We start from the raw sequence: 56931 nt of genomic DNA on the forward strand, positions 1-56931 counted from the left end.
CGGACCGACCGAGACGACCACGACCTCGTCGGCCTTGCCGGCTTCCTTCAGCCGCAGCGCTTCTTCCACCGAGATCTCGTCGAACGGGTTCATCGACATCTTCACGTTGGCAAGCTCGACACCCGAGCCGTCAGCCTTCACCCGGATCTTGACGTTGTAGTCAACCACCCGCTTAACCGTCACAAGTATTTTCATGGCCAACCCTTTCCGGCAATTTTCGTTGTCTGCTGACGGTGGTTACATCCGCCCGCGCTTAGCTTCGGGATCATAGGGCGATTCCGCGATGACGCGGGCCTTGCGCCGCTCGCCGAGGATCGGGACTTCGAGCTCCCTCCCCGGAACGCCAAGCTCGACCGGCAGTAATGCGAAGGCGACGTCGTGGCCGAGCGTGTAGGCATAACCGCCCGAGGTGATGCGCCCGACCAGCTTGCCCTGGTGGTAGACGCCCTCATAAATCAGCGAGCTTGCGCCATCGGTGTCGATCGCGATGGTGAAGGAACGACGGGCAATGCCCTCTTCCTTTGCCTTTGCCAGAGCGTCGCGGCCGATGAACTCGCCCTTGTCGAGGCGCACGAAGCGATCGAGGCTGCTTTCCCAGGCGCTGAGTTCCGGGTTCATGTCGCGATACATCGCCCGGTAGGACTTTTCGAGACGCAGCGATTCCAGCGCCTGCAGTCCGATCAGCCTCAGGCCATGGGCCTTACCGGCGGCTAGCAGCGCATCGAGCAGGTGTCGCTGGTAGCAGAGCGGATGATAGAGTTCCCAGCCGAGTTCGCCCTCGTAGTTGACGCGCAGCAGGCGGACGTCGCTGGCGAGCCCCACCGTGCCCGATTGCACCCCGAACCATGGGAACGCCTCGTTGGAGAGATCGATCTCGGTCAGCGATTGCAGCACGTCGCGCGCCTTCGGGCCAACGATGGTGAAGCAGCCGCGATCGTTGGTGACATTGCGAAGCTGGACGCTGCCATCCCTAGGCAGAAGCTTCGACAGATCGTCGAAATTCCAGCGCTCGGCTCGCGGCGTCGAAATCAGGTAGAACGAGCCGTCTTTCAGCCGGGCGACGACATATTCCGCCTGGACACCACCCTTCGGGGTCAGATGATGGCTGAGGTTGACGCGGCCGGTCTTCGGCAAACGGTTGGCAAGGATGCCGTCAAGCCAGGCTTCGGCGCCGGGGCCACTCACTTCGAACTTCGTCATCGGCGTCATTTCGACGAGGCCGACGGCATTTCTGACGGCGTGAACCTCCTCGCCGACATATTTGCCCTTCTCGGTCCAGCGCCAGCTGTACTGATCCTTGGCTTCTACGCCCTCAGGAGCGAACCAGTTCGGCATTTCCCAGCCGTTGAGTACACTCCAGACGGCGCCCTTCTCGGTCAACCGATCATAGGAAGGTGCAGTCTTCTGCGGCCGGGCGGCCGGCATGTCCTGACCGGGATAGTGCTGTTCGGCATGGGTGCCCCAGGCTTCGCGCACCTTTTCGCGCGTCCAATTCTTGTTGGCGTAGTCGCCGAAGCGGCGCGGGTCGAGCTCGGAGGTATCGAGGCTGTTGCCGCCTTCGACGATACGCTCGGAGAGATAGTAACCGATCGCGCCACCCCAGAGGATGCCGCCGGGCACGCCTTCGGCGATCCAGACATTGTCGAGCCCCCAGGCCGGCCCCACCAGCGGCAGTTCGTCGGCAGTCATTTGGAAGGGACCGCGGACATTGGCCTTGATGCCGACGCGACCGAGCGCCGGCACGAGGTCCATTGCCCGCTCCCAGTTCCAGGCGACCGAATCGAAATCCTCTTCCAGCAGGTCGGCGCCGAACCATTCCGGCACGCCGTTTTCGGCAAACAGCTTCAGATGCTCTGTCTTCTCGTAGGGACCGAACATCAGGCCGTCGCCCTCCTCGCGCAGGTAGCCCTCGAACCCCTCGTCGCGCAGGATCGGCATCTCCGGCAGGCCCTGGCGCTTGCGCTCGATCACTTCAGGGACGGCATCGGTGATCCAGTATTGGTGGACGATCGGGATCGCTGGGATTTCGAGCCCGAGCATCGCGCCGGTCTGGCGCGCATAGTTGCCCGTCGCCGAAATGATATGTTCGCAGATGATCTCGCCCTGGTTGGTCTTGATCTTCCATTCGCCGCTCGGCATGCGCTCGAAGCCGCGCACCTCGGTGTTTAGATAGATCTTGGCGCCGCGATCGCGCGCGCCCTTGGCCATCGCCTGGGTGACGTCGGCCGGCGCGATGTGACCGTCATCAGGATGATAGAGCGCGCCGAGCATCTCCTTGTTGTTCTCAAGCAGCGGCCAGAGTTCGCAGGCTTCCGCCGGTGAGACGAGTTCGGCGCGAATGCCCTGAACCTCGGCAACGCTCATGTAGCTCTTGTACTCGTCGAAACGGTCGCGGGTATTGGCGATGCGCAACTGGCCGCATTTGTGCCAACCGACATGCTGGCCGGTTTCGGCTTCGAGGCCCTCGTAGATCTCGATGGTCTTGGCGATCATGCGGCCGATATTGATGCTGCGGGCATAGGACGGAATGAGGCCGGCGGCGTGCCAGGTCGAGCCGGCTGTCAGCTGCGTGCGTTCGAGCAGCGCGACATCGGTCCAGCCGCGCTTCGTCAGACCGTAGAGAATGGCTGCGCCGACGCAACCGCCACCGATGACCACGGCTCGAGCATGAGTTTGCATAAAGAGGTTCCCTTATGTGGAATTTTCAGCAACTTACAAACGGCGGGAGCGCTTGTAATCTTGCTAAAAACTATCCGGGGGCATAACCTCAGTTTATGCATAGACTCCGCTCGCTCGTCCCCTCCGCCAACTATCTCTTCGTCTTTGAGGCCGCCGCCCGGCGGCAGAGCTTTACCGGTGCTGCGGAAGAGCTGAATGTCAGCCAGCCGGCCGTCAGCAAGACGATCCGGCTCTTGGAAGAGGCGACCGGCCTGAAACTCTTCCGCCGCGAGCACGCCCGACTGGAGCTGACGGCCGAGGGCAAACGGCTCTACAAGGAAACCCAGGAAGCGTTCGACCATCTGCACATGGTGATCTCGTCGCTGAGGCAAAAGCACTCGCGTGATATCGTGCGCGTCTCGTTCTCCGCATCCTTCGTGCAATTGTGGCTTCTTCCCAGGCTGAAGGCCTTCAAGGCGCAGCATCCTGATATCGCCTTGCGCATTGCCGAAAGCAGCCGCGACGACCAGGACCTCTTGGAGGAGGATATCGATCTTTCTGCCCGGCTTGGCGTGGGCAAATGGCCGGGTATTCACGCCTGGCATTTCGTCACCGAGGAAGTCTGGCCGGTGTGCAGCCCCGCCTATCTGAGAGAGCATGGGCCGATCGAAACCCCAGCCGACCTGCTCAACCACACGCTGCTGCATTTCGAGGAGCGACATCGCTCACGCGTCGGTTGGCGGGAATATCTCGAGCGCAATGAAGTCTCGGCCGCCAAGCTGACGCAGGATTTCGTCTTCACCGATGCACTCAATTCGATCGAGGCAGCCGTGCACGGGCAAGGCGTCGCGCTCGGCTGGAAGCATCTGGTGCACGACCACCTGAAGGCGGGCAAGCTCGTCTGCCCGATCCGGGCGAGCTATCACTCTGGCCAGAGCATCCATATCGTCATGCCTTCCCAGCGCCCGCCGAAGCGGGGCACCGAGATCTTTCGCGACTGGCTGATGGAGCAGAATGCCGACGCCGACATTTTCGCCGACGAGGTTGGTTAGAACCGCTCGCCGACGAAGTGGGCGACCTGGGCTCCTGCCTCGTAATAGACTTCCTTCAGACGCCGCATCGGCGGATCGCTCGGGTCGCTGAGCGGCAGCGGCAGCTCCGCCTCGGTGATCTCGCCCAGGATGTGACGCGCCAGCACCCGGCCGAACACCGTTCCCGGCGCGATGCCACGACCGTTATAGCCGGAAAAGCCGACGACATTCGGCGCAAAGCGGTGGAACCGTGGCAATGCATTGGTGGTCATGCCGATCTGGCCGTACCATTCGCACTCGAAATCGACCTTGCCCAATTGCGGGAAAAGCCGGGCAAGCGAGCGGCGGGCCCAGGCCTTGTGGACGGCCGCACCGCCGTTGCGCAAGGCACCGACGCTGCCGAACACCAGCCTGCCCGCCTTGTCCATGCGGAAGGACGAAAGGATTTCCTTGGTGTCCCAAACGCCTTCGCGGTTGGGCAGAATACTCGAGAGCAAGTCGGGTGCGAGCGGCCGCGTCGCAAGATTGAAATAGGGCAGATACACCTGCTCGGTCCGCACCCGTTCCCATGGGCCGGTGCTATAGGCATCAGTCGCGACGATGATCCAGTCCGCCGTCACGGACGCCCTGTCGGTCACCACCTTCCAGCCACTGCCGATCCGCTCCGTCGAGACGACCCGGCTCGAAGTGTGCAGGACAACGCCGGCGCGCTGGGCCGCATGCGCCAGGCCGCGCACATAGGCGAGCGGCTGCAAGGTGCCCGCCCGTCTGTCGAGCAGGGCGCCGGCATAGGCGGTCGTGCCGATCCTTGCGGCGGTCTCGGCCGCATCGAGAAGTTCGACCGGCGCGCCGCGCTTTTGCCATTGCGACGCACGGTCCTTGATCTCCCTCAGGCCGGCATCGCCGACGGCACAGTGCAGCGTGCCGTTGCGTTCGAGTTCGCAGGCGATCGCGTGCTTGTCGATCAGGTCGATCACGACGCGCGGCCCGTTGCCGAGCAGATCCAGCAGCCGCTCTCCATGCACATCGCCGAGCTCGCCTGGTAGATCGTCAGGCATCACCCACATGCCGGCATTGATCAGACCGACATTTCGGCCCGCACCGCCAAAGCCGATCTCCGCCCCCTCGAGCAGGATGACGCTGCGGCCGGCTTCCGCCAGATGCAGGGCAGCCGAAATGCCGGTGAAGCCGCCGCCGACGACGACCACATCGGCGAATGCGTCAGCGGCAAGCGGGCCGGTGACCGGCGGCGGCGGGGCGGTCTTTTCCCAAAGCCCATGGGAGCGGGGATCATTCAGCATCGTTCAGGTCCTTCGTGCGGGGGTGTCGCTCGTCTTTTCCCGCAACTTCCATCAATCATGACAATGATAACGCCGCCATCACTGTGTAAAGACCACCGTCCTGTGGCCGTTGAGCATGACGCGGTTTTCCAGGTGCATCTTCACCGCCCGGGCGAGAACCCGGCTTTCGATATCGCGGCCGGTGGCGACAAAATCCTCGGCACTCATCGAATGGCTGACCCGCTCCGTCTCCTGCTCGATGATCGGGCCCTCGTCGAGGTCGGGCGTGACATAATGCGCGGTCGCCCCGATCAGCTTGACGCCGCGCGCATGGGCCTGGTGATAGGGCTTGGCGCCCTTGAAGGACGGCAGGAACGAATGGTGGATATTGATGATCCTGCCGTAGAGCCGGTTCGACAGGTTGTCCGTAAGGACCTGCATGTAGCGGGCGAGGATAACGAGGTCGGCCTCCGTCTCACGCGCCAGATCGATCAGCCGCTGCTCCTGTTCGGCCTTGTTGTCCTTCGTCACTTTCCAGTGGTGATAGGGGATACCTCCGAGCTCGGAGGTCCTTGCGCTGTCGTCATGATTGGAGACGATGGCGACCACCTCGGCATTCAGCCAGCCGACGCGGATCTGGTAGAGCAGATGCAGCATCGCATGATCGAACCTCGAGACCATCACGATGATCTTCGGCCGCCGTGTCGCGTCGGCAACCGTGGCCCTCATGCCGAAGCGATCGATCGCCGGTTTCAGCGCCCGCTCGACACCGTCTCGCGACATGCCCAACGGACCGGTAAAGGCAATGCGCATGAAGAAGCAGTTGGTCTCGACGTCGCGGAACTGATTGCTTTCGACGATGTTGCCGCCGATCGCCGCAAGCTCGGTCGTCACCGCGGCAACGATGCCGGGCTGGTCGTCGCAGGCGAGCGTCAGGACGAATGAGGCAGCGGTGCCTGTTGATGTCAGGTTTGCGGGCATCACGGTCATGCCTCTTTCCTTTCGTGATAACGGTGGCCGGAATGGCGCGCCGTTGCGGCTCAGCTCTTGGATTTCGACTGGCCAAAGACGTAGTCGGTGACCCTGGGCAGAAAGGTCTCGCTGTAATACCCGCGCGGCTTGTCGCCGACCGCGACGCCGGCATTGAGAATGCCGGCCTGGTAATCGTCGGCAAACAGCGAATAAGGGTAGACGGGTTCAACCGCACTTGCCGCCTGCAACTGCCGGCGCAACTCGACGGGAATCGAAAAATCCAGTGCAGCCAGATTGTCGTCGAGCTGCTCGATCCGGCTTGCGCCGATGATGGCAGCACCGACGCCGGGCTGCGTCACCACCCAGTTCAGGGCGATTTGCGCCATGCTGCGGCCGACCTCGCCGGCAACCGCTTCGAGCGCAGCGACAATGCGCCTATTGCGTTCGGTAAAGAGCCCGAGCCCGCTGCCGGAGGCGTCGAGCGAAAGCCGCCCTGCGGCCTGCTGGCCGGCCCGGTATTTGCCGGAGAGCAAGCCCATGGCGAGTGGACTCCAGGCGGTGATGCCGAGGCCAAGCGTCTGGGCGAGCGGCACGAATTCGTTCTCGATGCTGCGTTCGGCCAGCGAATACGGTAGCTGCAGGCAGATCGGCGGCGTCAGCGCATGCGCCTCCGCCCAGGTCTGGGCGCGTGCCGCATACCAGCCCGGCACGTCGGAAAGCCCGGCGTAGCGGATCTTGCCCGCGCGCACGAGATCGTCGAATGTCCGCATGACCTCTTCGGCCGGTGTGATCCGATCCCAGGTGTGCAGCAGATAGAGGTCGATGTAGTCCGTTTTCAGCCGCCGCAGCGAGGCGTCGACGGCGCGCATCAGGTTCTTGCGGCCGTTGCCGCCGGCATTCGGATTGCCGGGCTCTAGGCTGTTGGAAAACTTGGTGGAAATCACCACCCGGTCGCGAATGCCGGCCTCGGCGACGAACTTGCCGATCAGTTCCTCGCTGACACCAGCCGCGTAAGAATCGGCCGTGTCGATGAAGTTGCCGCCGATCTCGAGGTAACGGTTGAAGATCGCGCGCGCGGCATCCTCGTCCGATCCCCACGAACCGCCGATACCCCGAATGCCGCCATCGCCGAAGGTCATCGTTCCGAGCGCGAGCCGGCTGACCCGCAAGCCCGAGCGCCCGAGAAGGTAATAGTGGTCCATGGACATCAGTGGTTCCTGGTTTATCGCACGTCTTTGCCGCTGGCTGCGATCACATGTGGCCGTGATGGCTCCGGCGGGCGACGCTTTGCTGGACGTGGTTAATCATGGTTATGAAGTCGAAGACCGGTCGACCGGTCGCCGTCTGCACCGCATGAGCATAGGGCGGCAGATCGCTGCATTCGAGCAGAATGGAGCGAACATCCGGGTTATCCTCGACGAGTTTGCGGGCAACCTCGGTCACTTCCCGCTCGATCTGAGCGCTGTCGAGCGTGCCTTTCTCCTCAAGAATGGCTTCGCGGAATTCCGTCTGCCCTTCCATGCCCGCAACCGCAAGAGGGATATGCCCTGGCACGTTGCTCGCCTCGAAGTGGCGCGGCGTCAGTCGGCTAGCATTGGCCGTGATGATGCCGACGCTGCCGCCGGCCGCCGCATGCATGAACGGGATCTGCATCAGGCTCGACAGAAACACCGGAATATCGACCGCGGCTGCGACCTCTTCCTGGAAATAGGCCATGAAACCGCAGGCGCCGGTGATCGCCTTGACGCCGCGGTTCTGCAATTCGACGGCCGCTTCGATGAAGACGTCGCGAAGTGCGGGATCGCGCTGGTTGAGCAGCCGGTCGATCGAGGCGCCGCGCACCTCCTGGAAGCGGACCGGAAAGTCATAGGTGGTGGCGTTGCCGACATTGCCGGGCACGCAGGGGTACGCAGCATCGAGGATGAGGATGCCGATCTGCTCCCCGTACCACGACTGCGTCTTCCGCGTGACTGTGTAGACAGTCATCGTCTTGTCTCCGATATCAAATTGTTCGCTAATCGGCATCCCTGCCGGGAGGGGGGACGGGAGCCTAGCGGCTCCCGCAACCTGTTGCGGCTGGCAACTATATTACTGGACCAGGCGCGGCGCGCCGGTCTCGGCCGCCGTACCGTCAAGGCCGTAGGATTTCAGGATGCCGACGATGGTGCCATCCGCATGCATCGCCTCGATCCCGGCATCCAGCGCGACACCCAGTTCCTTGGCGTTGAAGGAATAAGGGAACGCGGCCTGTGCGGCTTCCTTGGTCGCCCTCACCCGGTCGTCGGAGGCAGCGACCTTGACCTTGACGTCCTTGAGCGCACCGTTCTTTTCAGCGACGACGCCGGTCGAATAGCCGTCCACCGCCACGTCGATGCGGCCGGAGAACAGGTCCTGCTGCATGTTGACCGAATTCGGATAGAGCCTCAGCTTGGAACCGAGCATGGTCTTCAGGTCGGTGACCCAGAGATAGCCCTGCACTGTGCCGACCTGTTTGTCTTCAAGGTCGCCGACATCCGCGAAGCCGTTCTTGGAATAGATTGCCATCTGATCGGTGTAGAGCGGCGCCGAGAGGTTCATGACCTTGGCGCGCTCGGCCGTGCGGTACCAGTCGCCGGTGGCGATATCGGCCTGACCCGAAAGCACGTACTGGATGGCGGCGGCCGGATCGACGGCGACCGCCTTCACCTTCAGGCATTCGCGCTTGGCAAATTCCGCAGCGATATCGCCGTCGATGCCCTTCATGTTGCCGCTGTCGTCCAGGTAGGAATGCGGCACATAGGTTGTGACGGCAACCGTGAGCGTACCCTCTTCGATGGTGGCGAAGGTGTGTTTCGGGGTGCAATCCTGCGCAAGCGCCACCTGGCTCGATACGAGGAGGCCGGCGATGCCGGTCAGCAGAAGGCGGGTTTTGGTCGCAAATGTGGTCATGCCTGAATGCCCTTTCGTGGTGTTGGTTCAGCGTTGCGCGTAGGAGCCGGCGCGCTTTTCGACATGACTGACGAGGAGAGCGGCGGGGATGGAGATCGAGGCGTAGAGAACGCCGGCGGCTAGCAGCGCCGGGAAATAACGGAAGGTGTTCGAGCCGATTTCATAGGCGCGGCTGACGAGTTCCGGCAGCGCGATGGTGAAGCACAGCGACGTGCCCTGGAAGATCAGGATCGAGAAGGCGAGCAGCGCCGGAAGCGCGACGCGCAAGCCCTGCGGCAGCAGGACGTAGCGCAAGGCATCCAGTCGATTGAGACCAATTGCGACGGCCGCCTCGCGCTGGCCATGCGGGATCGACTGCAGGCTGGCGCGAATGATCTCGCTGGTATAGGCGCCGGTGTTCCAGGCAAGCGCGATGACGGCCGCGGTGAAGGACCCGAGCGTCAGGCCCGATGTCGGCAGGCCGAAATAGATGAACTGCAGCAGCACCAGCGCCGGCGCGCCGCGGCCGACCTCGACCAGGAACAGAGCCAGTATCTTTGTCAACCGGCTCTTGGCGAGCACGCCAAGTGCAAGCAGCAGCCCGAACGGAATGCCGATCAAGAGGCTGAGCACCGTGACCTGCAGGCTGATCGACAGACCCGACAGGAGATCGGGGAGCCAGGCGGAGAGTTCTTCGTAGCTCGGCAACATCAGCGGGCCACCTTTGCTTGCAGATAGCTGTCGGCGACGCGCGACAGCCAGGCGACCGGCAGGCTCAAAAGGATGTAGAACATGCCGACCAGAGCGAAGACTTCGAGACCGCGGAATGTCAGTTGCGACAGCTGGTTGCCCTGGAAGGCAAGTTCGCTGACGCCAATGGTCGAAGCCACGGCCGTCTCTTTCATCAGGCCGATCAGGTAGCTCGCCGCCGAAGGCAGAGCGACGCGGAAGGCCTGCGGGGCGACGACGTCGGTCAGCGTGGACCAGCGGCCAAGGTTCAGCGCCGACGACGCCTCCCATTGGCCGAAGTGTATCGAGGCCAGCGCGCCGCGGTAGATTTCCGCCATGTTGGCAGCCGCGATCAAGCCGAGCCCGGCCAGCGCCGCGTTGAACGGGCTGATCGGGAAGACGCTCATTCCCAGGCCGAAGAAGATGATGAACAGCCAGAGGATCGGCGGAATGCCGCGCACGATCTGGATGAGCACCATCGCCACGATCCGCAGCGGCAGGATGCGGCTCTGCCTGGCCGCCACCAGCGGCATCCCAAGCACGGCGCCGGCCAAGAACGCGCCGAGCGTCAGGGCGACCGTCCAGGGGAGCCCGCGCAATATGGCGAAGACGTCGGCCGTGCTCATCGGTCGTGCACCGCCCGAAGGAAGCGCTTGGTGCGCTCCTGCTGCGGATTGCGCATGACGTCTGCCGACGGCCCCTTCTCGATGATCTTGCCATCGGCCATGATCATCACCGTGTCGGAAACATTCTCGGCAAAGCTCATTTCGTGAGTGACGACGATCATCGTCATGCCGGTTTCTGCCAGTTCCCTCATGACAGCGAGGACTTCGAGGCCGAGTTCGGGATCGAGCGCAGAGGTCGGCTCGTCGAAGAGCATGACTTCAGGGTCGAGCGCGAGCGCTCTCGCAATGGCGATGCGCTGCTGCTGGCCGCCGGAACAGCGGCCGGGATACTGCTCAGCCTTGTCGGCCAGGCCGACACGCTTCAGCAATTGCATCGATCGTTCGTCGGCGTTTCTGCGGCTGCGTCCGAGAACGCGCTCCTGCGCCAGGCTGACATTTCGCAACACCGTCATGTGCGGAAAGAGGTTGAAGGACTGGAAGACCATGCCGACGCTGCGGCGCAAGGTCGAAAGCTCCGATCGCCCGGCGGGTGCGGCCGCGTTGAGCGAGATGTCGCCGATAGTGACATGGCCGCCATCCGGTGGCTCGAGATAGTTGATGCAGCGCAGCAGCGTGCTCTTGCCGGAGCCGCTCGGGCCGATGATCGCCAGCACCTCTCCCGGCATCACCTCAAGGTCGATGCCATCGAGCACCGTGTGATTGCCGTAGTGTTTGCTCAACTTGTCGAGCTTGATAAGCGGCTTTCGCGCCCGGCCTTTTGCGGAAGGCATCCCTTTGGCGGCCAGAGCATCGTCCTTGGTCATTGTCAGTTTGCCACTCCCCAAGTGCAAGACAGCGCCATCCATGACGATTTCGCTCCATTGCGGGCACGGATCGACCCTGCGCCGGGCAAGCCGCGTCCTGTTCGCTGAATGTATTTGATGTTTGCCGTGCGCCACGGGGCGAACGACAGTCGTTCCCGTTCTTTTCTTGTGGATCACCATAACGATTCGACGTCTGGTCGGCAGACGACAAAAATTGCAGAGCAGCATAACCTGAGGTTATGCCGTTGGTGGGATCGTTTCACTGTCGTGCTGGGAAACCGATCGAACGTGAGAGCTGCCAGGCGCTTGCATGATGCGCAAAGCCATTGGAACGCCCTGCCGGTTCAACCAAAAATGGTTAATGCTGACGACCGGCGCTGTTGGCAAGATAACACTATTTTAGCCATGACCGATGAGTAGAGCCATCAGTCGCTAGATATCGCTATGCTTATCGAGTCGCACGAAAATTGCCTGCATTATCCGCAAGTGATAGAAAGAGTTACAGAATTGCAACCGAACAGAGAAGATCCTTGTGCTTGACACTCGGTTCGGCCCACGGAGCTTCAGCGTCCGGTCGCACCATAAGCGAGCAGCATTGACCGCGACACGTTTCGCGATAGCTTTGCTGAGGATCGACTGAAATAGAGCACGACCGTGTATTTCGAGCACCGGCGTCTCGAACATATCGATGGTCGCAGGCGGTTCAGTCAAAACCGCGACGGAAAGGGAAAGGCTAGAATGTCAGGCACTGACGCGACGTTGTCTGCTGCATCTTCCGTGGACGATACCGTCCTTGGCAATACCGACGAGGTCATCTCGCTTTATAATGAGGCTCTTCATCTCGTCGGGGCCTCGGTCGCACTTCAGCGAAGCTACGAGGCGGCTGAACTGGTCGATGCAACGCTCTGGCACGTCTACCCCGAATTGTTGGAACCGGCCTCGAAGGCAATGGCCGAGTCGGTTCTTGCCAATGGCGTTCCACGCAGCATCGAAATCATCGATGGGTCCAATCGATCACGGCGGACACTGCTCGTCTTTCGCGCCGGACAAGGCATCGGCGTCATCGAGACGGACGGGGCATCGGTCCGGCGGGAAGCCGCGAGCCAGGGCGAGAACGAGCGCGCGCTGCTGCTTCACCAGGCGACGCACGATGCCCTGACTGGCTTGCCCAACCGGCGTCAGTTCAGCGATGATCTGCGAAGCGTGTTGCCGGCGGTTCATGAAAAGAAGCCGGCGTTGATGCAGATCGACCTCGACGACTTCAAGCCGATCAACGATACGCTCGGACACGGTGCCGGCGATGCGGTGCTGAGGATGGCAGCCGAACGCATCCGCGGCGTGCTGCGCGAGGGCGAGGTCGCATACCGGCTTGCCGGAGACGAATTCGCGATCATTCAGCGCGACGCCGATCAGCCCGCGGAAGCCGAGCGACTGGCTAATGCTGTGGTCAACGCCTTCAAGGAGCCTTTCACCATCGACGGGATTTCGGCTTTCGTCGGTGCAAGTATTGGCATTGCGATCGCGCCCCCCGACGGCAACGAGGGCGAGCAACTGATGAAGGCCGCGGATATCGCCCTTTATGCGGCCAAGAAAGAAGGCCGCGGCCGCGCCAAAACCTTCAGCCGTTCAATGTTGATCGTGCTGGAACAACGGGAAATGCTGCGCCGGAGCCTACGCACCGCGCTTCAGGAAAACCAGTTCTCCATCGAGTATCAGCCTCTGGTGAAGCCGCCTTTCACCATAGTCGGTTTCGAGGCGCTGGTGCGGTGGCGTCATCCTTTGGTGGGCATCATTCCGCCCAATGTCTTCGTGCCGATGGCCGAAGCCGATGGGCTGATGAGCGATATCGGCCAGTGGGTGCTTGAGCAGGCCTGCCGCGAAGCGACCAAATGGCCGTCGCATTTTACTGTAGCCGTCAACCTGTCTCCGGCGCAGTTCCTGCACGACGGCTTCACCGATCGCGTGTCGCAGACGCTGGATATGGTCGGATTGCGGGCGGACCGGCTCGAACTCGAAGTCACTGAATCGGTTCTTCTTGAGAAGACGACCAACAATCTCGACACGCTCAATACGCTGAACGTCCTCGGCATTCAGATCTCGCTCGACGATTTCGGCACCTACTATTCGTCGCTGAGCTATCTCAAGAACTTCCCGTTCGACACGATCAAGATCGACCGCTATTTCATCAAGGATCTGGAGAACGACGAGAAGAGTCAGGTGATCGTGCGCTCGATAATCGCGCTCGCGCACGGGCTGGGAATGTCAGTGACCGCGGAAGGCGTCGAAACGCGGGCGCAGGCCCTATGGCTGGACCACGAAGGCTGCGATCGATTGCAGGGCTATTTCCTTGGTGTTCCAATGCCGCCCAATACAATCGACAGTTACTTGCGCCAATCGTCGACGATGGAAATATCATAAGACAGCGGGGGGCTACGCTGTCGAGTCGGCCACCGGCGCAAGGGCCGCCTGACCGCTCTCACCGGTTTGTGTGCCTAATAATTCAGCCTGGAAAGTGCCTGTGGGCCGTAGCAAAGTTCCGCAGATGGAGGACAAAGCAAGCATGAACGTCGGTAACAGTGTTCCAGCTGAAGCAGTTTTCGAGCCCTTGCTCCAGTTCGAAATGGAGATGGGTACATTTCTTTCAGAGTGGCAGCATTGCGACCATCTCTCTACCTATCTGGCCCGCATGATCAGCCACAACAGGGCTGATCCGGTACGGCATTCGAACTTCTTTTCGTCGGCGCTCAACGAACTGCTCGAAGTTTCCTTCCGCGGCGGCTCGTCCAGCGGTCAAATCGGCCTCGCGATCTATCGAAACGGGCCGACGGAACGGGTTCAGATCACGTTTCCCTGCCCGCCCGGACAGATTCCGTTCTACCACGAGGCCGTGTCGAAGATCGATCGCAGCGATGCACATTCCCGTTATCTCGATGCCATCTCGACCGACATGGCGCCCAGCCGCGAATCCATCCTTCTTGATCTTGCCATCAATTTCGACGCAAGCATCCGCATCGAGGAAAACACGTCGCCTGCAGTGACACTGATCGTAGACCTCCCGCTGGAAGGGCTGGTGAGTTGAGCGTCGCAGGCCCTTCCCCCAACTTCAAGGTAGCGTTCGACGCCAACAGCCAGGTGTTTTCGCTCGCCGGCGTCATCCGGCCGCGATCGATCGACGAGATCGCCGATAGCATCGCAATGCTCAAGCAGGCGATCGACGACGTGCGCGGCATGCTCTACATCGACGTGAAACGCCTGATCCAGATGAACAACACCGCCTTCCACGCCTTCGTGCGGGTTGCCCTCGATGCGTGCCGCGCACGCGCCGACTTGCGCATGGTGATCGTAACGTCGAGCGTCGTCGGCTGGACCACGCGCATGTTCGGGCATCTGAGCGCGATCGAGCCGCATATCACGGTGGAAGTGTACGATTCGACATTCTATCCCGGTCAAAGTTTCGTCGAGGATACGAGCTTCATTCCCATCCTCCGCGCGCAGACGAAAATGACCTGGCGCCACGAGCGCACCATCCTGCCGCGCCACGGCATGCGGCCGGGCATCGCGATGGCCGACATCTGCTGCGGCATCGGCGATTTCGCCGTGCTCGCGCAGAAGGAGTTTCAGCCGGCGCGGATCGTCGCCCTCGACCACTCGAAGCCGAGCCTCGCCTATGCCCGCAAGGTGGCGGCGGAGTTCGGCGTGGCGGGTATCGAATATACCTACGGCGACGCGTCGGAGATGCTACTCGAGGACAACCAGTTCGACTTCGTGACCTGCCGGCATTCGCTGCAGATCTTCAATCAGCCGGAGCTGCTTCTCAAGGAGTTCTATCGGATCGTGAAGCCGGGCGGCCGCGTCTACATCACCAACGAGAAGAACTCGCACTGCCTCGGCGAGCCACGGGCGCAAAGCATCCAATGGACCTACAATGAGCTCGCGAGGCTTTTGAGCCATTTCGAGATGGATGTGGAACTAGGGCCAAAGAGCCGCCGCTATCTCGCCGACGCGGGCTTCGACGACATCCTGGTCGAATCCTTCATGGTCACCAATCTGGACGGTGACCCACAGGATTTCGCCGACGTCATCGCCGGCTGGGAGAAGATGTTTGCGGCAATGGCGGCGAGACACGGCGAAGCACCCGAATTCATCGACCGTTTTCGCCAGGGCTTCCGGGATCACATCTTCGCGGCACTGCATCCGAAGGGCTATGCAGGCTGGCCGATCTGGGCAGCGTCCGGGCGCAAACCACTATGAGCGAAAGCAATGTCCAACGTTCCCGGTTCGGTTTGAGATCCTTTCGCGCCAAGTTCGTGCTGGTCGTCGGCAGCGCCGTGCTCTTCGACCTCCTGGTAACAGGCGGCCTGGCGCTCTGGAACGTTCAAAGATTGTCGCGCGACGCGACGACGGAGGTCGGGCAGGGCCTGCAAAAGGCAAACGAAGATTACATGCTCACCTACGCGGAATCGACGGCCGCGCGGGTTGATCTTCTGCTCGGCCAGGTTCACGCCGACGTCGCCACGCTCGCGGGCGTGCTCCAGGCGCAGATCGACCGCCCCGTGCGCCGCTCCGACGTCGGAGAGGCACTGGCGCGGCACGCACCGGAATCCGTTACCGTGGCTTACGATCCCAAAGGTGGGTGGGCGCAGAACCTTCCGGGACCGCTCTCGAGCGTCAGCGTTTGGAGCTATCTCCTTGGCCCCGACCACCAGCCGCTACCCGAGGTGCAGACCGATATCGAGAACAGCGCCGTTCTCGATCTGGTTGCTCCGGCCCTGCTTGCGCACGGCCGCTCCAAACTGCAGATGTACTACGTCGGACCAAAGGAGCGGCCGATCTTGCGGATGGCGCCCTATGCCGATCAGGCGCAGACGTTCGACCGTCTCTACCCCGGTCACAATGAGGCCAACTTCTGGAACTTCTTCTTCCCGGGCCTCTACGAGTCCTGGGAGGGATGGGCGAAGGATCCGAGCCTCAGGCCCGTTGCAGCCGATACCACGCAAACGGCGCCTTATACGGATGCCGCCACGGGGAAACTGATCGTCAGTTTCTTCCAGCCGCTCTGGACGCGCGACCGAAAGGCCGTGGCAGGTGCTGCCGGCGCCGACATCACGCTCGACCAATTGGCCGAGGTCGTGCAGAACGTCAAGGTCGCCGAAAGCGGTTTTGGCTTCCTGGCGATGTCCGACGGCAACGTGCTCGCCATCAACCCTGCCGGCGAAAAGACGATCGGGCTGCAGACCTCAAGCGATACCGGCACACAAGGTGTGACCGGTGCCGACCGCTCGCTGCGCAAGAGTGCTCAGCAGGCCATTGCGCAGCTACCGCTCGGGCAGGACGGCGTGATCCAGCGCGTCATGCTCGACGAGGCCGGCGAGAAAGTGCCTTATCTCGTTCTCCTGAAGCAGCTGCTGCCGGAGAATTTCTGGATGTCCGGCCCGGTGCGCATGGAGACGATGTCGCTCGGCATCGTGGTTCCCGAGCGGGAAATCTATGCGTCGCTGTTTGCCGCCCAGACAGGTATTTCGCAGGCGACCAACCGCATTCTCGTCTATCAGATCCTGGCGCTGCTTGCGTCCTTGCTCTTCGTGACGGCGGCGGTGTTCGGCATCTCCAAGCGCGTGACCGCCGGCATCAGTGCGCTTGCCGGCGCCGCCAAACGCATCCAGGCGAAGGACTACTCGGTCCGGGTGCCGATCTCGACGCGCGACGAAGTCGGCGAGGCCGGCACGGCCTTCAACCGGATGGCCGAAGAGATCAGCTTCCACACCGAGAACCTCGAGCATCTCGTCGAAGAGCGCACGAAGCAGATCGAGGAGGCCAATCAGCAGATCTCCGCCCTGAATACGCAGTTGCGCAGTGAGAACCTGCGCCTGGGCGCCGAGTTGGCGGTCGCCCGGCAAATCCAGATGATGGTGCTGCCGAAAGCTGGCGAGCTTGACGAGATCGCAGAACTCGACATTGCCGCCTATATGCGCCCCGCCGACGAAGTGGGTGGCGACTATTACGATGTCCTGCGCGATGGCGCACGGTTGAAGATCGGCATCGGCGACGTGACCGGCCACGGCCTTGAAAGCGGCGTATTGATGCTGATGGTCCAGTCTGTCGCCCGTGCCTTGCAGGAAGCCGGCGACATGGATCCCAATCAGTTCCTGAACCGCCTGAACCGGGCGATCTACAAGAACATCGTGCGCACCAACACCGACAAGCATCTTTCCCTCGCATTCCTCGATTATGATGGTGCCCGCCTGACGCTTTCCGGGCAGCATGAGGAGCTGATCGTCGTTCGCAACAGCGAAGAGGTGGAGCGCATCGATACGCTGGATCTGGGCCTGCCGATCGGTCTGGAGTCGGATATCTCGCGTTTCGTCGCCACGCGCGAGGTCGCATTTGCCCGCGGCGACATGATCATCCTGCACACAGATGGTGTGACCGAGGCAGAAAACGCGGCAGGCGAATTGTTCGGCATCGAGCGGCTTTGCGACAGTGCGCGGCAATTCTACGGACGCAGCGCCGAAGATGCGAAATCAGGTATCATCGACGACTTGATGGCGCATATCGGCAAGCAGAAAATACACGACGACATTACCCTCGTGGTCATGAGACACAGGTGAGCAGATGACGACTTTGTACGGACCGGCGGACCTGACCAGGGGTTCCAACGAAAGCGTGACGAGACTGCGCCTCTATGACGGCCAGCTCAATCTAAGCTGGAAACATTGCGCCATCGCCTCGGATTTCGTCGCCGAGCTGATCGCCATGCGCTACCGCACCTCACGTAACGCCTACAAGGAAGTTCGCCACAATATCGGCTATCTGACAAACGAGCTGGTCGAAAACGCGATCAAGTTCCGTGCCACAGGCGGCATAATGGTCGAGGCCTCGATCGACGACAGCAACTTTCGCGCCAAGGTGTCGAACTTCGTCGATGGTGAGACTGCAGCCCGCTTCCAGGATCTGCTTTCCGAGATCACGACGGGTGATCCGGGCGAACTTCTGATCGAACGCATCGAAGCCAACGCAATCGGCACCGGCAAGAGTGGATCTGGTCTTGGTCTATTAACACTAATGAGCGATTATGGCGTCCGTTTCGCTTGGGTTTTTGGACCCAACGGCGACGGCGGCGGCATCGCGCTCGAGACCTATGCCTCGATCCCCGTCCCCGATATCTCGAACTGACAAGCAGGTGAACATGGAAATCAAGGACGAGGACTACCGCATTTGGTCCGAGGGCAATGACATACACTTCGAGGGAACCATGCGGCTTCCCGGTACGGAGGCCTATGCCCCGATCTTCTCCCTTGCCATGGGCGTGCTTGAGGCCGAGCCTGAGCGCATGACGATCGACCTGACCGAGTTGCAGTTCCTGAACTCGTCGGGGATCAATCTGCTCGCAAAACTGACGATCGAGGCTCGCAACCGTCCGAACGTGCAATTGACCGTGCGCGGAACCTCCGAGATTCCGTGGCAGTCGAAGTCCCTACCCAATCTGAAGAAGCTCCATCCCGGCATCGACCTCAGGCTGAACTGAGCCGAGATTTTCCAGCCTGTCTCTTGCACAGGCTGCCTGCGGTCAGCCGGGCACATGCCCGGCTTGACCTACTGCATGTTTCCTTAAATCCCTTTCGATTTATGGATAAAAACACGCAGCAAATGTAGGCGACAATGCCTTTTCTGCCGAAACCGGCCTCTCCCTTCACACATTTTCTTCGGCGTCGGCAAACCGGAGCCGACGGAAAGGGTGGACCGACAAGAATGTCCTGTTTGTCCGGGACGTCGAATGGAGATCGCGACGACGCTTGTCGGCGGACGGATCACACGATTTCGATTTTACTCCGATCCAGGCTGCCCCTGTCCTGGAACGCCTCGCATGCGACCCGCGGTGGCTGCACCCAGGAGGCCTTCAAGGGAACGGGCGGCGACGGCCTCTTTTACTGCTTCGCTGCAAACTGACCGCGGCAGCCCACAAGCCGTGTCGTTTGCCGGACGACATCTTCTATTGCAGATGGCGGCACGGGCTTACCGCGCCGGCGAAAGCGGTCTGCCGACGGCCAAGATATCGGGCGCCTGCCTACCTTTGCCGCGAAGCGGCACTGCCTCGCTACAGCGCCGCGCGTCTTATGAGACGCGCAACGGTCGCTGTAGCACTTTGAATGGCCGCATGTTTCTATCCTTAAATCGAATAGGATTTATGGAAACATGCAGTAGTTAGCCAGCCCTATTCAAACACCGGCTCGAGGCCGATCCCGATCGTTCACGCTCACGCGCCGATCGTCGCCGCCAAGCATCTGCATGAGCGCAAGCTCGCTGCGAACGCCTCGCTGGTAGATCTGAATGAGTGACGCCCCAAGCGTATCCGCCTCTTCACTATCCGGCGCCAGTTCATTGCTGGAACAGGCGTGTCGAAACACGCGCTGGAGCATTTTCAGTTGATCTTCATCGATTGCCAGGTCGAGGAAATACCGATCCATCTGACTCTGATCCTCCAATATCAAAGCAGGTTGAGATGACCTTTCAGATATTGGAATCGTTCGCGAAATTTTCCAGAGGCCGGAGCGTCTCGCAGGCGGCAGGAGGCCTCGAAATTGTTATTCCGGAGTGCGTCGAACATAGAACTGGCAGAGAGGTGCTTGGCGACCGCACCGCATTCCAACAGACCTGATGCGGAGCGCCCCACAGGGGCGTGCACGATCGTCATTTCTGGTTGACACAATCATTGTGTCGATCAGTCAGGCGCCATCCGACAGCTGCGCCACGACGATCTCTGCCGGGAGCGATTGCACCGCTCGTCGGAGATGTGCACAGTCGTCTCATGCTGCCCGACACCGATATCCATCTCCGCCTTCTTGAAGCCCGTATCGATACCCTCTACCGCATCGACGACAATGGCAGGCTTCGTTCGACCAACGAATGGGACGCCCGCCCACCGCCGCGATTTCACCTCATGCGAACGCGTCAGGGAGCCATCTATCGCTGCCGTGCCGATCTTCCGGATGGGCTTGTCGATGACCTCGGACAATTGTGCCGCGAGGAAAAGTCCGAAACGGCATTCGACCGCTTGCCTGCCCTGCATGACCGGTATCTCGATCTGTTGAAACGGCACGATCCGGTCGAAAAGATCTGGTCCGGCCCAGCTTACGCGGCCGTTGACGTTGGTTCCCCGATCACAGAACCGGTGCGCATTACGGAGGCCGATGCCGAACTGCTTCGTGCACATTTTCAGGATTGGCTGCCTGATGTGCCGCACAGGCAACCGTTTTTCGCGAAGGTTGTGGATGGCAAGGCCGTGTCGCTCTGCTGCAGCGTTCGCATATCAGACACCGTGCATTGCGCCGGTGTCGAAACGCATCCGGATTTTCGCGGTAATGGCTATGCGCTCGACGTCGTGGCGGGATGAGCACGGGAGGTCCGCGGGCGCGCTCCAACGCCGTTCTACAGTACCGCATGGAGCAACGCCGCATCTCAACGGATCGCTGCGCGTCTCGGGTTTCAGCTGGTTGCTGTCGACTTTCACGTGACATGAGCGGAAGTCTCGTGGCGGCCAACTTGCAAACAGTTTCGAATCCGACCGGATCTCGATTTCATGGTCGATACGTTATGAGAACGATTGCGGCTGGTGCGAGACCAGCATAGGCCTTCCCGCCGGGCGCGATGGTCGGTCCTTGCGTCGCTATGGACGCGGAGAAGTTCATGACCGAGGTAAAGTGTTTCAAAGACTGCATTGATTGCGACAAATGCATCGACATCCACTCGTCGGACGAGGCATATAGGGCGTTGGCGCCAACCGGTAGAGTGGCCCGCCCTTCTATCACCGCGATCCGCATTTAAAGCCGTGGATCGGCGAAACCGTGATCAGCTCTGAATCGCCCCTATGATGTCGTATTCCACTACAATCGAGCGCTCCCCTTCCTTCTCGTCGGTTATCCGAATCCTTGTTCGCAACACAGGCCGGCGCTGATCAGATGACGACGATCCCCTCCGGCACGGACGCTTCCGACGCATCCGCCAGCTTCAATTCCCGCATCGTCGCACTCGTCGTCGCCATCGCCTTCTTCATGCAGATGCTCGACGGGACGATCGTCATTACCTCGTTGCCGCAGATGGCGGCTTCCTTCGGCGTGCAGCCCGTCGCCATGAGCATCGGCATCACCGTCTATATGCTGACGATGGCGGCCTTCATTCCGCTCTCCGGCTGGCTCGGCGATCGCTTCGGGGCGCGCAACGTCTTCCTCGTCGCGATCGCCATTTTTACCCTCGCGTCGCTCTTTTGTGGATTGTCGGGAAGCCTCGGCCAGTTCATCGCTGCACGCGCGGTGCAGGGCATCGGCGGCGCGTTGATGACGCCGGTCGGCCGGATCATCGTGTTGAAGAACGCCCGCAAGTCGGAGCTTGTCAGCGCGATCGCGCTCATCACCTGGCCGGCACTGATTGCCCCGGTCGTGGGCCCGCTTCTCGGCAGCGTCATCACCACCTGGTTCAGCTGGCACTGGAATTTTCTGATCAACATCCCGATCGGACTGATCGGCCTGGCGCTGGTGCTTCGTTTCGTTCCGGATCAGCGCGAGGAAGCGATACGCCGCCTCGACGTCAAGGGCTTCGTGTTGTCGTCGACCAGCCTCACTCTGGTGTTGGCCGGGCTCGAAGCCTTCGTCCACGGCACGGCCAACGCGTTGGCGATCGTCCTGTTGCTGGCAACGGGTGCTGCCATCGGGGTCATGGCGACACGGCACTTCAAGGCGATCGCCAATCCGCTGCTTAATCTCTCCGCCTTGAAGGTTCAGACCTTTGCGATGTCGACGCTGTCGGCCGGCACCGCCTGCCGGGTCGCGATCAATGCGACGCCCTTTCTGATTCCGCTACTCTTCCAGGTCGGGTTCGGCCTCGCCCCGATCCAGACCGGCATCTATGTGCTCACCTACTTCGCCGGAAATCTCGCGATGAAAACGGCGACCACGCCGTTGCTGCGCCGCTTCGGCTTCCGCACCATACTCGTCGGCAATGGCCTGCTCGCCTCACTGGCGATCGGCGCCTGCGCGATGCTTTCAACGGATACGCCACAACTGCTGACGCTTCTGCTGCTGTTTGCTGCCGGGCTCTTCCGCTCAATGCAGTTTACCGCGCTCAATACCCTTGGCTTTGCCGATATCAACGCGAGCCAGCGCAGCTCGGCGTCAACCCTGTCGAGCATGCTCCAGCAGGTGGCCGTGCTTCTGGGCGTTGCGGTTGCCGCCGCCGTTCTCAATCTGTCGCAAGCCCTTCGCGGCGGCGAAACGGCAGCCGTTGCGGACTTCCGCTGGGCGTTTCTGGTGGTTGCGTCGATCGGCATTGTCTCGAGCTTGCGTTTTCTGGGCCTGCCTCGGGAGGCGGGCGCCGAAGTTTCCGGGCATGCAGCCCGGCCTCGCACGACATAGGCATTCGAACGGTTAGCGTCGAATGCCCGACGACAGCGGCGCTCTCATCTCAATCGCCGCCCGTCGGCTTCGCATTCAGTCGTCCAGTCGCAGCCGGAAGCGGGCGGAAAAATCGCCCTCCCACCACATCGGAAAGTTCGTTCCCCACTTGTTGTTGTGAATGTTGAAACGAACGCCTTCGCTGAAGTCCGGCAATGTCTTGCAGAACGTCATGAAGTCCCAAGCCTCGGGCGCGACCAGGGGCGTGTCGAGCGGCTCGATCGACAACGAACCACCCGAAGCAAGATCGCCGCGAACGCCGGTGACCGCCTGAAGTTGCGCGCCGCCACCGTCAGCGACGTTGCCGGATTTGTGCCAGAGCCCCATCTTTCGCAGGCTCCACGCGACATCCCCTGCTGGCATAAAGGAGAGAAAGCTCGCCTCCGGCATGCGGTTGGCGCTTTTTGCGTGCAAGGTCAGGTGAAGTTCGAGCGTGTCGTCTTCGCCTGAGAAGGCGAGAGCGATATGGCGCGGCGCCCCGTAACCGGCAACCGCCTGCTCAGGCATGGACAGAAGCAGGCCGGATGCGTCCGCTGCCTGAAAGGTCGGTGTAAAGACACGGGAGAGAGCCGCGCCGGACCGGGCAAGACCCGGCTTGTCGTGATCGAGGATCGCCCATTCCTGGCGATGAGTCAGATAGGTGTCCATGTGCCTGTTGACGTCGGTAGCGTCGTAGCTCTCGTAGCGATAGGCGATCAGCGAACCTGACCGGCCAGCCAGGGACCTCCCGGACGGGGCGGTCAGCGAAAGAATGTCTCCGGTCGAAGGCTCGAGCTCGATCGACCAGCTGCCACAGGCGAGACTGGTCCGTCTGTCTCCTCTGGCTATCAGGGCCGGTACGGTCAATTCGGCCAAGGCGGCATCGGCTGCCGCTGCGTCCGGGCCGTCGAGCACTGAGCGAGCGTCATCAAGATAGGCGCGCTGTTCGCGCCAGGAGGCTTCCGTATAGGCAAAGCGGTGGTCGGTCTTGCGGGCGGCCTCAAAGTCGGGCCGGGACCAGGCCGTGTCGTCGCGCAGATAGGATTTGATATCGACGCCGCAGGTATGTTCGGCCGCCATCGTCAGCTTCTGCCCGAAAGCCAGGCGGCTGGCGGTCAGGCCTTCGGCTCCGAACCGGTCGTAAAGCCGTTGAAGCGCCAGGAAACGGGCGGTCTTTACCGGATCGGAGGCGCTGCCGTGGATCCAGCTGTCGCCAAGCTCGTGCTCGACGACGGGAAAGGCTTCCCGCGCATCCCAGATCAACCCGCCATAGTCCTCGAGTGTTGCGGCGCGGACCGTTGCATCGGGATGCTCGCGACGCATGTCGCGATAGACCTCGGCGGTCTGCGGCACGCTTTGCGGACCGATATTGTCGCTTGTATGGGCAAAGCTCAGGCCGTCGGCAAAACCTTCGGGGAAATAAGTCTCCCCATAGGATCGCTGATACATGACGACGATTTCTGCGCCGCCGGGCGCACGCCAGCGAAAGATGTCAGGTGTTTCAGGCGGCGGCGACGCGGTGTTGACGCCGAGATGCAGGAAGCGAATGCCGGCTTCGGCCAGCAGCGGCACCATGCCGAGCGTATGCCCCGGCACGTCCGTCATCTTGGCCGCAGTCGTCTTCTTGCCGAACCTCCGGTCGAGTTCCTGTGAATAGGAAAGGCCGGCGCGAAAGAGCTCCGGCGACATCAACTCCGTATGTGTGGTGAACGGCAGGCCATGCCAGCGGATCAGTCCGAGATCGATTGCCCGCTCGAGCTTCTTCACCTCCGCGGCCGAGCGCGACGTCAGGTGATCCCAGATCAGCCAGGCACCGGTCGTCCAGACGAACTTCGGATCTCGCGGATCCTCGGCATAAAAATGCTCGGCCGTCTCGATCGCCTGCGGAATGAACCGGTCGTGGTACTGGCGACGCACCTTTTCCGCGTGATCGGTGAAGCCAATGTCGAGATGGGTCTTGAAGACCAGATGCACGCGTTTTTCTGTCATGTTCTTCCATTCAGCCGACGGTGCCGCGAACGACGAGGCGGGTGGTCAAGGTTTCGACCAGGGGGTCGGCATCCGGCGTCTTGAGACGTCGAAGGATCAACCGGACAAGGGCGCGAACGCGATCGTCGAGATCGATGCGGACGGTGGTCAAATTGTAACTTTTCCAATGTGCCTGCGGGATGTCGTCGAAACCGACGACCTTGACATCGCCAGGCACTGAAAGGCCGAGTTCGTGCCTGAGGGCATCGATCGCGCCGAACGCCCCGACGTCGTTGGCCGCAAAGATCGCGTCGGCGCCGGATCCGACCCGGAAGAGATCAAGCGTCGAGCGATAGGCGGTGTCGTAGGTGTAGTCACCGGGGACGATAACCGGCGGCGCCATGCCGCGCTCGGCCAGCACCTGCGCGATCATCCTTTCCCGTTCCGTATTGGCAAGAGACTGCCTCTTGCCGCCGAGATAGGCGATGCGACGGGCACCATAGCCTTGCAGCAAGGCGATTGCCTGTTCGATGCCGTCCTTCTGCCGCACGAGAAGACGGTCATAGAGTGTTTCGGACGCCCTGCCGGCAAACGCATCCGCGTCGTCATAGATCACGTAGATCGGAACGGCACGATCGAGAAAGCCGCTCAGAACATCAGGCTCGATATTCTCGGTAAAGGCGATGACGGAGTCGGGATTGAAGCCGCGCATATAGGTCAGCAGCATCGGATCCATGCTGAAGTCGGCCTTCGCCTTGAACAGAAGCGTGGCGAAGCCCTCTGCCTGCAGCGCGGTCGTCAAGGCGTCGATCTCCTGGCTTTCCCAGGGGCTGCAGACATCGGGAACGATCATGCCGACGAGATGCGAGCGCCTGGTTACCAGCGAACGCGCGGCCATGTCAGGCGTATAGTTCAGCTCACGTGCCACCTTCAGGATGCGATCTCGCTTCTCCGGCTTCAGGGACGCATTCGGATTGAAGGCGCGCGAGACAGCGACGCGCGAGACATTGGCCTCTCGTGCCACCAGATCGGCCGTGGCGCGTCCTGCTTTCCTGTCGGTTTTCTCGCTCATGGGGTAGTGCTCTGCGCAAAAATGAAAACGTGTTCAATTCAACCTGCACCAATGATCGCGCTTCCGTCAAGATATCAGTAGAAATCACCTCATAGACGGCAAAACCCGAAGAGCATGAACACGTATAAGCCTCGTCACCAGAATCCACTTCATGGCGTGTTGACAAAAATGAAAGCGTGTTCATTCTTAAGTCCAGACGGGATGGGATTGACCGGAGGAGGCCGATTCCAGCCCGGATGCACCGCAGCCGAAACGGTCCGGAGAACCGGACCACCGTGGGAGGAGTTTCAATGCGCAGAAGGATTCAGTCATATTTGCTGAGCGCGGCGGCCATCATGGCCCTGTCCGGGCCGGCGATGGCAACCGAGCTCAACATCACCTGCCGATGCGTTGTCGGCGGGGTCAACAGCGGCATGGCCGAGTGGATCGAAAACAAGGTCATTCCGGCCTTTACCGCCAAGATGAAGGCCGAAGGCAAGGACGTCACCGTCAAGCTCAATCAGTTCGGCGGCGAGGACGAGCAGCTGACACAGCAGCTCGCGCTTGACTTCTCCACCGGGGCTGGCCCGGATGTCTCCGGCTTCGATGGCTTCCTGATCCCGAGCTTCGTCCAGGGCGGGCTGTTGAAATCGCTTGAAGAAGTGGCCGGCGCCGACGTCAATGCCTGGGAAGGCTGGAGCCACATTTCCGACGGCACCAAGGCGTTGATGAGCTATCAGGGCAAGCCTTACGGCATCGCGCTCGGCACCGACGCGCGCATGATCTTCGTGCGCAAGGACCTGTTCCAGAAGGCGGGCCTCGACGCGGCGGCGTGGCAGCCGAAATCCTGGGACGAACTGCTCGACGCCGCGCGCAAGATCAAGGCGGCGGCGCCGGATTCCTTCCCGCTGCAGCTGAATGCCGGCGTCTCCATGGGCGAGGCCACGACCATGCAGGGCTACTGGATGGCGCTGCTCGGCACCGGCGAGCAGGTCACAGACGATGCCGGCAAATACATCGTCTCCAGCCAGGGCATCCTCGATACACTGAAGCTCTACAAGACCATCTATGTCGACGACAAGCTCGGCGACCAGCGCGCCCAGCTCTTGGCCGACGGGCGCAATCGCACCTTCGCCAACTTCCGCGACGGCAAGACCGCCATGCTGGTGGAGGGCGACTGGTTCTATCGTTCCGTCACCGCACCGGACGCCGAGTTCGCGGTCGCCGACCGTGACAATGTCATGACCTGGAAGAAGATGCCGGCGGCGCAACCAGGCAAGGGCCTGCGCGGCCAGGACTTCGTCACCATGTCCGGCGGCACCGGCTTCGTCATCAACCCGCATACCGACGCCCCGAAGGAATCCTGGGAGCTCTTGTCTTTCATGAACAGCCAGGAGCAGCTCACCGCCTTCCAGGAGATCCAGCCGGCGATCCGCATTCGAAACGACGTCACCATCCCCAACTCGCCGTTCCTGACCGAGACCGCCGAGGTCCTGCTGCCCATCACCACGGCACGTCCCAATGACGCCAACTACAACAAGGTCTCGACCGAGATCCAGCGCATGACCGAAAGCGTCGTCTCGGGCGAACTGTCGCCGGAAGACGCGATGGCCCAGTACAAGGCCGCCGTGATCGCCATCGTCGGTGAAGAGAACACGGTCAGCCGTCTCTGATCGGGCCTGATATCACCGGTCGGCCGATCGGCCGGCCGGTGATCTTGCCGAACCGCTTTGCCCTGCAATGGGAAACTCAACGCATGAAGAAATTCTCGCTGCTGTCCACGCGGGCGGGCGCCCTTTTTCTGGCTCCCGCAACGGCATTGGTCGGTGTTTTCGTCATCATCCCCTTCTTCTGGGTGATCTTCGTTTCCTTCACCAACAGGACATTGCTTGGACGGACCGCGCTCGACCCGGATTTCGTGGGTCTCCAGAACTATTTCACCCTCTTCAATCCTGCCACCTTTTTCACCCGCGGCCAGTTCGGCTTTTCGCTGATCCTGACGATCCAGTTCGTGCTGCTCTCCGCACTCATCGGCCAGGCGCTGCTCGGGTTGATCCTCGCCTGGCTCAGCCAGTCCGTGTCGCCCGGTATGAAGTCCTTTCTGCAGACGACCGTCATTGCCGCCTGGATCCTGCCGGAAGTGGTCATCGGCTTCGCCTGGTTCGCATTCCTCGACTATGACAGCGGAACGCTGAACATGATCATGCGCGGTCTCGGCCTGCCGCCGGGAGACTGGCTGCTGCAGCAGCCCTTCTGGGTCATCGTGTTCTTCAACACCTGGCGGGGGGCTGCCTTCTCGATGATGCTGTTCAACTCGGCATTCCAGTCGATCCCGCCGAGCTATTTCCAGGCGGCGGATGTCGCCGGCGCAACCTCCTGGCAGAAGCTGCGCGATATCGCCCTGCCGCTGATCCGCGGCCATGTGGTCACCGATCTGATCCTCATCACCATGTGGACCTTCAATGTCTTCACGCCGTTCCTTCTGACCAATGGCGGGCCGTCCTACCGGACCGAACTGTTGTCGATCTACACCTACCGCATCGCCTTCAAGGATTTCGAGTTCGGCAAGGGCGCGGCCGTCGGCGTGGTCATCATGCTCATCAACCTGGCTTTCGCACTCGTCTATCTGAGGCTTGCCCACAAGAAGCCGGCGGAGGCCGAATGATGCCTTTCTCTTCCCGTATCTACTTCCGCCGCATGGGCTTTTCGGTGGTCGCCGCCCTGCTCGGCACCATCTTCGCGCTACCGCTCGTCTGGTTCCTCTTCGCGCCGTTCAACGCCCGCGCCGAACTCGGCCTTGCCATCCCGGAACCCTTCACGTTCGCCAATTTTGCTACGGTGTTTCAGAACACCTTCGCCATGCAGGCGCTGTTCAACAGCCTGGTGCAGGCCTTCGGCGGCGTCGTCCTCGTCGGCGCGGCAGCAACGCTTGCGGCTTATGCGCTTTCCCGCTCGCCAATCCCCGGAAAAGGCGCAGTCACCTATGTGCTCTTGCTGTTCTCGTCAGTGGTCTCCGGCTCGGCCGCGATGGTGCCGATCTTCCTGATCGTTTCTGCGGCCGGACTGATCGACACGCATCTCGCCGTCATTCTCGTCTTTGCCGGTGGGCTACTGCCGACAGCCATGTTCATCCTGCGCGACTTCATCGACGCCATCCCGCGCTCCTATGAAGAAAGCGCGATGGTTGCAGGCGCCTCTCCACTGCAGGCGTTCTTCGACGTCGCCCTGCCGGTGATCCGGCCGGGTATCGTCGTGGTCGTCGTCTGGGCTTTCGTCAACATCTGGGGAAGCTTCCTGATCCCCTTCATCCTCTTGCGCAGCGACAGCCTGATGCCCGCCTCCGTCGCCATCTATTCCTTCTATTCCGAGGCCGGCACGCCGATCGTCACACTGCTTGCCGCCTACTCACTCATCTATTCGCTCCCCGTCATCGCGCTCTACCTCTTCGTGAACTGGAAATTCGGTTTCCGGTTCTTCGGTGGCATCAAGTCGTAATCGGAAAACCAGTCTCATGGCCTCTGTCGAATTCCAGAACGTTTCCAAGAGCTTCGGCGCATTCAACGCCCTGCCCGATATCAGCTTCTCGATTGCTGACGGCGAGTTCGTCTGCCTGCTCGGACCATCCGGCTGCGGCAAGACGACGAGCCTGCGCATGATCGCCGGGCTCGAAACGCCGTCCTCCGGCAAGGTGCTGATCGGCGGCAAGGACGTGACCTACCTGCACCCGAAGGATCGGCAGATCTCCATGGTCTTTCAGGACTATGCACTCTATCCGCACATGAATCTTGCCGACAACATCGCCTATCCGCTGAAGGTGCGCGGCGAGGCGGAGGACAAGCGTCATGCCCGCGCCAGGGAGGTCGCCGACGTCTTGAAGATCGGCGATCTGATGAAGCGCCTGCCGAGCCAGATCTCCGGCGGCCAGCAGCAGCGCACGTCGCTGGCGCGCGCGCTCGTCTATCCGAGCCAGGTCTATCTCTTCGACGAGCCGCTCTCCAACCTCGACGCCAAGCTGCGCCTGGAAGCACGCGGGTTTCTCAACCACCTGCAGCGCGACATGGGCATGACCGCCGTCTACGTCACCCACGACCAGGCGGAAGCGATGGCGCTCGCCACCCGCATCGCGGTCATGGACAAGGGCCGGATCGTCCAGTTCGCGCCGCCGATCGAGATCTATCGGCGCCCGGCCACCACCTTCGTTGCCAATTTCGTCGGCAACCCGCCGATGAACCTCGTGCCGGCGCAGGCTGCAATCATCGACGGAAAGCTGCAGCTTCGCGCCGAGGGGCTGTCGGTCGCGGCACTGCCGGTTTCCGACGCCATCGCAAAGGCGGTCGGCGCCAAAACGATAACGCTCGGCGTTCGCCCGGAGCATCTGCGCATTGCCCGTCCCGACGACGGCAACATCATCACCGGCGAGCTTTTCGCCAACGAGAACATGGGGCCGGAAAGCCTGGTGACGATCGAGCGGAAAGATGCCGGCCGCGTCACGGCCCGCATTTTTACCGACGACGAGATCAGGGTAGACAAGACGGTGCGACTTTCCTTCGACGCCGAACACGTCACGCTGTTCGACAGCACCGGCGCCCGCATTCCCGTCCTTGGCGAATAGTCCGGACTGCTGCAAATGATGACGACCACCGTTCACGTGACACGCGCCGACCAGGCCGCCAACCCGTACTTTTACGTGCCCTTCGACGTGCCCGAGGGCACGACGCGCATCGATGTCACCATGGCCCATGCAAAAGCGGAAGATTGCATCATCGATCTCGGCATGCTTGATCCGCGCGCGACCGATTATCCGACCCGCGCCGGCTTTCGCGGCTGGAGCGGCGGCGCCCGCGACCGCTTTTTCGTCGCAACGGACGACGCCACGCCCGGCTACATCCACGGGGAGATGCCTGCCGGTCGCTGGCAGGTCATGCTCGGCCTTTACAAGCTTCCGCCAGAAGGTGCCGATGTCACGCTGACGTTCAGCCATGACAATGCGCCTCTCGCGCTCGAACCGCAGCCCGCGCGCACCTTCCCCGTCAGGAAGGCGGCCGGCTGGTATCGCGGCGATCTGCACTGTCACACCTTCCACTCCGATGCGGCAGGCTCGCCCGAATTGCTGCACGCAGCCGCCAAGCAGGCCGGGCTCGACTTTCTCGCCGTCGCCGACCACAACACCATCAGCCAGCGCCGCTATTTCCATCCCAACTCGTCCGCCGACCTCGTCTTTGTGCGTGCGATGGAGGTGACGACCGCAGTCGGCCATGCCAACGTCTTTGGCGTCGACGACTGGATCGATTTCCGCATGACCCGGCCCGAACATGGGCACACGCTTGCCGACATGGTGCATGAGCGCGGCGGCATGCTGTCGATCAACCACGACAAGCCGACGATCCCCTGGGATTACGACGTGCCGGAGATCGACTGCATGGAAGTCTGGCAATCGCACTGGATGGCCTGGAACTGGGTATCGCTCGGCCGATATCAGCAGCGGCTGGCTTCGGGCAAGAAAATCTCGGCAATCGGCGGCAGCGACTTCCACCAGCCGGCCCGGCTGATGCCCGAAGGGCCGCTCGTGCTTGCGCGACCGACGACGGTGCTGTGGCTCGACGAACTTTCTGAAAACGCGATCCTCGCCGCGATGAAGACCGGGCTTGGCTATATCACCGAGAGCCCTGATGGACCGCATTTGGCACTTTCGGTCGATGGCCAGCCGATGGGCTCGACGATCCGAGGGCCCGTCGACGCGAAGGCCGACGTTCACGGAGCAAAAGGCGATCGGCTACTCTGGTTCGACGCGACAGGGCAGATTGCCGATCAACTCATCGAAGACGACCGCTGGGTCGGACAATTCTCCGGGCGGCCGAGCCTGTTCCTGCGCGCCGAAATCGCAGCAGAGAAGAGCCGGCCGCAGATAATCGGCGATTTCACCGCGGCCCTTGGCGGCGGGTTGCCCTGGCAATTAACCGAAGTGGAACTGCAACTACAGACCGTGCGCCGCGCCATCAGCAATCCGATCTATGTGGCGTGATCGGAGAGCATTTCCAGGAAAAGTGCGAAGCGGTTTTCCGTTAGGAAATGCTTGGAAACAAAGAGGTAGAGCGTTTCCGTGACTCCGTTTAAATCGGAAACGCTCTAGGGCTAGAAAAAGGGTCGCAGGGCCAGCTCCGCGCCAAGAAGCAGCAGACCGACCAGGAACCACCGGCGGAACGTGGTCGGGCTGACCAGACGGCGGATCGCCTGCCCGGCCCACATGCCGGCCAGCGCCGGCACGATGGCAACCACCGACAGGAGCAGGTTGTCGGCCTCCAACGCCCCACGCCACAGCAGACCTGCCGCAAGCGTCATCGTCGACACGGTAAAGGAGAGGCCGAGCGCCTGGATCAGGTCGTCCTTCTCCAGACCAAGGGCCTGCAGATACGGCACCGCCGGCATGACGAAGACGCCGGTGCAGCCGGTGACCACGCCCGTAATCATGCCGATAGGCGGAGACAACCACACCTCGGCCCTTGCCGGCACTGAGAACGGGCGCGCCATGAGCGTATATCCGGCATAGACCACAAGCGCCGTCCCGAGCATGGCTGTCGACAGGGCCGTATCGCCGCCCGCGAGAAGAGCCGTGCCGAGGATGGTACCGATGCCGATCGCCAGCATCATCGGCCAGAGCCGCAGCATGAGCGGGCCGAGGGCCGGACCCGCCAGCAGTTGCCAGACATTTGTCACGAGGGACGGCAGGATCAGCAGATTGGCGGCCGTAATCGGCGACAACAGCGCACCGAGCGCGCCCATGGCGACGGTGGGGAGCCCCATACCCGTCACGCCCTTGACCACGCCGGCGAGGAAAAAGGCGGCAGCAATTGCGCCGGTGAGCCATGTGGAGAGTTCGATCATGGCTCTAAAGTCATGAAGCATTGCGACAGCGCAATGCGGATGATCCGCAGGTTGGCTTCGGCTATGCCGAAGGCACATTTGCCGCTATCGTGCCGGCATGCGCTTCGATCTGATCGACCTTCGCCTGTTTCTTGCCGTCGTCGAGGCAGGCAGCATCACCCACGGCGCCGGGGTCGCGAACCTCTCCCTGGCCGCCGCCAGCGAGCGGCTGCGCGGCATGGAGGAGAACGGCGGCGTAAAACTTCTGGCGCGCGGCCGCAGGGGCGTATCCACGACCGCCGCCGGCGATGCGCTCGCCCATCATGCCCGGCTCGTACTGCGCCAGATGGAGCATATGCATGGGGAGCTCGGCGAATACGCCAGGGGATTGCGGGCGAGCATTCGCCTTCTCGCCAACACCGCCGCGATCACCGAGTTCCTGCCCGGCCGTCTTGGGCCTTGGCTTCGCGCCCACTCGCAAACCGATATCGACCTGAAGGAGCGCCAGAGCGCGGACATCGTCAAGGCCGTCTCAGGTGGCCGGGCTGAGATCGGCATCATCTCGGATGCCGTCGACGCGACCGGCCTGCGCCTCATCCCCTTCGCGATCGACCGGCTGGTTGCCGTGGTCGCCAAGAACCATGTTCTTGCAGAAACAAGACAGATCAGCTTCACGGATCTGCTCGACCACGCCTTCGTCGGCCTTGCGGAAGGCAGTGCCCTGCAGGCCCATATCGAGGGCCAGGCGACCCGCATCGGCCGCCGGATGAGCTACCGCCTGCGCGTGCGCAGCTTCGAGGATGTCTGCGGTCTGGCTGCACAGGATGTCGGTGTCGGCATCGTCCCGCAGACAGCTGCGCGCCGATGCCGTCGCACGGCGATTTCCGCCCTCCGCCTGACCGACAAGTGGGCGACGCGTCGCCTGTCGATCTGCCTGCGGCCGGATGAAGACCTCTCGCCGCTCGCCCGCGACCTGGTCGAGCATCTCGGCAATTTCAAGCCGGACTGACCGTCGAGGCGACCCGTGGCGGTCGATCAGTAGCCTCTGGCAGCACCCGCGCCGATGCGACTGTCGACCGCACCGTTGTAGCGGGCGCCACCGCCGTCCTTGATTTCGGCCAGGCTTTCGCCGCCAACAAGGATGCCGGTCGCCTGCCCCCAGATGCTCCAGCTCTTGTCGATCTGCACATCATGGCCCATCTCCGAGAGAAGCTTGCGCGTATCGGGCGAAAGGGCGTAGGGCTCCATGAACACTTTGTCCGGTAGCCACTGATGATGGATGCGCGGCGCGTCGACGGCCTCCTGAATATTCATGCCGTGATCGACCACGTTGAGGATCGCCTCGAGCGTGATCGTAATGATGCGCGCTCCGCCGGGGCTGCCGATCACCATGAACGGCTTGCCGTCCTTGGAGACGATGGTCGGGCTCATCGATGAAAGCGGTGTCTTGCCCGGTGCGATCGCGTTCGCCTCGCCCTGAACGAGCCCGTAAAGATTGGGAGCACCCGGCTTCGCTGTGAAATCGTCCATCTCGTTGTTGAGCAGAATTCCGGTTCCTGGAGCGACCACGCCGGCGCCAAAAGAACCGTTCAGCGTATAGGTAACGGCGACCGCGTTGCCCTCGTCGTCGATGATCGAATAGTGGGTGGTCTCCTTGCTTTCTGCGAACCCCTCCGGCATCAGCGCCTGCGAGACGCCAGCCTTGAACGGGTCGATCCTGCCGCGGATCTCGGCCGCGTAAGCCTTGTCGAGCAGTTTGGCGACCGGGTTCTCGACGAAATCGGGGTCTCCAAGCGTCGTGTTGCGATCGACATAGGCATGGCGCATGGCCTCGATCATCGCATGTACGGTCTCGGCCGAGCCGTAGCCGAGATAGGAGAGCGGATAGCCCTCGAGAATGTTGAGGATCTCGCAGATGATGACGCCTCCGGAAGACGGCGGCGGCGAAGAGACGATGTCATAACCACGATAGTTGCATTTGACCGGCTCAAGCTCGCGCACGGCGTATTGCTCGAAATCCTTCTTGGCGAGGATGCCGCCCTTGTCAGCACTTGCCTTGACGATGGCGTCGGCGATCGCCCCCTTGTAGAAGGCGTCGGTTCCCTTTTCGGAGATGCTTGTAAGCGAGGCGGCGAGATCCGCCTGGACCAGTGTCTCGCCGACGGCAAAGGGTTTTCCGTCGGGCTTCAGAAAGATTGCTGCCGCTGCCGGGTCCTTGGCCAGCCTTTCGGTTTCGCCGTCAAAGGAATCGACATCGCCCTGCTCCAGCCGAAAGCCGTCCTTGGCAAGGACGATGGCAGGCGCGATCAGCTCTTTCAGCGGACGCGTACCATAGCGGCTTCGCGCGACTTCGAAGCCCATCACCGGCCCAGGAACGCCGACGGCCAGATATCCTTCGGTGCTCAGGCCATCGACCAATTGCTTCTTGTCATCGAGATACATGGTCTTGGTCGCAGCAGCGGGCGCCCGCTCGCGAAAATCGAGGAAGGTGGTCTTGCCGTCCTTGAAACGGATCGTCATAAAGCCGCCGCCGCCGATATTGCCGGCGGTCGGATAGAGCACTGCAAGCGCATAGCCGACGGCAACGGCAGCATCGACGGCGTTGCCGCCCTTTTTCAGGACCTCGACGCCGATGTCCGACGCCAGATGCTGGGCGGTGACGACCATGCCGTGCTCGGCTTTGACCGGCTCCGGCGAGGCGGCCCTGACGGCCGATGGCGAAACCGAGCCGAGTGCGGCGATAAGGGTGAAGGAAAGAACATTCAGGCAGGAACTGCGCATGCTTTTCTCCCGCGACAACAGGTTTTGCTGGCAATTGACGCCCTCGATTAAGGGCGGCGGCATCGAAGTTCGCAAAGGCACCACGCATCAGGCGGCGGACAACAGTCCGGCCATCGGGCGGGCTGAGGCTTGTTCAGAAATTGAAGCCTTGGCCGGAGTATAGACATGTGCGGACGGCACGGGCAATCGCCGCCTGACGATCATGATCGGCGAACAATTCGAATGCGAAGACGATCGGCTTACCATTGCTCTGTCATTGCAGCGACGCTACCCCAGTGAGTACCGGGTCGCGACAAGCCGGAGTGCAGCCGATGACCGCATCCTAGCGACCACCAAATTTTTGCCATTGCCATGAAGAACCGTGGCTGTGACAGTTCGCTCCAGGGATCTGGTATCATCCGCATCCGGATTTCTGCACGAGGACACTAAACGGGAAGAAGGTCGCATGATCGAAGGCCATTGCCATTGCAAGTCGGTTCGCCTTTCCGTCCGTGTCCGCCCTGACACACTTGGCAGCTGCAACTGTTCGCTGTGTTCAAGACTAGGCACGCTTTGGGGCTATTACAACGCAGAAGAGGTTTCGATCAGCGACCCGCAGGGCAAGCTCGTCGGCTACGTCCAAGGCGATGCCACGTTGACGATGCACCATTGCGGCACCTGCGGTTGCACCACCCATTGGTCGCCGATCGGCACTGACGCGACGCGCATGGGTGTCAACATGCGCCTGTTCGATCGATCCGTCTGGGAAGACATACCCCACCGGCTCATCGACGGCGCCAGATGGTAGGTGCCACTCTCTTCCTACTGCATGTTTCCTTAAATCCTATTCGACTTGAGGATAAAAACATGCAGCAATCCAAAGTGCTACAGCGACATTTGCGCGTCTAATAAGACGCGCGGCGCTGTGGGGCGCCTTGCCTGCACGACCGTCCTGCAGAAACGGTGCTAGGCCGCCGAGGCTGCGCCGCCACGCTCGCTGGCCGCCTTGGCATATTGGGCGTCACGGCTCTCCTTTGTGGCGTATCGCGCCCGCTTCTGCTCGTACATGCTGAGGTCCGCTCGCTTGACCAGCGCCTCCATCGATTCGCCGGTATCGCTGGTCGAAACGCCGAGCGATATGCTGAGGGGAGCGTTGGAATAGAACTGGTTGTTGATCTTCAACAGTTCGTTGATCGTCTCGACCATGGTGGCCGCTGCCAGCCGGTCGGCACCCGGCATCAGGATGGCGAACTCGTCGCCGCCGATGCGGGCGGCATGGTTGGGCTGCGACACCGCACCGTTCAACACTTCGCCGAGCCGGCGCAGGAGGGCATCACCGGCGTCGTGGCCAAGCTGGTCGTTGGCCGCTTTCAGGCCATCAAGATCGATGACGATGGCCGAGACCGGGCGAAGCGACTTGCGCTCCAGCCTGTTCAGCTCGTCCATGTAGAAGGCGCGGTTGTGCAGCTTGGTCAGCACGTCATGCTTGCCGAGATATTCGAGATAGGCCTCGGCCTTCTTGCGTGCGGTGATATCGGTCAACGCCACCTGGACCAGCGACCAGTCGCCTTCATGGCCCGGAAGCACGGAGAATTGCAGCAGGACGTGGCGCTCGGAACCGTCGAGCGCATAATTGACCACCTCGCGGTGGTGCAGAAGATTGCCGTTCCACAGCTCGATCAACTGCTCCTTGAAGTGCTTCTCCATCTCGTTGCGGAAAATGTCGCCGAGACGCTGCAGCAACGTGTTCCGATCCGGCGCGCAGAACAGGTCGAGCGTCGCCTGGTTGATGTCGATGACCCTGATCTCGCTCATGCACTGGCGCACGAACTCCGGATGGACGTCCGTGAACACGCGAAAATCGACGATCCCTCGATGACGGACATCCTCGAGCAGCAACTTGATGCGACTGAAGTCCTCGACCCACAACGACACCGGCGAATGCTCGAAGATACCTTCGGCGTAACGGCGGTTGGCCAGTTCGTTGCGGCGCGCCTCCTCACGCGCCGTGACATCTTCCGTCGTCAGCAGCAACCGGCCGAGCGTGTTCTCGTATCCTGGTAGCACCGAGCCGCGCAGCTGAATGTCGAGCCTGCGGCCAGACAGCGTGTAGTTGACCGCGCTGCTGCTGAACTCGGTCTTGCCCTCCCACAATTCGGCAAGCTCATTGACATGGCTGTCGAGCATTTCATCGCGAAAGACCTTCGACAGGTTCGCGGAGAGGTGATCGAGATCCCTGGCTTCAAACAGGTCCAGTGTCCGGCGATTGACCTGCAGGACACGAATTTGGCTGGAGCAGGCGGCGACACGCGTCAAGTCTTCTCTGAGATAGGCGCGGATATCGACCACGCCCTCGGCCCGCCAACGATCGAACTGCGTTGTGACCCCGCTGAAATCCTCGATCCACATCGCGATCGGCGCCAGATCAAAAATATTGGTGTCGGAAGAACCTGTCATTACTGTTCCATCTCGGTTCGCGGGGAGAGGGTTCCGTGCAAGGCGCATCGCCTTTGAGTGCATTCTAACGGTCTTTAAGTAAAGATGCCTAAATCCTCAACCGCAGATCGCCGCGCGCCCCTCGCTGCTTGCCAATCTGCAGAGTGACGAGCCCGACTGGAAAAGGACTATGTTATTCCAACCGCCCACGCCACCTGCCGGTGGCCGGCGTGATTGTTTTCGGACCAACTTCAGGTGAAAGCGGTAATCTGCCTAAGCAAGATCACCTCCCCGACATCGGAACCGCCGACCCGCCACCCTTGCAGCAATCGCGGCGGTCTCTATCTCACGGCGTTCACGCAGGAACAGAATGGGATATCCAATGACCTTTCGCGACCTTGATCTGACTTATGTTGAAAGCCACGGGATCCCATCGCTTCCGGAGCCGCACGAACATGGCTACGTCGAAAACGAAGGCGCACGCATCTGGTATGCGAGCCATGGTTCCGGCCCCGCAGTCATCCTGCTGCATGGTGGCATGGGAAACAGCGGAAACTGGGGCTATCAGGTCCCGGCAATCGTCGAAGCCGGCTATCGCGCTGTCATCATCGACAGCCGCGGCCACGGCCGCAGCACACGCGACGCACGTGAATACAGCTACCAGCTGATGGCCGCCGATACCCGCGCCGTCATGGATCGGCTAGGGATCGAGAAGGCCGCGATCGTCGGCTGGAGCGATGGCGCCGATACCGCCCTGATCCTCGCCCAAGAAACGCCCGAGCGCGTTGCCGGCATTTTCTTCTTCGCCTGCAACGTCGACGATACAGGCACCAAACCGTTCGTGTTCACGCCTGTTATCGGCCGCATCTGGCAGCAACATCAGAAGGACTACGCCGCATTCTCGGCGACGCCAGGTGATTTCGACGCGCTCTCGGCAGCCGTCGAAACGATGCAGCGGACACAGCCCAACCTGTCAGCGGCAGCACTTGCCGGTATCTCCGTGCCCGTGGCCGCGGTCCTTGGCGAATTTGACGAATTCATCGAGCAGGAGCACATGACCTATCTCGCCAAAACGCTACCTGACGCGACGCTTCACGTCCTTCCCGGTCTCAGCCATTTTGCCCCATTGCAGGGTCCCGATGTTTTCAATGGCGCCGTGATGACGTTCTTGACGAGCATCTTGCGCTAGCGCCCTACGCGATCCCGAGAGCCGTCCTTTCGAAGGGACGTCTTCAAACCGACGATAATGGTGGCTCGTGTCGATTGCGCGCGATACAACCGGGGAGCGATCAGGAGGAAAGAATGCGGAAGTCAGATTATCCCAAGGGCACGGTGTCCCGTCTCAGCGTCGACAGCGACGTGCTTAAAAGCAACAGGCTCGGGGATCCGAGCCGCCGCGACGTCGATGTCTATATCCCGGCAAACCATGATGGCGCCGGCCTGCCTTTGCTCGTCGATCTCGTCGGCTTTACGGCCGGCGGCCCACTGCACACCGCCTGGAAAGCCTTCTTCGAGAACGTCCCGGAGCGCCTGGACCGGCTGATTGCGACCGGGCAGATGCCGCCGGTGGTCGTCGCCTTTCCCGATTGCTTCACTTCTCTTGGCGGCAACCAATATGTCAACAGCGAGGTCGTCGGCCGTTGGGAGGATTTCCTCATCGACGAGATGCTTCCGGCAGTCGAAACCCGCTTCGGCTGCGGCGGCACCGGACGGCGCGGCGTTTTTGGAAAAAGCTCGGGTGGCTACGGCGCGTTCTCCCACGCCTTCCGGCGGCCGGATGTCTGGGCTGCGGCAGCGAGCCATTCCGGAGACGCCGGCTTCGACCTGATGGCGGCTGACTTTCCCATGGTGCTGCGCGCGCTTGCGCGGCATGATCTCTCGATTGAAAGCTGGTTTCGAGCCTATGAGGCCCGGGAGAAACATGCCGATGAGGACATCCCCGTCCTCCTCGTTTTGGCCCAGGCGGCAAGCTACGACCCCGATCCCAACCTCGAGGCCTTCAAAGGCCTGCGGCTCCCGGTCGATCTGGAGACCTGCGAGCTCATCGACGACCGCTGGCAGAATTGGATGGCGTGCGATCCCGTTGAGCTCGCCAAGACCCATGGGCACAACATCGGCAAGCTCAAGGCCTTCTACATGGATTGCGGCACTGTGGATCAGTACAATCTGCTCTACGGCAATCGCCGCATCCATCGGACGCTGAAGCAACTCGGCATCGAACACACCTATGAGGAGTTCGAGGACAACCACAATTCGGTCGATTACCGCATGGATGTCAGCCTGCCCTTCCTTGCCAAGGCGCTGCAGTAACGAGCGTCAATGGCCCGACCGGAAGCAAACGCCGGCCGGCCATGGTGTCTCGAGATGCGGCGATACCTGATGGCGGTCGCCCTCGTTTCTGTCGAGTTTAAGCGGCACGCCGATCGTGGCGACCCTCTTCGATCTCCTCGACGATCTTGGCAACAAAGGCGTCGAGATCGTCTGGCGAGCGGGAGGTGACGATACCGTGGTCGCTGACGACCTTCAGATCGACCCATTGCGCGCCAGCATTCTCGACATCCTTGCGGATGGAGGCATAGGACGTTGCCTTGCGCCCCTTCAAGGCGTCGGCTTCGACAAGCAGCCACGGCGCATGACAGATGGCTGCCTCCACCTTGCCCGACTGCACGAAATCGGTGACGACGCGCATCGCGTCGGGGTTCTTCCTTAGCAGGTCCGGGTTGATCTGCCCGCCTGGCAGCACAAGCGCATCAAAATCTCGCACGAACACGTCCTTTGCCGTCAGGTCGACGTCGACGGTGTCGCCCCAGTCGCCCTTGTCCCAACTCTTGATGGCCCGTTTTTCCAGCGATGCGATGGTCACTTTGGCGCCGCGCTTTGACAGTTCGTCGCGCGGGACGTGCAGTTCCGAGCGCTCGTAGCCGTCGGTAGCGAGGATCAGAATTTTGGCTGTGTCGATCGATGGCATGGCGAAGTCCTTCCCGGTTTGTGAACCCAGGGGTAGAACCGGCTGCGAATGAAATGGTTCCGACCTTCTGCAAGCCCTTCAGGGCGCAAGCAACCAGAACACCAGCCCGGAAAGAAGGATGAAAAGGGCGATCAGCCTGGCGAAGCGCTGCATGCCGTGGGATGTGTCGTCGCCCAAAAGCGCGTTCCACAAGGCTCCGCCGGAAGCATCGACGTCGGTGGTTGCCGCAGACGCCGGCGCTTGTTGCGCTGACACTGCCGAACTGTAATCGTGAGGACGCGGCTGCCGGTTCACCGTTGTGGATTCGTCAAAATAAACCCCGGCGCTGACAATCCCGCCGTCGCCGGCATCTGCCACCTGGCTCTCACGCAACACGCGATCCTCCGGCTCCGGTCGTCCCAACAGCGCGTGAAGCCAGGCACGGCGCGCCTGAGCCGTCGCCGCGTGACGTGGCCATTGCGCTGACGGCAGCAGCATTGCGGACGTGCGTCTGCCTTTCGGGTGACGGACTGACATCTTGGGGCCTCCCGTAACAACAATACACCGGAAACGCGTTTGTTCCATCACAACACGGTTCACCGCCCGGAAAACGCGAAGGGCGGCAGACGTCTCGTGACCACAGCACCTGCAAGCTGACGAACGGCAGGCCCGCCGCCGCCCGATGCGGGAGAGCCCCGAAATAGAAAAGGCGCTCGACCCTTGACGGGGAGCGCCTTTTCTTGACCCGGACAACGTCAAACGCGCGGGCTTAGCCGCTGCAGGACGCCATCGATACGGGTAGTGATGCCCTAGATAGTCAGTGGCTCAGGGTTTTCAAGGCCCAATCATGATTATCCCGGAAATTGTTTGATCGGCACGGCAAAGACACTTTGTCGGGCCGGATCCGATCGGGATTTCTTCCACTCGGCGGTCCGTAATGAAGCATGGATGAACGCATTGTCGGGACAGATAGGCAAAGTCGTAATCAGGATGGCACGATCGCGTCCGCCAGCTTGAGCCGTCGCCAGTCGCTTGGCGCCATGCCGGTACGCAAGCGGAAGAAACGGGAGAAGTAGGCGGCATCCTTCAGTCCGATCTCGTAGGCTATATCTTCCAGTGATCGAACGGTGAAAAGCAACAGACGTTTGGCTTCCAGCAGCCGGCGCTCATTGATCAGTTCCTTCACCTGCATCCCGAACGCGGCATTGCTGGCCTTGGCAAGCAGGTGCGGGGTGGTCGCAAGAGCACTCGTATAGCGCCCAACCGTCCAGTTCTCGCGAAAATGCGCATCGATCATGCGCCGCAACTGTGTTGCGAGCATCATATCGGGGGACTGCGACGGCGATGGCGCGGCGGTGGCAAGGCGCGCGATCTGCGTCAGGATCGCCGATACCAGCGATGCCATCATCGACTGGGTACCGAAAGCTCCCGTGCCGTACTCCTCTGCGATCATGTCCATCAATGACGATAGGCGCTGCCACTGCCGGTCGTCCCGGGCGCCGGCAACCATGATCGGCGCATCGAGCGCCAGGACTGTTCTCTCCCGGGCGGACAGCATCAAGCCGTCGGCGATCGATATTACGAAAGCATCGCTTTCCAGCGGTTCGACGGAGAAACCGTGCACGATACCGCTCGGCACGAAGCTGACGGCTGGCGCGGAAAAGTCCAAAACCTTGTCTTCGATGAAATACGACCCACGTCCGCGAAACCAGTAGGTCACCTGGGCAAGTTGATCATGCTTATGGGCCCTGACCCGCCCTTGATGCAGTCCACGCCGAGCCATCACCGTTTCGACGTGGAAGAACCCCGGTTCGAGCTGTTGTTCTGGTTCGCCGTAGACAAAGAAGCTTGGAATGATGTCGGCCATTAACCACCCGAAAAAGTGCAAGTCATTTTGGCATTCTGTCCATGGCTGCCTCGACAATCAATGCCTAGTCTTGACGAAACTCAAGGAGGAGAACCATGAGAGCCGAGGACTTTCGCGCCGACAAGGCGCGCCCGTTTACCGGGGCCGAATATCTCGAAAGCCTGCGTGACGGTCGCGAGGTCTATATCAACGGTGAGCGCATCCAGGATGTGACAACGCACCCGGCCATGCGCAATTCGGCCCGATCGCTGGCCAGGCTCTACGATGCGCTGCACGACCCGGCGAGGAAAGAGGCCCTGACCGCCCCCACCGACACCGGCTCCGGCGGCTACACCCACAAATATTTCCGCGTCGCCCGATCGTCTGCCGACCTCGTTGCCCAGCAGGGCGCCATCGCCGAATGGGCGCGCATGTCCTACGGCTGGATGGGACGCACGGCCGATTACAAGGCGGCGCTGATGAACACGCTTGGTGCCAACGCCTCGTGGTACGGACCCTTCAAGGACAATGCGCTCGCCTGGCACAAGCGCGCCCAGGAAGCGGCGCTGTTCATGAACCACGCGATCGTCAACCCGCCGATCGACCGGCATAAACCTGCCGATGCGGTGAAAGACGTGTTCGTTCATATCACCAAGGAAACCGATGCCGGCATCTATGTCTCCGGCGCCAAGGTGGTGGCGACGTCGTCGGCGCTGACACACTATAATTTCCTTGCCCAGAGCTCGGCGACCGTGACCGAGGATCCGTCGCTCTCGGTGATGTTCATCGTCCCGATGAATGCGCCGGGGATCAAGATGTTCTGCCGGGTTTCCTACGAACAGACGGCCAACACCGTCGGCCACCCCTTCGACTATCCGCTGTCGTCGCGCTTCGACGAAAACGACGCCATCCTTGTGCTCGACAATGTCTTCGTGCCCTGGGAGGACGTGCTCGTGCTGCGCGATGCCGCCAAGATCCTTTCGTTTCATCCGGCATCGGGCTTCATGCACGGCTACTGCTTCCAGGGTTGCACCCGCTTTGCCGTCAAGCTCGACTTCCTCGCCGGCCTGCTGGCCAAAGCGCTGCGGGCAACCGGCGGCGACGCGTTTCGCGGCAACCAGGCAGCCCTTGGCGAGGTCATCGCGCTTCGGCACATGTTCTGGAGCTTTTCCAATGCCATGGCCTACAACCCCATCCCGTGGGCGGATGGCGCCGTTCTGCCCAATTTCGAAGCCGCACTCTCTTATCGAACGTTCATGTCGGAAGCCTATCCGCGAGTGGTCGACACCATTCGCCGGGTTATCGCCTCCGGCCTCATCTACCTGCCGTCGTCGGTCAAGGATTTCGGCAATGGCGAGATCGATCGCTACCTCGCGCAATTTGTCCGCGGCTCCAACGACAGGGGCCATATCGAGCGCATCAAGATCATGAAGCTGCTGTGGGACGCGACCGGCACCGAGTTCGGCGGGCGCCATGCGCTCTATGAACTCAACTATGCCGGCGCGCCTGAAGAAGTCCGCCTGCAGGTGCTGAAGGGCGCCGAGCGCGGCGGACGCCTGAAGGAGATGGAAGCCCTCGTCGACACCTGCATGAGCGACTACGACCAGCATGGCTGGACCGGCGACACCTGGCTGCCGCCAATTGGCGCCGAGACGCCGATCCGCAATGCGGCCGAGTGAGGCGATTGCCATGGAAACGGCGATCTCGAAGACCGAATTCCGCAACGCGATGGCGCGGGTCTGTGCGCCCGTCAATGTCGTCACCACCAATGGACCCGCCGGGCGCGGCGGGTTCACTGCAACGGCGATGTGCTCGGTGACCGACGACCCGCCGAGCCTGCTCGTCTGCATGAACCGGAACTCGACGCAATGCGGCCTGTTCATCGACAACCGCCGCTTCTGCGTCAATGTGCTCAGCCACGACCACACCGAGCTCGCCGGCCATTTCGCCGGCGCGACACGGGACATGGCAACCCGCTATGCCGCCGCCGACTGGGTCGAGATGCAGTCGGGAAGTCTCGCTGTGAAGGATGCGATCGTCTCGCTCGATTGCGAACTGGCGGAAGCAAGATTGCTCGGCACCCACCACATCCTGATCGGCCGCGTCGTCGGCATAAGATCGCGCAGCGACGGCAACGCGCTCCTCTACTTCGATCGCAACTACGTGCACGTGCCGACACAGCTCGGCAGTTTCAGCGGGTAGAATACCGAAATACAAAAACGAACGGGCCGGTGTTCAACTCCGGCCCGTTTCGTTTGGTGGCGATTATTCGCTGCCCTCAGAGCTGGATCCAGGCGGTCTTGAGGTCGGTGTATTTGTCGAGCGCGTGCAGTGACTTGTCGTGGCCATTGCCCGACTGCTTCACTCCGCCAAGCGGCACCGTATTGTCGGCGCCGCCATAGGTGTTGACGTTCACGACGCCGGCCCGAATAGAGCGCACCATGCGATGCGCCCGCGACAGGTTCGCGGTCCACACGGCCGACGCAAGCCCGTATTCGGTGCCATTGGCGATGCGGAGCGCGTCGGCTTCATCGTCGAAGGGGATGATCGAAAGGATCGGCCCAAAGACTTCTTCTCTGGCGAGCGTCATGCCCGGATCGACGTCAAAAATCGTCGGCCGCATGTAGAAGCCGCCCGTTTCCTCGAGGATGCGTTTTCCGCCGGCCCTCAGCCGCGCGCCCTCGGCTATCGCTTGCTCGGCGAAACCGAGATTCTTCTTAAGCTGGATTTCGCTGGAGATCGCACCGGCCTCGGTTGTCAGCAGCAGCGGATCGCCGACCTTCATGTTTGCTGCGATCGCCGCAACCTTTTCGGCAAAGGTCTCGTGGATCGATCGCTCCACCAGCAGGCGCGAGCCGGCGACACAGACCTGGCCGGAGTTGCGGAAGATGCCATAGGCTGAGATTTTCGCCGCCTGATCGAGATCCGGGGCATCGGCAAAGACGATGTTGGGCGACTTGCCGCCTAGCTCCAGATAGACGCGCTTGAGGTTGGATCGCGCCGAATACTCCAGCAGCCGCCGACCGACGCTTCCCGAACCGGTAAAGGCCAGCACGTCGATATCGGCATGGAGGCCGATCGCCTCGCCGGTGACTGATCCCCTTCCCGTCACGACATTCAACACGCCCTCAGGCAGGCCGGCTTCGGCGCAAAGTCCGGCGAGCCGCAGCAAAGTCAGTGACGCGCCCTCTGCAGGCTTCAGAATGACCGAATTGCCGGCCGCGAGCGCCGGCGCGATCTTCCAGGCGCCAATCATCAGCGGAAAGTTCCAGGGAACGATAGCGGCGACAGCACCGACGGGTTCGCGATGAACGAGCCCGAGTACGTTATCAGCGGTCGGCGCGATCTCGCCGTAGACCTTGTCGATCGCCTCGGCATAGTAGCGAAAGGTACCGGCGGCGCTGCCTGGCTCAGCCTTCAGCGCCATCGAAATTTCGGTGCCATTGTCACGTACGCCGAGAACGGCAAGTTCGAGAGCATTTTTCTCGATGAGTTCGGCTATGCGCAGAAGCACCTTCTTGCGCTCCGCCGGTGCAGCCCTCGACCATGTGCCCTTCTCAAAGGCCGCCCGGGCGGCACGCGCAGCGGCATCGACGTCGTCGACATCAGCATCGGCGATGGTCGTGAGGCGCGTGCCATCGATCGGGGAAATGACATCCAGCGTCCTGCCGGACTGTGCGTCGCGCCAATTGCCGCCGATGAAAAGCTTTTGCGACGGCACCACATTGCGGCGCAACTGGTCGATTTTTTCCTGCATGTTTCCCGTTCCATGTGTCAGGCGGAAGAGCGGCCGATCGCTCGGCCGCCCCTATCGGATCAGATCTCCTGGCCGGCGCCAAGCCGGGCAAATTCGAGCGGACGGCCCGATTTGAGCATCGCTGCCAAGCCAAGCCCGATGACGCCGGCGATAACGACAAGTCCGGGCAGCAAGACCGCAAGCAGACCGGTGGCGCCGGCGAGGTCGCCGAAGTTGATCGCAATGGCGATGATCACTGCAATCAGGATGATGCCTGTGATGACCGGGATGATCTTGGTCACCAGGGTGTTCGATTCCAATCCCGGATTGCGATTGAAGAATGCGACGATGGCAAAGGCGGTAAACGCCATCAGCACCATCACGGCCAGCGTGCCGACATTGGTCAGCCAGGAAAACAGCGCCAGCACCGGATCCTGTCCGGTTGCCGCAAACAGCGCAACGACAAGCACAGCTGTAATCGTCTGGATGACCGAGCCGGCGTGCGGGCTATGGTAGACCGGATGGGTGACGCCGATCGAAGCCGGCAACAGGCGCTCGCGGCCAGCGACGTAGAGATAGCGGGCGACACCATTGTGAAACGCCAACACGCCGGCAAACAGGCTGGTGACGAAGAGTACATTCATGATCGGCGGCAGCCAGCCTCCGGCATAACGTTCCGCCAGGCCGAAGAGGAAGGTTGTCGGATCGGCAAGGCCCTGCAATTCCGGCACCAGCTTGTCGGCACCGGCCGCATTGACCATCAGCCAGGATGTCAGCATGTAGAAGACGCCGATGATCAGCACGGAGATATAGGTCGCGCGCGGCACGGTCCGGTGCGGGTCGCGGGCTTCCTCGCTGTAGATCGTCGTCGCCTCGAAGCCGATGAAGGCGGCAAAGCAGAACAGGATGCCGATCGACGGTGAGCCTGACATGAGCGCCGAAGGCGTAAACGACGTCATTGTCAGGCCGCTGTCGCCGCCCTTGGCGATGATTGCGACGTCGATGACAAGCACGACCAGATATTCGAGGATGACCAGCACCGTCAGCACTTTCGCTGACAGGTCGACGCGGCGGTAGCCGAGAACACCGACGATGGCGATGCCGATAAAGGTCCAGACCCACCAGGGCAGGTCGATGCCGAGCCCGGCGAAAAGGCCCGCGGTCGCCGCGCCGAACAGACCGAAGACACCGATCTGCATCGCGTTATAGGCGAGGATCGCAATCATCGCGGCGGCACCGCCCATCAACCCGCCGAGCCCCTGCGCGGTATAGGCGTAGAAGGCGCCGGCGTTGCGGATATGCCGCGCCATGGCGACGTAGCCGATCGAAAACATCAGAAGGATCAGCGTGACCAGCAGAAACGTGCCGGGAATGCCGGCGCCGTTGCCGAGCAGCATTGCCAGCGGCACGCCGCCGGCGACCGCCGTCAGCGGCGCGGCGGCCGATACCACGAGAAATGTGACGGCACCGACCCCGAGCGCATTCCTGCGCAACTGGTTGGCGCCGGTTGCGGGCGACGATTGATTGTCCATAGCTTCTTAGCTCCCCTTTTCTTGGCACTATTTGCCTTCGCCTCAGGTCCATCTCTCCAAAGGCATCCTCCGCGAAGCTGCTGCTGACCGTGTTGCTTTTTGTTCTTGGTCGCGCGCATTAATCGGTTCAATATTCAAACCGTTGCTTCAAATATAGACTTGCAAATGCCACGGCGACCTGTCAAGTTATTTCGCATGTTAAGTATCTCGGCTGGATAAAAACGCGATACGGGCGGCCAAACCGCCTGGGAATCAAGGGAACAGGCATCGGGATCACTGGCGGCGGCGCTCAACGACGGAGGACTGGATGAGCACCATCGGTAAGGCACTGACCCTGTTGGACGCGATCTCGCGACTGGACAGGGAAGTGGGCTTGAGCGACATCGCCAGGCATTGCGTGCTCGACAAGGCGACGGCGCGACGCTTTCTCGTCGAGCTTGAAAAACATGGTTTCGTCGAACAGGATCCGGACACCAAACGCTATCGCATCGGCGGCGCGCCGGTCCGGCTTGCCCGCATCCGGGAAGCACGGTTCCCCTTTCTCACGCTCGCCATTCCATTCGTAAAAGAGCTTGCCAGCACATCAGGCGAGACCGTGCATCTCTCGGAATTCGTCGCCGGCCGACTTTCGACCGTCCACGTGGAGGATTCGCCGCGCGCCCATAGGGTAATCGTCGATATCGGCAGCGCGCTGCCGTTCCATGCGACCGCGTCCGGCCACGCCTTCCTTGCCTTCTGCCCGCCAAGGCAGGTCGAAGATGCACTGTCCATGCCCCTTGAAGCCTTCACCGAACACACGATCACGTCGAAAACGGAACTTCTCCGCCTGCTCGCGGAGACCGTCCACCGCGGCTATTCGATCAGCCAGCAGGGACTTGAGAGCGGCGTCATCAGTGTCGCCGCGCCGATCCGTGCGCCGAACAGCGTGCCGATCGGCGCGATTGCCGTTGCCGCACCGCAGGTCCGCGCCAATGCCGACACGATCGAGCAACTCGGACCGGCAACGGCAGCGATCGCCAAACGCATTTCGGAGAAATTCTTTGGGTTGGAGCAGGTGACTGCCAATCCGCTGGCAAGGAGGGCCGGCTGATGAATGCGATGAACCGTCTACCCAACATCCTCGTCGTCGGAACGGGTGACACCAAATGCGAAGAACTTCAATTCATGGCCTCCGTCATCCGGGAAGCCGGCGGCCTGCCTGTCATGATGGATGTCAGCATCCTCGGTGACCCACCCTATGCCCCGGAATATTCGCGCCACGATATCGCCGATGCGGCCGGCACCTCGATCGCAGCGATTGCGGCGAGCGGCGACGAAAACAGCGCGATGGAACTGATGGCCAAAGGGGCGGCGGCCCTCACCCGCACCCTCTACGATGCCGGGCAGGCCGATGGCGTCATCATTCTCGGCGGCTCGATGGGCACGGATCTGGCGCTCGATGTCGCGGCGGCCCTGCCGCTCGGCGTGCCGAAGTTCGTCGTCTCGACGATCGCCTATTCGCACCTGCTCCCGCCCGAGCGCATCGCGCCCGATCTGATGATGATCCTTTGGGCCGGCGGGCTTTACGGCCTCAACGGCATTTGCCGATCGGTGCTTTCGCAAGCCTGTGGCGCCGTCGTTGGGGCCGCCCGCTTCGGCACCAAGCCGGACAAGGACCGCCCGCTGATCGGCATGACCTCGCTGGGGTCGAGCTGCCTCAAATATATGAAATACCTGAAGCCCGAACTGGAACGGCGCGGCTATGATGTCGCGGTGTTTCACGCAACCGGCATGGGCGGCCGCGCCTTCGAAGCGATTGCCGCACAGAACGGCTTTACGGCCGTCTTCGACTTTTGCATCCAGGAAGTCAGCAACCATCATCACGGCACCGTCGTCACCTCCGGCCCCGACCGGTTGGAAAATGCCGGCCGCGTCGGAATTCCGCAGCTTGTCGCACCGGGAGCAGTCGATATGGTCGACCTGCCCGCCTGGCAGGCATTGCCTGCTGCTTTCGCCGACCGGCCCTACCATGCGCATAACCGGCTGCTCGGTTCGGTGACGACATCGCCTGAAGACCGGCGCGAGATCGCCCGCATCATCGGCGGCAAGCTCGCCGACACCCGCGCCGAAGTCGCCTTCATCCTGCCGCTCAAGGGCATCCAGGAATGGGACAAGCCGGAGGAACCGCTGCACGAACCTGAAGCGCTCGACGCCTTCATCGACGAGATGCGCCGCGCCGTCCCCTCCTCCGTCAGCCTTCATGAAATCGACAGCCACATCAACGCACCGGAGTTTTCGGCAAAGGCGCTCGCCATCTTCGACGACTGGATCGCCCGCGGCGTGATCCCGGGAGGCCGCCCGTGACGGATCGCGCTCTCATCCTCGACTTCGGCGGCGTCGTTACACGCACGCTGTTTGAAACCCACGATGTCACCGAGCGCGCGCTCGGCCTTGCCCCCGGCAGCCTGACCTGGCGGGGGCCGTTCGACACCGCCACCGATCCACTCTGGGTGTCGATGCAGAGGCGCGAGATCACCGAGCGCGACTATTGGACGGAGCGCACCCGCGAAGTCGGGCACCTCGTCGGTGAAGACTGGACGGATATGAAGACCTTCGTCCAGCGCGCGCGCGGCGCCGAGCCGGAACTGGTGCTGCGCCCGGAAGCGCGCGATGCGATCCTACAGGCCAAGGACGCCGGTATCAGGCTCGCCATTCTTTCCAACGAGCTCGATCTTTTCTACGGGGTCGAGTTTCGCAAGCGCTTCCCGCTGATCCAGCTTTTCGACGTCATCGTCGATGCCACCTACACCGGCATCCTGAAACCGGACCCGCGGGCCTACGAACTCGCACTTTCCGAGCTCGGCCTGCCGCGAGAGGCCTGCGTCTTCGTCGACGACCAAAAAAAGAACATTGAGGGCGCCGAGGCAGTGTCCCTGCCCAACGTGCACTTCGATGTCACCAGACCCGCCGAAAGCTACGCCAGAGCCCTCCGGATGCTCGGCATTTGAACTGACCAGGAGCAAGACATGCGCGAAACCAATTTCCTCATCGAGAACAACGCCCGCCACCTGTGGCATCCGATGGCACACCCCGCCGAAATGCACGCGACGCCGCCGCGCATCATCAATGCCGGCGAGGGCGTGGAGATCGTCGACATCCACGGCAAGAAGGTACTCGATGCGGTCGGCGGCTTGTGGAACGTCAATCTCGGTTATTCCTGCGAGCCGGTGAAGAAGGCGATCCGCGATCAGCTCGACGACCTGCCCTATTATTCGACCTTCCGCGGCACCACCAACTCGCCGCTGATCGAGCTTTCCTATGAACTTGCCGAATGGTTCAAGGAGGATGGCCTCAGCCGCTCGTTCTTCACCTCGGGCGGCTCGGACTCGGTCGAGACCTGCCTTCGCCTCGCCCGCCAGTACCACAAGCTCAACGGCCAGCCGGAGCGCACCAAATTCGTCGCGCTGAAGAAGGGCTACCACGGCACGCATTTCGGCGGCGCGTCGGTCAATGGCAACTCTAATTTCCGCCGCAACTACGAGCCGCTGCTGCCGGGCGTCTTCCACCTTCCCGCCCCCTATACCTACCGCAATCCGTTCGCGACGCCGGACGGCGCCGAGATCGCCAGGGGCATTGCCCGCCTCTTCGAAGACGAGATCGCCTTCCAGGGGGCCGACACCATCGCCGCGCTGATCATGGAACCGGTTCTCGGTGCTGGCGGCGTGATCGTCCCGCACGAAACCTTCATGCCGCTAATGCGCGAGATCTGCGATCGCCACGGCATCCTGCTGATTGCTGACGAGGTGATCACCGCCTTCGGCCGCACCGGCGCCTGGACCGGTTCGCGTCTTTGGGGTGTCAAGCCGGACCTGATGTCGACGGCCAAGGCCATCACCAACGGTTATTATCCCTTCGGCGCGGTGATGATCTCGGACAAGGTTGCCGAGGCTTTCGAGACCAACAGGACGGCTGCCGGTTCGATCGGCCATGGCTACACCTATTCCGGTCACCCGGTCGGTGCGGCTGCCGCCCTTGCAACCCTCAAGGAAACAAAACGCCTTGATGTGGCGGCCAATGCGGGCGCGCGCGGCGAGGAGTTGATGGCCGGCCTGCAAGCTCTGAAGGCCAACCACGAGCTCATCGGCGATGTGCGCGGCAAGGGCCTGATGTGCGCGCTCGAACTCGTGTCGGATCGCGAAAAGAAGTCGCCCGCCGCCAAGGATGTGATCCAGAAGGTCCAGGACGCAGCCTACGAGGCCGGCGTCATGGTCCGAACCTCCGGCCCGAATGTGATCCTGTCGCCGCCACTCGTGATCACTGCCGAGGATGTCACGCGCATTCTTTCGGCGCTCGACGCCGGCCTGAGTGCTGCCGGAGGCAAATGACATGAGCGACACCGCAGCGTTGCTGGCACGCCGCGACCGGCTGCTCGGCAAGAACATGTCGCTGTTCTACAGCGACCCGGTGCACATCGTGCGGGGAGAAGGCGTCTGGCTCTTTGACGCCGACGGCAGACGCTATCTCGACTGCTACAACAATGTGCCGCATGTCGGCCATTGCCATCCGCACGTGGTCGAGGCAATCGCCCGGCAGGCATCGACGCTGAACACCCACACGCGCTACCTGCACGAGGGTATCCTCGACTATGTCGAACGACTGACCGCGACGTTCGATCCTAGTCTAGACACAGCGATCCTGACCTGCACCGGCAGCGAGGCCAACGACATTGCCCTGCGCATGGCTCAGGCGGTGACCGGAAAAACCGGGGTCATCGCCACCGATCACACCTATCACGGCAACACTGCCTCCGTTTCGCAGCTTTCCACCCGGATGCCGCCGGTCGGCGGCTTCGGCGGCCATGTGCGCCACGTGCCGGCACCGGATAGCTACCGGCTACTCGGCGGCGTTTCCGGCGAAGCCTTTTCGATCGCGTTTGCGGCCGAAGTGGAAAAGGCGATCGCCGAGCTGCAGAAAAGCCCGTTTGGTTTTTCCGCGCTGATCATCGACCCGTTCTTCGCCAATGAGGGCTTCCCCGATCTGCCTGAGGGCTTCCTCGACAGGACCGTTGCGGCCGTGCGGAAAGCCGGCGGCGTGGTGATTGCCGACGAGGTCCAGCCCGGTTTCGGCCGCACGGGCGGGCACATGTGGGGCCACCAGAAGGCCGGCATCACCCCCGACATCGTCACGCTAGGCAAGCCGATGGGCAACGGCCATCCGATCGGCGGCGTCGTTGCCGGCAGCGATGCGCTGAACACGTTCCGCAAGGCGTTCCGCTACTTCAACACCTTCGGCGGCAATCCGGTGTCCTGTGCCGCGGCGATGGCCGTGCTCGACGTCATCGAGGATGAAAAGCTTGTAGATAATGCCCGCGAGGTCGGCGCCTATTCCAAGGCCGGCATCGACCGGCTCAGGCACAAGCACGCCATCATCGGCGACGTGCGCGGCAGCGGCTTGTTCTTCGGAGCGGAACTCGTGCTCGACCGGGGTAACAAGACGCCGGCCGCCGAACTCGCCACCAAGGTCATCAACGACATGCGCGAGCGTGGCGTGCTGATGGGCAAGCTCGGCATCCATCAATGCGCGACAAAGATCCGCCCGCCGATGCCGTTCTCCAAGGAGAACGCCGACCTGATGCTTTCGACCCTCGACGACGTGCTTTCAGGCTTGTGAACGCGCCATGGCCGAGCATCTGCCACAACATCTGCTGCTAGCACTCGAGGCCCGCGCACTGGAGGCCATAACCCACTGGGGACTTGCCGACGTGCGGCCCGAGCTGCTGAAATATCGGGAGAACGCCGTGTTCCGGGTCACCCTCGCCGACGGCGAGCCGGCTGCGCTCAGACTGCACCGACCGGGTTATCACGACGACGCCGCGCTGCGCTCCGAACTGCAGTGGATGACAGCCTTGCGCGACGGCGGCCTTGCGGTGCCTAGCGCGATTGCGACACCGGACGGCCGTCTTCTCGTGCATCTCGACCCGACCGATGATTTTGGCGCACAGCATGCCGATATCGTCAGCTGGCTGGACGGCTCGCCGCTCGGTGAAAGCGGCGTTCCGCTCGCGCATAGCGGTGAGAGGCAGATCGTCCTGTTTCATGCGCTTGGGGCCATGATGGCCGACATGCACAACCTTGCCGATCGCTGGTCGGCGCCATCAGGCTTCAAACGTCCTGCCTGGGACATCGCGGGCCTGCTTGGCGAAAGGCCGGTCTGGGGCCGCTTCTGGGATTGCGAGGGCCTGTCGGTCGAGCAGAGGTGTGGCCTCGGCATTCTGCGCGATCGGCTTCGGAGCATTCTGGAAAACGTGCCTGCGGGCGAGTTCGACTACGGCCTCGTCCATGCCGACCTCGTGCGCGAGAACGTGCTGGTTTGTGACGACGGCGTGGCGTTCATCGATTTCGACGACGCGGGCTTCGGCTTTCGCCTGTTCGATATCGCGACGGCGCTCCTGAAGAACCGCAATGAACCGGCCTACGAGGCGATCGAAAGGGCGTTGATCGAAGGATACAGAAGCAAGCGCCCATTGACGGATCCGGCACTTTCGGCGCTGCCGATCTTCATGGCGCTTCGTAGCCTCACCTATATCGGCTGGTTTGCCGCGCGCCCGGAACTTCCGGACGCGGAGGCGCGTGTGCGTCGTTACGCGGATGAGGCGTTGCTCTTGGCGCAAGCGCTACCGGTCCTCGCATGAGGTCTGCAGGTGCCCGTTCAATCGCCGAGCATTGCGAGTTCGTCCAGCATGTCGAGCAGCACCTCGACGCGTTCGCGGCCGTAGCGCGCTTCAAGCTGGTCGTAGATCGCCCGGCTTTCCGGGCTGACATCGGCAATGACCCGCATGCCAGCGGGCGCGATCTCGAGCAGCACGCGGCGACCGTCGTCGGCGTCCTTGTGCTTGGTGATCAGTCCGCGCTCCTCGAGCGAGCGGATGATACGCGTGAGGCTCGGCGCCAAAATGAAGGCCTTGTCGGCCATCTCGGATGCATCGACCTTGCCGGATTCTGCGAGGATCCGGATGACGCGCCACTGCTGCTCGGTGATTTCGTGACGTGCCAGCATCGGCCGGAAATGCCCCATCACGGCCTCGCGCGCGCGCAGAAGCGCGATCGGCAGCGACCGACGCGTATTGTGGGGAAGAAGGGCGTCGGGCCCAAGCTCGATCGGGGTTTTCGCACGGCTCATGCGCGATCTATGGGCGATTTTTCACCTTTCTGCAATTGCCGGCGAGCTTCGGGCGACAGCGAAAGTCGCTTGACACGGAACGGCATATTGTTAACGTGTTAATTAATAAACAGAGAGACACGGGGGACGGGAAATGCCGCACTTCACGATCGAACATTCCGCCAATCTCGACGCGCGCGTCGACTTCGACCGCCTGTGCCGCACGATCCACAAGACCATTCTCGGCACCGGTCTCTTCGAAACCGGCGCCGTCCGCGTCCGTACCATCAGCAGCAGCCATTATGCCATTGCCGATCTCATGCCGGAGAACAGCTTCATCGACATGTCGTTCCGCGTCGGCCGGGGTCGCTCGGACTCCGAAAAGCAGGCAACCGGAGCGGCCATCTTCGGCGCCGTCACTGAAGAACTCGCCAGCCTTTTCGACACACCCCATTTCGCCCTCAGCCTGGAGATCCGCGAAATCGACCCGGATCTCAGCTGGAAGAAGAACGCAATCCACCCGCGCCTTCGAAAGAAGGGCACCTGACCCGACAGAAGTCGGCAAGACGTTTCTGCGCCCGCACGAACAGCCGCGCACCACGATTGGAGAATGCAATGTCCAAACTCGACGAGAACATCAAGAAGGCGGACGCCTATCTCGCTCGCTTCCGCGCGGACGGCGTCTCGAACCACATCAATGGCGAAGCCGTGCCGGCGCTGGACGGCGACAGCTTCGAGACGATCTCGCCGGTCGACCTCAAGCCGCTTGCCACCGTCTCACGCGGCAAAGCAGCCGATGTCGACCGCGCCGCCCGCGCCGCAAAGGAGGCCTTCCCGGCCTGGGCCGCCATGTCGGGCGACGCTCGCAAAAAACTTCTCCACAAGATCGCCGATGCCATCGTCGCGCGCGCCGAGGAGATAGCCTTCGTCGAATGCATGGACACCGGACAGTCGCTCAAGTTCATGGCCAAGGCAGCTCTGCGTGGTGCGGAGAACTTTCGCTTCTTTGCCGATCGGGCGCCCGAGGCCCGCGACGGCAAGGTGCTTCGCGCCGAGGGCCAGATCAACATGACCACGCGCGTGCCGATCGGCCCGGTCGGCATCATCACGCCCTGGAACACGCCGTTCATGCTGTCGACGTGGAAGATAGCGCCCGCGCTGGCGGCCGGCTGCACCATCGTCCACAAGCCGGCGGAGTTCTCGCCGCTGACGGCCCGCCTGCTCGTCGAGATCGCCGAGGAAGCCGGTCTACCCAAGGGTGTCTGGAACCTGGTCAACGGCTTTGGCGAGGACGCCGGCAAGGCGCTGACCGAGCACCCTGCCATCAAGGCCATCGGCTTCGTCGGCGAAAGCCGGACGGGATCGCTGATCATGAAACAGGGCGCCGACACGCTGAAGCGGGTGCATTTCGAGCTCGGCGGCAAGAACCCGGTCATCGTCTTTGCCGACGCCGATCTGGAGCGCGCCGCTGACGCCGCGGTCTTCATGATCTATTCGCTGAACGGTGAACGCTGCACCTCCTCTTCTCGGCTGCTGGTGGAAGACAGCATCTACAACAGCTTTACCGCGCTGGTTGCCGAGAAGGCCAAGCGCATCAGGATCGGTCATCCGCTCGATCCGGAAACCGTGGTCGGGCCGCTGATCCACCCGGAGCATGAAAAGAAGGTGCTCGAATACATCGGCATCGGCCAGGAAGAAGGTGCGACGGTTGCCGCCGGCGGCGCAAGGTTCGACGGTCCTGGTGGCGGCCGCTACGTCCAGCCGACGCTCTTTACCGGCGCCAAGAATTCCATGCGGATCGCGCAGGAGGAGATTTTCGGGCCCGTCCTGACCGCCATTCCGTTCAAGGACGAGGCGGAGGCGCTAGCGCTCGCCAACGACATTCAATACGGCCTCACCGGCTACCTCTGGACCTCCGACATCACGCGCGCCTTCCGCTTCACCGATCATCTCGAGGCGGGGATGATCTGGGTCAATTCGGAGAATGTCCGTCATCTGCCGACGCCCTTCGGCGGCGTCAAAAGCTCGGGTATCGGCCGCGACGGCGGCGACTGGTCGTTCGACTTTTACATGGAAACCAAGAACATCGCGTTTGCCAGCTCGGCGCATGCGATCGCCAAGCTCGGCGGCTGAGCGCGAGACACGAACCGCGCCGCCCAAAACTGGAGGAGACAAGAATGCCCCTACCGAAGCCAAACCTTCACCCGCCCTTTAACATCGTCCGGCTG

General features: G+C 61.9%; 51 protein-coding genes and 1 pseudogene (1 of these 52 only partly in view). 30 read left to right on the top strand and 22 right to left on the bottom strand.

Annotated features, from left to right (window positions below; translation table 11 throughout):
• Positions 1 to 195: pseudogene (locus ASD02_RS18615) on the bottom strand (hypothetical protein); the annotation flags it as partial.
• A 42-nt stretch (positions 196 to 237) separates the two neighbouring features.
• Positions 238 to 2679, bottom strand: coding sequence for an FAD-dependent oxidoreductase (locus ASD02_RS18620; RefSeq protein WP_057214516.1), 2442 nt, complete (start codon positions 2677 to 2679; stop codon positions 238 to 240).
• A gap of 95 nt (positions 2680 to 2774) precedes the next feature.
• On the opposite strand from ASD02_RS18620, the gene ASD02_RS18625 reads away from it, so the two are divergent.
• On the top strand, positions 2775 to 3710 hold the full coding sequence (locus ASD02_RS18625) for a LysR substrate-binding domain-containing protein (RefSeq protein ID WP_025428317.1): 936 nt from the start codon (positions 2775 to 2777) through the stop codon (positions 3708 to 3710).
• Here the strand turns inward: ASD02_RS18625 and ASD02_RS18630 are convergent.
• The 8 genes from ASD02_RS18630 to ASD02_RS18665 all read right to left on the bottom strand — a co-directional run bounded on the left by ASD02_RS18630 (position 3707) and on the right by ASD02_RS18665 (position 10973).
• On the bottom strand, positions 3707 to 4990 hold the full coding sequence (locus ASD02_RS18630; protein ID WP_025428316.1) for an FAD-binding oxidoreductase: 1284 nt from the start codon (positions 4988 to 4990) through the stop codon (positions 3707 to 3709). The genes ASD02_RS18625 and ASD02_RS18630 overlap by 4 nt on opposite strands.
• Before the next feature lie 78 nt (positions 4991 to 5068).
• Positions 5069 to 5959 (bottom strand): formyltetrahydrofolate deformylase, encoded by an 891-nt coding sequence (purU, locus tag ASD02_RS18635; RefSeq protein WP_025428315.1) that lies wholly within the window; start codon positions 5957 to 5959, stop codon positions 5069 to 5071.
• Positions 5960 to 6009: 50 nt separating this feature from the next.
• Positions 6010 to 7149: an aldo/keto reductase gene (locus tag ASD02_RS18640; protein WP_057214518.1), complete on the bottom strand. Its 1140-nt coding sequence runs from the start codon at positions 7147 to 7149 to the stop codon at positions 6010 to 6012.
• Between the two features lie 43 nt (positions 7150 to 7192).
• Positions 7193 to 7927, bottom strand: coding sequence for an aspartate/glutamate racemase family protein (locus ASD02_RS18645; RefSeq protein WP_057214663.1), 735 nt, complete (start codon positions 7925 to 7927; stop codon positions 7193 to 7195).
• 102 nt (positions 7928 to 8029) lie between these two features.
• Positions 8030 to 8869 carry a transporter substrate-binding domain-containing protein gene (locus tag ASD02_RS18650; RefSeq protein WP_057207345.1) on the bottom strand — a complete coding sequence of 280 codons (840 nt, stop codon included), beginning with the start codon at positions 8867 to 8869 and terminating at the stop codon, positions 8030 to 8032.
• A 27-nt stretch (positions 8870 to 8896) separates the two neighbouring features.
• Positions 8897 to 9559, bottom strand: a complete 663-nt coding sequence (locus ASD02_RS18655) for an amino acid ABC transporter permease (RefSeq protein WP_025428311.1) — start codon at positions 9557 to 9559, stop codon at positions 8897 to 8899.
• Positions 9559 to 10203 carry an amino acid ABC transporter permease gene (locus ASD02_RS18660; protein WP_025428310.1) on the bottom strand — a complete coding sequence of 215 codons (645 nt, stop codon included), beginning with the start codon at positions 10201 to 10203 and terminating at the stop codon, positions 9559 to 9561. The genes ASD02_RS18655 and ASD02_RS18660 overlap by 1 nt, the downstream gene beginning before the upstream one ends.
• The gene (locus ASD02_RS18665) at positions 10200 to 10973 is read right to left on the bottom strand and encodes an amino acid ABC transporter ATP-binding protein (protein WP_057214666.1); all 774 of its coding nucleotides are present in this window, start codon (positions 10971 to 10973) and stop codon (positions 10200 to 10202) included. The genes ASD02_RS18660 and ASD02_RS18665 overlap by 4 nt, the downstream gene beginning before the upstream one ends.
• 771 nt (positions 10974 to 11744) lie before the next feature.
• On the opposite strand from ASD02_RS18665, the gene ASD02_RS18670 reads away from it, so the two are divergent.
• The 6 genes from ASD02_RS18670 to ASD02_RS18695 all read left to right on the top strand — a co-directional run bounded on the left by ASD02_RS18670 (position 11745) and on the right by ASD02_RS18695 (position 18531).
• Complete coding sequence (locus tag ASD02_RS18670) at positions 11745 to 13424, top strand: EAL domain-containing protein (RefSeq protein WP_057214520.1); 1680 nt, start codon at positions 11745 to 11747, stop codon at positions 13422 to 13424.
• Between the two features lie 142 nt (positions 13425 to 13566).
• Positions 13567 to 14085, top strand: coding sequence for a hypothetical protein (locus ASD02_RS18675; protein WP_057214670.1), 519 nt, complete (start codon positions 13567 to 13569; stop codon positions 14083 to 14085).
• On the top strand, positions 14082 to 15257 hold the full coding sequence (locus ASD02_RS18680; RefSeq protein ID WP_057214523.1) for a class I SAM-dependent methyltransferase: 1176 nt from the start codon (positions 14082 to 14084) through the stop codon (positions 15255 to 15257). Before ASD02_RS18675 ends, ASD02_RS18680 begins: the two co-directional genes overlap by 4 nt.
• Positions 15254 to 17614 (top strand): SpoIIE family protein phosphatase, encoded by a 2361-nt coding sequence (locus tag ASD02_RS18685; RefSeq protein ID WP_057214525.1) that lies wholly within the window; start codon positions 15254 to 15256, stop codon positions 17612 to 17614. The genes ASD02_RS18680 and ASD02_RS18685 overlap by 4 nt, the downstream gene beginning before the upstream one ends.
• A gap of 4 nt (positions 17615 to 17618) precedes the next feature.
• Positions 17619 to 18179: a hypothetical protein gene (locus ASD02_RS18690; RefSeq protein ID WP_057214528.1), complete on the top strand. Its 561-nt coding sequence runs from the start codon at positions 17619 to 17621 to the stop codon at positions 18177 to 18179.
• A gap of 13 nt (positions 18180 to 18192) precedes the next feature.
• Positions 18193 to 18531, top strand: a complete 339-nt coding sequence (locus tag ASD02_RS18695) for a hypothetical protein (protein ID WP_057214531.1) — start codon at positions 18193 to 18195, stop codon at positions 18529 to 18531.
• Between the two features lie 691 nt (positions 18532 to 19222).
• Here the strand turns inward: ASD02_RS18695 and ASD02_RS18700 are convergent.
• Positions 19223 to 19471 carry a hypothetical protein gene (locus tag ASD02_RS18700; protein WP_057214537.1) on the bottom strand — a complete coding sequence of 83 codons (249 nt, stop codon included), beginning with the start codon at positions 19469 to 19471 and terminating at the stop codon, positions 19223 to 19225.
• Between the two features lie 326 nt (positions 19472 to 19797).
• Here ASD02_RS18700 and ASD02_RS18705 point away from each other — a divergent pair, with 326 nt between their 5' ends.
• A complete protein-coding gene (locus ASD02_RS18705) occupies positions 19798 to 20397 on the top strand; it encodes a GNAT family N-acetyltransferase (protein WP_156407978.1) in 600 nt (199 codons plus the stop codon).
• Between the two features lie 565 nt (positions 20398 to 20962).
• Positions 20963 to 22411, top strand: coding sequence for an MFS transporter (locus tag ASD02_RS18710; RefSeq protein ID WP_057220691.1), 1449 nt, complete (start codon positions 20963 to 20965; stop codon positions 22409 to 22411).
• Positions 22412 to 22486: 75 nt separating this feature from the next.
• On the opposite strand, the gene ASD02_RS18715 is transcribed toward ASD02_RS18710, so the two are convergent.
• Positions 22487 to 24418, bottom strand: coding sequence for a DUF5054 domain-containing protein (locus ASD02_RS18715; RefSeq protein WP_057220692.1), 1932 nt, complete (start codon positions 24416 to 24418; stop codon positions 22487 to 22489).
• 10 nt (positions 24419 to 24428) lie between these two features.
• Positions 24429 to 25469, bottom strand: a complete 1041-nt coding sequence (locus ASD02_RS18720) for a LacI family DNA-binding transcriptional regulator (protein ID WP_057220693.1) — start codon at positions 25467 to 25469, stop codon at positions 24429 to 24431.
• 290 nt (positions 25470 to 25759) lie between these two features.
• On the opposite strand from ASD02_RS18720, the gene ASD02_RS18725 reads away from it, so the two are divergent.
• The 5 genes from ASD02_RS18725 (at position 25760) to ASD02_RS18745 (ending at position 31470) form a co-directional block, all read left to right on the top strand.
• A complete protein-coding gene (locus tag ASD02_RS18725) occupies positions 25760 to 27121 on the top strand; it encodes an extracellular solute-binding protein (protein ID WP_057214549.1) in 1362 nt (453 codons plus the stop codon).
• A gap of 83 nt (positions 27122 to 27204) precedes the next feature.
• Positions 27205 to 28113, top strand: coding sequence for a sugar ABC transporter permease (locus ASD02_RS18730; RefSeq protein ID WP_057214552.1), 909 nt, complete (start codon positions 27205 to 27207; stop codon positions 28111 to 28113).
• The gene (locus tag ASD02_RS18735; RefSeq protein WP_025428295.1) at positions 28113 to 28943 is read left to right on the top strand and encodes a carbohydrate ABC transporter permease; all 831 of its coding nucleotides are present in this window, start codon (positions 28113 to 28115) and stop codon (positions 28941 to 28943) included. Before ASD02_RS18730 ends, ASD02_RS18735 begins: the two co-directional genes overlap by 1 nt.
• Before the next feature lie 16 nt (positions 28944 to 28959).
• Positions 28960 to 30060 (top strand): ABC transporter ATP-binding protein, encoded by a 1101-nt coding sequence (locus ASD02_RS18740; RefSeq protein WP_057220694.1) that lies wholly within the window; start codon positions 28960 to 28962, stop codon positions 30058 to 30060.
• Positions 30061 to 30075: 15 nt separating this feature from the next.
• Entirely contained in the window at positions 30076 to 31470 is a 1395-nt protein-coding gene (locus tag ASD02_RS18745) for a CehA/McbA family metallohydrolase (protein ID WP_057207349.1), read from the top strand.
• Between the two features lie 110 nt (positions 31471 to 31580).
• On the opposite strand, the gene ASD02_RS18750 is transcribed toward ASD02_RS18745, so the two are convergent.
• Positions 31581 to 32330: a sulfite exporter TauE/SafE family protein gene (locus ASD02_RS18750; RefSeq protein WP_057207406.1), complete on the bottom strand. Its 750-nt coding sequence runs from the start codon at positions 32328 to 32330 to the stop codon at positions 31581 to 31583.
• A gap of 97 nt (positions 32331 to 32427) precedes the next feature.
• Here ASD02_RS18750 and ASD02_RS18755 point away from each other — a divergent pair, with 97 nt between their 5' ends.
• Positions 32428 to 33318 carry a LysR family transcriptional regulator gene (locus ASD02_RS18755; protein ID WP_057207350.1) on the top strand — a complete coding sequence of 297 codons (891 nt, stop codon included), beginning with the start codon at positions 32428 to 32430 and terminating at the stop codon, positions 33316 to 33318.
• 26 nt (positions 33319 to 33344) lie between these two features.
• Here ASD02_RS18755 and ggt read toward each other — a convergent pair whose 3' ends face one another.
• Positions 33345 to 35090 (bottom strand): gamma-glutamyltransferase, encoded by a 1746-nt coding sequence (gene ggt / locus ASD02_RS18760; RefSeq protein ID WP_057220695.1) that lies wholly within the window; start codon positions 35088 to 35090, stop codon positions 33345 to 33347.
• Here ggt and ASD02_RS38310 point away from each other — a divergent pair.
• Complete coding sequence (locus ASD02_RS38310; RefSeq protein ID WP_156408417.1) at positions 35089 to 35253, top strand: hypothetical protein; 165 nt, start codon at positions 35089 to 35091, stop codon at positions 35251 to 35253. The genes ggt and ASD02_RS38310 overlap by 2 nt on opposite strands.
• A 282-nt stretch (positions 35254 to 35535) precedes the next feature.
• A complete protein-coding gene (locus ASD02_RS18765; protein WP_025428289.1) occupies positions 35536 to 35877 on the top strand; it encodes a GFA family protein in 342 nt (113 codons plus the stop codon).
• 158 nt (positions 35878 to 36035) lie between these two features.
• Here the strand turns inward: ASD02_RS18765 and ASD02_RS18770 are convergent, their stop codons facing one another.
• Positions 36036 to 37526, bottom strand: coding sequence for a sensor domain-containing diguanylate cyclase (locus ASD02_RS18770; protein ID WP_057214568.1), 1491 nt, complete (start codon positions 37524 to 37526; stop codon positions 36036 to 36038).
• Between the two features lie 361 nt (positions 37527 to 37887).
• Here ASD02_RS18770 and ASD02_RS18775 point away from each other — a divergent pair, with 361 nt between their 5' ends.
• Both ASD02_RS18775 and ASD02_RS18780 read left to right on the top strand, forming a co-directional pair.
• The gene (locus ASD02_RS18775) at positions 37888 to 38694 is read left to right on the top strand and encodes an alpha/beta hydrolase (protein ID WP_057220696.1); all 807 of its coding nucleotides are present in this window, start codon (positions 37888 to 37890) and stop codon (positions 38692 to 38694) included.
• A gap of 113 nt (positions 38695 to 38807) precedes the next feature.
• Positions 38808 to 39815, top strand: a complete 1008-nt coding sequence (locus ASD02_RS18780; RefSeq protein ID WP_057214574.1) for an alpha/beta hydrolase-fold protein — start codon at positions 38808 to 38810, stop codon at positions 39813 to 39815.
• Between the two features lie 97 nt (positions 39816 to 39912).
• On the opposite strand, the gene ASD02_RS18785 is transcribed toward ASD02_RS18780, so the two are convergent.
• The 3 genes from ASD02_RS18785 to ASD02_RS18795 all read right to left on the bottom strand — a co-directional run bounded on the left by ASD02_RS18785 (position 39913) and on the right by ASD02_RS18795 (position 42319).
• Positions 39913 to 40473 carry a type 1 glutamine amidotransferase domain-containing protein gene (locus ASD02_RS18785; protein ID WP_057220697.1) on the bottom strand — a complete coding sequence of 187 codons (561 nt, stop codon included), beginning with the start codon at positions 40471 to 40473 and terminating at the stop codon, positions 39913 to 39915.
• 78 nt (positions 40474 to 40551) lie between these two features.
• Positions 40552 to 40845 carry a hypothetical protein gene (locus ASD02_RS18790; protein WP_128090486.1) on the bottom strand — a complete coding sequence of 98 codons (294 nt, stop codon included), beginning with the start codon at positions 40843 to 40845 and terminating at the stop codon, positions 40552 to 40554.
• Positions 40846 to 41437: 592 nt separating this feature from the next.
• Positions 41438 to 42319 (bottom strand): helix-turn-helix domain-containing protein, encoded by an 882-nt coding sequence (locus tag ASD02_RS18795; RefSeq protein ID WP_057220698.1) that lies wholly within the window; start codon positions 42317 to 42319, stop codon positions 41438 to 41440.
• 95 nt (positions 42320 to 42414) lie between these two features.
• Between ASD02_RS18795 and ASD02_RS18800 the strand changes: the two genes are divergently transcribed.
• Both ASD02_RS18800 and ASD02_RS18805 read left to right on the top strand, forming a co-directional pair.
• Positions 42415 to 43977, top strand: coding sequence for a 4-hydroxyphenylacetate 3-hydroxylase N-terminal domain-containing protein (locus ASD02_RS18800; RefSeq protein WP_057220699.1), 1563 nt, complete (start codon positions 42415 to 42417; stop codon positions 43975 to 43977).
• A 10-nt stretch (positions 43978 to 43987) separates the two neighbouring features.
• On the top strand, positions 43988 to 44500 hold the full coding sequence (locus ASD02_RS18805; protein ID WP_057220733.1) for a flavin reductase: 513 nt from the start codon (positions 43988 to 43990) through the stop codon (positions 44498 to 44500).
• Positions 44501 to 44576: 76 nt separating this feature from the next.
• On the opposite strand, the gene ASD02_RS18810 is transcribed toward ASD02_RS18805, so the two are convergent.
• Positions 44577 to 46055, bottom strand: a complete 1479-nt coding sequence (locus tag ASD02_RS18810; protein WP_057220700.1) for an aldehyde dehydrogenase — start codon at positions 46053 to 46055, stop codon at positions 44577 to 44579.
• Between the two features lie 59 nt (positions 46056 to 46114).
• A complete protein-coding gene (locus ASD02_RS18815; RefSeq protein WP_057214589.1) occupies positions 46115 to 47566 on the bottom strand; it encodes an APC family permease in 1452 nt (483 codons plus the stop codon).
• A 307-nt stretch (positions 47567 to 47873) separates the two neighbouring features.
• On the opposite strand from ASD02_RS18815, the gene ASD02_RS18820 reads away from it, so the two are divergent.
• From ASD02_RS18820 to ASD02_RS18845, 6 genes are read left to right on the top strand one after another with little or no spacing between them, the layout of a single operon-like run.
• Complete coding sequence (locus ASD02_RS18820; RefSeq protein ID WP_057214592.1) at positions 47874 to 48656, top strand: IclR family transcriptional regulator; 783 nt, start codon at positions 47874 to 47876, stop codon at positions 48654 to 48656.
• Positions 48656 to 49909: a Tm-1-like ATP-binding domain-containing protein gene (locus tag ASD02_RS18825; RefSeq protein ID WP_057207362.1), complete on the top strand. Its 1254-nt coding sequence runs from the start codon at positions 48656 to 48658 to the stop codon at positions 49907 to 49909. Before ASD02_RS18820 ends, ASD02_RS18825 begins: the two co-directional genes overlap by 1 nt.
• The gene (locus ASD02_RS18830; RefSeq protein ID WP_057220701.1) at positions 49906 to 50553 is read left to right on the top strand and encodes an HAD-IA family hydrolase; all 648 of its coding nucleotides are present in this window, start codon (positions 49906 to 49908) and stop codon (positions 50551 to 50553) included. The genes ASD02_RS18825 and ASD02_RS18830 overlap by 4 nt, the downstream gene beginning before the upstream one ends.
• An 18-nt stretch (positions 50554 to 50571) precedes the next feature.
• Positions 50572 to 51930 carry an aspartate aminotransferase family protein gene (locus ASD02_RS18835; protein ID WP_057214597.1) on the top strand — a complete coding sequence of 453 codons (1359 nt, stop codon included), beginning with the start codon at positions 50572 to 50574 and terminating at the stop codon, positions 51928 to 51930.
• Position 51931: 1 nt separating this feature from the next.
• Entirely contained in the window at positions 51932 to 53215 is a 1284-nt protein-coding gene (locus ASD02_RS18840; RefSeq protein WP_057214599.1) for an aminotransferase class III-fold pyridoxal phosphate-dependent enzyme, read from the top strand.
• 7 nt (positions 53216 to 53222) lie between these two features.
• On the top strand, positions 53223 to 54236 hold the full coding sequence (locus ASD02_RS18845; RefSeq protein ID WP_057220702.1) for a phosphotransferase: 1014 nt from the start codon (positions 53223 to 53225) through the stop codon (positions 54234 to 54236).
• A 17-nt stretch (positions 54237 to 54253) separates the two neighbouring features.
• On the opposite strand, the gene hpaR is transcribed toward ASD02_RS18845, so the two are convergent.
• Positions 54254 to 54724, bottom strand: coding sequence for a homoprotocatechuate degradation operon regulator HpaR (gene hpaR, locus ASD02_RS18850; RefSeq protein WP_057207367.1), 471 nt, complete (start codon positions 54722 to 54724; stop codon positions 54254 to 54256).
• A gap of 133 nt (positions 54725 to 54857) precedes the next feature.
• On the opposite strand from hpaR, the gene ASD02_RS18855 reads away from it, so the two are divergent.
• The 3 genes from ASD02_RS18855 to hpaD all read left to right on the top strand — a co-directional run.
• Complete coding sequence (locus tag ASD02_RS18855; RefSeq protein WP_057214605.1) at positions 54858 to 55250, top strand: 5-carboxymethyl-2-hydroxymuconate Delta-isomerase; 393 nt, start codon at positions 54858 to 54860, stop codon at positions 55248 to 55250.
• A gap of 68 nt (positions 55251 to 55318) precedes the next feature.
• Positions 55319 to 56836: a 5-carboxymethyl-2-hydroxymuconate semialdehyde dehydrogenase gene (gene hpaE, locus ASD02_RS18860; RefSeq protein ID WP_057220703.1), complete on the top strand. Its 1518-nt coding sequence runs from the start codon at positions 55319 to 55321 to the stop codon at positions 56834 to 56836.
• Between the two features lie 44 nt (positions 56837 to 56880).
• On the top strand, positions 56881 to 56931 hold the beginning of the coding sequence (hpaD, locus tag ASD02_RS18865) for a 3,4-dihydroxyphenylacetate 2,3-dioxygenase (protein WP_057214613.1). It continues 930 nt past the right edge of the window; only the first 51 of its 981 coding nucleotides appear in the window; the start codon lies at positions 56881 to 56883; its stop codon lies off the right edge, out of view.

The sequence above is a fragment of the Ensifer sp. Root1252 genome, assembly GCF_001425885.1.
GTDB classification, from domain to species: Bacteria; Pseudomonadota; Alphaproteobacteria; order Rhizobiales; family Rhizobiaceae; genus Ensifer; species Ensifer canadensis.

What these genes read in the sequence shown, in the direction of transcription:
- ASD02_RS18620 (WP_057214516.1), bottom strand. Translation starts at nt 2,679, where the DNA reads ATGCAAACTCATGCTCGAGCCGTGGTCATCGGTGGCGGTTGCGTCGGC.
- ASD02_RS18625 (WP_025428317.1), top strand. Translation starts at nt 2,775, where the DNA reads ATGCATAGACTCCGCTCGCTCGTCCCCTCCGCCAACTATCTCTTCGTC.
- ASD02_RS18630 (WP_025428316.1), bottom strand. Translation starts at nt 4,990, where the DNA reads ATGCTGAATGATCCCCGCTCCCATGGGCTTTGGGAAAAGACCGCCCCG.
- purU (WP_025428315.1), bottom strand. Translation starts at nt 5,959, where the DNA reads ATGACCGTGATGCCCGCAAACCTGACATCAACAGGCACCGCTGCCTCA.
- ASD02_RS18640 (WP_057214518.1), bottom strand. Translation starts at nt 7,149, where the DNA reads ATGTCCATGGACCACTATTACCTTCTCGGGCGCTCGGGCTTGCGGGTC.
- ASD02_RS18645 (WP_057214663.1), bottom strand. Translation starts at nt 7,927, where the DNA reads ATGACTGTCTACACAGTCACGCGGAAGACGCAGTCGTGGTACGGGGAG.
- ASD02_RS18650 (WP_057207345.1), bottom strand. Translation starts at nt 8,869, where the DNA reads ATGACCACATTTGCGACCAAAACCCGCCTTCTGCTGACCGGCATCGCC.
- ASD02_RS18655 (WP_025428311.1), bottom strand. Translation starts at nt 9,559, where the DNA reads ATGTTGCCGAGCTACGAAGAACTCTCCGCCTGGCTCCCCGATCTCCTG.
- ASD02_RS18660 (WP_025428310.1), bottom strand. Translation starts at nt 10,203, where the DNA reads ATGAGCACGGCCGACGTCTTCGCCATATTGCGCGGGCTCCCCTGGACG.
- ASD02_RS18665 (WP_057214666.1), bottom strand. Translation starts at nt 10,973, where the DNA reads ATGCCTTCCGCAAAAGGCCGGGCGCGAAAGCCGCTTATCAAGCTCGAC.
- ASD02_RS18670 (WP_057214520.1), top strand. Translation starts at nt 11,745, where the DNA reads ATGTCAGGCACTGACGCGACGTTGTCTGCTGCATCTTCCGTGGACGAT.
- ASD02_RS18675 (WP_057214670.1), top strand. Translation starts at nt 13,567, where the DNA reads ATGAACGTCGGTAACAGTGTTCCAGCTGAAGCAGTTTTCGAGCCCTTG.
- ASD02_RS18685 (WP_057214525.1), top strand. Translation starts at nt 15,254, where the DNA reads ATGAGCGAAAGCAATGTCCAACGTTCCCGGTTCGGTTTGAGATCCTTT.
- ASD02_RS18690 (WP_057214528.1), top strand. Translation starts at nt 17,619, where the DNA reads ATGACGACTTTGTACGGACCGGCGGACCTGACCAGGGGTTCCAACGAA.
- ASD02_RS18695 (WP_057214531.1), top strand. Translation starts at nt 18,193, where the DNA reads ATGGAAATCAAGGACGAGGACTACCGCATTTGGTCCGAGGGCAATGAC.
- ASD02_RS18700 (WP_057214537.1), bottom strand. Translation starts at nt 19,471, where the DNA reads ATGGATCGGTATTTCCTCGACCTGGCAATCGATGAAGATCAACTGAAA.
- ASD02_RS18710 (WP_057220691.1), top strand. Translation starts at nt 20,963, where the DNA reads ATGACGACGATCCCCTCCGGCACGGACGCTTCCGACGCATCCGCCAGC.
- ASD02_RS18715 (WP_057220692.1), bottom strand. Translation starts at nt 24,418, where the DNA reads ATGACAGAAAAACGCGTGCATCTGGTCTTCAAGACCCATCTCGACATT.
- ASD02_RS18720 (WP_057220693.1), bottom strand. Translation starts at nt 25,469, where the DNA reads ATGAGCGAGAAAACCGACAGGAAAGCAGGACGCGCCACGGCCGATCTG.
- ASD02_RS18725 (WP_057214549.1), top strand. Translation starts at nt 25,760, where the DNA reads ATGCGCAGAAGGATTCAGTCATATTTGCTGAGCGCGGCGGCCATCATG.
- ASD02_RS18730 (WP_057214552.1), top strand. Translation starts at nt 27,205, where the DNA reads ATGAAGAAATTCTCGCTGCTGTCCACGCGGGCGGGCGCCCTTTTTCTG.
- ASD02_RS18735 (WP_025428295.1), top strand. Translation starts at nt 28,113, where the DNA reads ATGCCTTTCTCTTCCCGTATCTACTTCCGCCGCATGGGCTTTTCGGTG.
- ASD02_RS18740 (WP_057220694.1), top strand. Translation starts at nt 28,960, where the DNA reads ATGGCCTCTGTCGAATTCCAGAACGTTTCCAAGAGCTTCGGCGCATTC.
- ASD02_RS18745 (WP_057207349.1), top strand. Translation starts at nt 30,076, where the DNA reads ATGATGACGACCACCGTTCACGTGACACGCGCCGACCAGGCCGCCAAC.
- ASD02_RS18750 (WP_057207406.1), bottom strand. Translation starts at nt 32,330, where the DNA reads ATGATCGAACTCTCCACATGGCTCACCGGCGCAATTGCTGCCGCCTTT.
- ASD02_RS18755 (WP_057207350.1), top strand. Translation starts at nt 32,428, where the DNA reads ATGCGCTTCGATCTGATCGACCTTCGCCTGTTTCTTGCCGTCGTCGAG.
- ASD02_RS38310 (WP_156408417.1), top strand. Translation starts at nt 35,089, where the DNA reads ATGCTTTTCTCCCGCGACAACAGGTTTTGCTGGCAATTGACGCCCTCG.
- ggt (WP_057220695.1), bottom strand. Translation starts at nt 35,090, where the DNA reads ATGCGCAGTTCCTGCCTGAATGTTCTTTCCTTCACCCTTATCGCCGCA.
- ASD02_RS18765 (WP_025428289.1), top strand. Translation starts at nt 35,536, where the DNA reads ATGATCGAAGGCCATTGCCATTGCAAGTCGGTTCGCCTTTCCGTCCGT.
- ASD02_RS18770 (WP_057214568.1), bottom strand. Translation starts at nt 37,526, where the DNA reads ATGACAGGTTCTTCCGACACCAATATTTTTGATCTGGCGCCGATCGCG.
- ASD02_RS18775 (WP_057220696.1), top strand. Translation starts at nt 37,888, where the DNA reads ATGACCTTTCGCGACCTTGATCTGACTTATGTTGAAAGCCACGGGATC.
- ASD02_RS18780 (WP_057214574.1), top strand. Translation starts at nt 38,808, where the DNA reads ATGCGGAAGTCAGATTATCCCAAGGGCACGGTGTCCCGTCTCAGCGTC.
- ASD02_RS18785 (WP_057220697.1), bottom strand. Translation starts at nt 40,473, where the DNA reads ATGCCATCGATCGACACAGCCAAAATTCTGATCCTCGCTACCGACGGC.
- ASD02_RS18795 (WP_057220698.1), bottom strand. Translation starts at nt 42,319, where the DNA reads ATGGCCGACATCATTCCAAGCTTCTTTGTCTACGGCGAACCAGAACAA.
- ASD02_RS18800 (WP_057220699.1), top strand. Translation starts at nt 42,415, where the DNA reads ATGAGAGCCGAGGACTTTCGCGCCGACAAGGCGCGCCCGTTTACCGGG.
- ASD02_RS18805 (WP_057220733.1), top strand. Translation starts at nt 43,988, where the DNA reads ATGGAAACGGCGATCTCGAAGACCGAATTCCGCAACGCGATGGCGCGG.
- ASD02_RS18810 (WP_057220700.1), bottom strand. Translation starts at nt 46,055, where the DNA reads ATGCAGGAAAAAATCGACCAGTTGCGCCGCAATGTGGTGCCGTCGCAA.
- ASD02_RS18815 (WP_057214589.1), bottom strand. Translation starts at nt 47,566, where the DNA reads ATGGACAATCAATCGTCGCCCGCAACCGGCGCCAACCAGTTGCGCAGG.
- ASD02_RS18820 (WP_057214592.1), top strand. Translation starts at nt 47,874, where the DNA reads ATGAGCACCATCGGTAAGGCACTGACCCTGTTGGACGCGATCTCGCGA.
- ASD02_RS18825 (WP_057207362.1), top strand. Translation starts at nt 48,656, where the DNA reads ATGAATGCGATGAACCGTCTACCCAACATCCTCGTCGTCGGAACGGGT.
- ASD02_RS18835 (WP_057214597.1), top strand. Translation starts at nt 50,572, where the DNA reads ATGCGCGAAACCAATTTCCTCATCGAGAACAACGCCCGCCACCTGTGG.
- ASD02_RS18840 (WP_057214599.1), top strand. Translation starts at nt 51,932, where the DNA reads ATGAGCGACACCGCAGCGTTGCTGGCACGCCGCGACCGGCTGCTCGGC.
- ASD02_RS18845 (WP_057220702.1), top strand. Translation starts at nt 53,223, where the DNA reads ATGGCCGAGCATCTGCCACAACATCTGCTGCTAGCACTCGAGGCCCGC.
- hpaR (WP_057207367.1), bottom strand. Translation starts at nt 54,724, where the DNA reads ATGAGCCGTGCGAAAACCCCGATCGAGCTTGGGCCCGACGCCCTTCTT.
- ASD02_RS18855 (WP_057214605.1), top strand. Translation starts at nt 54,858, where the DNA reads ATGCCGCACTTCACGATCGAACATTCCGCCAATCTCGACGCGCGCGTC.
- hpaE (WP_057220703.1), top strand. Translation starts at nt 55,319, where the DNA reads ATGTCCAAACTCGACGAGAACATCAAGAAGGCGGACGCCTATCTCGCT.